Genomic DNA, 57,671 nt, shown 5'->3' with positions numbered 1-57,671 from the left:
GAGTATTAAAATTCACTTGCTGCCAACCAGAAGCAGTCTCATTGGTGAATGTTGCTGTTGCCAACAACTGACCACTACTACTCCACAGATTGCCAATATGTGTGCCTGTGTTTTGAATACTTTTGTAAAAGCGGATACCTGTAATTGAGCCATCCACATCAGCGCGGAATTTTACTCCCAATTCCACTGCACTAGTATCAGGATCTGAGAGGTTTGCCGGAGTTGCTGAATTATTCCAGATACTAGAAGAAGTTGGTGCTGTAGAGGCGGTAGTTGTGAATGACCAAGAAAAGTCTGCTGCTAAAGCATTACCAGCCGTATCTTTGATTCCGTTTGCACCACCCTTGACAGTAGCAGTGTAGAGCGTGGAGATGGACAATGCACTGCTCGGTGTCAGTGTGGCGGTACGGCTAACCGCGTTGTAGCTGACTGTGGCAGGGATGAGTGTATTGCTGGCATTACGTAACTCGAAGCTACTACTAGTTACTGTTGCCGAATTTATGGCTTCACTGAAGCTAGCAGTAATGTTAGGTAATGTACTCACACCTGTAGCACCATTGCTGGGGCTATTTGCTGTGACTGTCGGCGGTGTAGTATCGGGTGCAGTGCTGGTAGTAAACACCACGTCAACCCAGTAGTTACTTGATTGGTAGGTATCAGTGGGGAAATTGCTTGTAGCTCCATATTTGTAAACACCATTACCTCCATTTTCACCATTTCTCAGTGCATACAGTGGTGGGTTATTCACTCCAGAGTTAGTAAAGTATCCTTGGTTTAAAGCGTAGCGACCGACATTTGTATGGTAGGAGGCTACGTATACAGTATTAGCTGTAATCGCTACTGGCTGATCAAAGTTCACCTGCTGCCAACCAGAAGTGGTTTCATTGCTGAAGGTGGCTGTGGCTAGTTTTGTTCCTGTACTTGTCCACAAATTGCCGATGTGTGTTCCTGTGTTTTGACTACCTTTGTAGAATTTGATGCCAGTAATGTAGCCATCCACATCGCTACGGAATTTCACTCCCAATTCCACGGCATTGCTATCTCCTACTGATGCTGTGGTTGGTGTGGCTGAGTTATTCCAGATACTAGAAGAAGTTGGTGCTGTAGAGGCGGTAGTTGTGAATGACCAAGAGAAGTCTGCCGCTAAAGCATTACCAGCAGTATCTTTGACTCCGTTTGTACCACCCTTGACAGTAGCAGTGTACAGCGTGGAGGTGGACAATGCACTGCTCGGTGTTAACGTTGCTGTCTGGCTAGCCGCGTTGTAGCTGACTGTGGCAGGGACGAGTGTATTGCTGGCATCACGTAACTCAAAGGTACTACTAGTTACTGTTGCTGGATTGATGGCTTTACTGAAGCTAGCAGTAATGTTAGGTGATGTACTCACGCCTGTAGCACTATTGCTGGGGCTATTTGCTGTGACTGTCGGTGCTGAGGTATCTACTGTGTATGTAGCAACATAAGCACCGCTATCACCAGAGAAAAAGGCATACTCAATACCTTTAATTATTTGAGTGGTATAAGCAACACTATTACCATTGCGGGTAAGACTGCTGAGGGTAGTGTTACCAAACACTGTTGGTAACATTGCTTGCAAACCGTTAGTTGTTAGATTCGCTGTATTTGTAGCTTTGGTAATTGTGAAGTTAAGAGCGTTATTACTCCAGTTAAACGACCCGAAAGACGAACTATTACGACCATCAAGCCATTTTAAAACTTGTTTAGCAGAGACAACTGGTACACCGCGAGCTTTTGCAGATGCTACTACCTCATCAGACTCTGATGAGTTGGGGGAATCAGTATGGGCGTTAACGTTGAAAACACCGTAATACCCCTGTGTCCCAATTGCCCGATCAAGTAGAGTATCGATGGTGTAAGGATAAGACTGTCCAGATTCATCAGTTAATTGGGTAGCTGCGCCATAGACATCAATCATTTCCCCATTTTTATTGGCAAAGCGCATTGGCATACCAGAACCTGTGAAGAATCCAGGGCTGTTATTAATCCAAGCGGGCGGCCAGTAATAGTATGTTGTATCTAATCTGATGCCGTAATTAGACTCAACTTGTGGCGTGCTAAACCAGTCACTCCAGACTAAGCAGTGATGTCTTTGAGTAGTAGGGGCAGGAAGACTGGGATATTTGCTGGTAAAGTCTGCCACTTGCTGTTGATAAAGTGACTGTAATGATGGAGGGTTAGTTAATGTGGAAGTTTGATAATTTTCACAATTTGTATTTAGATGCAGCGATATTTCAAATCCCTGAGCATTGTAACTAGACATCTGTGCATTGGTAATAGGTTCAGACAGAGCATATATATATGATGTACCTCTGATGCACTGCCAATCATCGACTGAACACCCTGGTGGACTTTGGTTGATAAATTGGTCAAATCTTCCGGCTGTTCCCCCGTTAGCGTGATCGTCCCCAGTCATCATCACCACCGCTTTTTTACCATGGGGAAAATACCAAAAGCGGGGTAATGGTTTTTTCGACTGGTTCATGTTGATAATTAGATTTGCCAATAGCCTTTGTTGCTCATCGGCTTGCGGGATTGCCACTTTATTCAGGTCAACCCAATCTGGTTTGACATCACCACTAGCATTGCCATAGAACAAATCGTCGGAGCGGATGGGCGAAAAACCATCACGCTCTTGTTGATCCCAAGTGGGATTACCTTGACGAGTGTAGACAATAGAACGAGCTAAATCGTAGGTAAATGCAGCCGCCTGACCATTACCAACACTACGCAGAGTGACGGCAGGATTAGAGGTTGATGTTGTTGCATTTGTGTAAAGGGTGGCTATGCTATCAGCACCATTGAGGGTATAGCGGTCGGCTATTCCGTGGAACTGGATAGTTTGATTGACAATACCTTTACCAGCAGAGGTGGAGTTATTAACCAACAGATAAGCGTCGGATAATGTGGAGTTGGCATCAGTTAGCCCTAGTAAGCTTGCCAGTTGCTTGTCAGGACGCATGGCAATTAAATTGCCACCATTTTGAACCCAATTGTTAAATGTTGTCACCTGAGCCGAGCTTAGGTTCATTTCCGCCAGAAGGACAACATCGTAGTTAGCCAAAGTCGTTGATGTTACTGATGAGATGTCACTAACAGCAAAATAGTTGAGACCTTCATTCCGGAGAATTTCGGCGTAGTACTCACTAAAACGATTAGCTGTACTGGTCACAAGTAAGATTGGCCCACCTGTTGCTGGTGGTATGGCGGCTAATAATGTTTCTGTAAAACTACTAGTATCAGTTTTGATGGAGCTAGTAGATTTCTGTGCTTTTAAGTTTTTGTTGAGGTTGGATGATTTATTATTGGTGGCGGGTACTAGGTCTGTTACCTTCACATTCTGCTTACGTACCCCAGACTCTACATCCCACACAGCCGTATAACCATCTTTATTGGCTGTGGCTAAGTTTTTTCCATCTAAGCTCACATCGATCGCAGTTATCTCTGAGGTATCGAGTGAGTTGAGCTTTAAGCGCAAACTATTAGTTTTTGTGTTCCAAAAATAAATAATGTTCTTCCCAGTGGCGATTAATGTATCTCCATTCGGGCTGAAACGCACTGTCTGCAATGGTTCAGTTGCATCACGGAATACCTGAACTGGTTCACCTGTGTCTACATTCCACAATCTTGCTGTTTGATCTTGACTGACACTGGCTAGGGTTTTTCCATCTGTGCTAAAGGCAACATCTGTAACTGCTGCCATGTGTCCTTGAATGCTTCTCAAAGCTTTACCTGTGGTTGTATCCCAGAGGATGAGTAAACCGTTATCGTCACCACTAGCTAAAATCTTGCCATTGCGATTGAAGGCTATGCCGTTAACAAAGTTTTTGTGTCCTGAAAGAACATGAATCAATTTTTCGGTTGATACATCCCATAAGTGAACTTTGGGGTCTTCTCCAGCCGTAGCGATCATCTGACCATTCTGGCTTATAGCAATTGTTCTGGGTGGGTTTTCTGGCCCCTGTAATCTTAGAGTTTGTTTTCCTGTGGCGATGTCCCAACTGCGGAGTACCGTGTCTCGTCCGACGCTATTAAGAGTTTTACCATTGGGACTAAAAACTAGGCCCGTTACACGAGATGAGTGACCAGGCAAGGTTTTGCTGAGTTTGCCTTTGTTGATATCAACCAGAGCTATCTGACCATCTTCAATGCCATCAGCTACGGTAGTCCCATCAGGACTGAAGGCGATCGCACTGACTTGTCTAGTGGTTTCCGATAACTTTGTTTGAGCCACTGTATATTCAGTAATACTCCCTATACATAGGATTACTAATACAGTGCAAAGAAATAAACTCAAGTATTTTAAAAATTTTCGTCTCATATTTTATTGATTATTCAGTACTAGTCTTGTTTAGTTATTTTTATGATTTTTTTGTTTTTATCTATGAGATAAAAAGCTAATTTTTCATTGTTTATTCCTGCTATTTGAACTTGTTTGACCTTGAATAAATAATACATTAATACTTTCTTTATACTTGGTACTTCCCAATTTTTAGTGAAAGTATTAAAGTATAAATATGCTGTTATTAGACTAATAATTCATGGTTGGCAAATTATCCTTTTGAAAATATATCTTTTATTAAAGATTAGCTATGTCTTTCTCTAAAACATTTAAATACCTTTTTGCTAAAGAAAACAAAAATACTTTATAAAACTTTCAAAACAGACTAATTATAGAAATAATTAATCTATAGACAACTTTATTAAAATAATAAAAATTTGCCTATGAGTTGCTGATATAAACTAGCGAGCCGTTAAATATAAGGAAATAAATAGAGATTGTTAGGAAAATATACAATCTTTACTCTTCACACTTTGATTTTGATATGTATGTCTTAAGCTGTTATTATTAAGCTACTTTTAATACTTTATTACTAGAAAAATATTTGCTAGTAAAAAGCTTTTTTAAACCAGTAGCCTACTTAAATAAAAGTATAGATATTAAAATGTCAAATATACTTAAAGATTATATGAATTTTGTATGTATCTAAGTAAATGTATGTTGTGTTAATATCAAGTTATTTCTAATACAAAAAACCAATTTCGGTGTTATGTAATTGCTAGATGATTTAACAAATAAAAAATTTATTCCCCAGTTTCCCTAGCCTCTCCAGCTTGCCTCAATTAGTACCTATGTTCGGCAACACCCCAATTTTTGTAGAGCTAATCTCCCTCATAGGGCTTTCAGCGATTTGTTAGACTGATGAAACCAGGATTTTTCAGTCAAATCTCTGATAACGCCAGCAGACGAGGCTATTCATGCTTACAAGTACCCTACTTCTTTCAAATCAACTTCCTAACCTGCAATATTCGTCAACCCCAGAGCGCTTCGATGAAACTTGGGAAGCGCCCTTGGCTACCCTCTTGGGTTTAGGACGTGCAGCTGGTGCTGATTTTGTGGAATTTTTTCTAGAACGCCGTAATTACATTAGTAGTTTGGCAGAAGACGATACTATTACAAGTATTTCACCAAGCCTGACCACTGGGGCAGGAGTCAGAGTATTTCGTGGCAAAGCCGACTGCTACGTCAGTACAAACGACTTATCATTTTCTGGCTTAAAAGCAGCTTTAGAGAAAGGTTTATCTATCTTAGGCTTACAATTACCAGCCCCTAGTGCTTTTATTCCAGAAATTAACCTAGAATTACTCAGAGACTACTCCAGCAAACGCGGTAAAGATGGCTGGCTACCTCTATGTAGTTCTATCCGGGAAATGGGGGAAATCCTGCTTGATGGGACAGCATCCCTCAAGCAAAAAGCCAGCCATGTACAATCTCGTCGTGCGACTTATTTCCGGGATTGGCAAGAAGTATTAGTTGCAGCCAGTGATGGCACTTTTGCTCGTGATATTCGCCTGACTCAATCAGTAGGATTTAGCCTACTATGTGCTGATGGCGCTCATCGAGCTTCGATTGGTGAACGTGCAGGTAATACCAGCGATGCTAACTTCCTGAGAACTTGGGATTATCAACAAGCCGCCGAGCAAATTGCCGAATCTGCGGGTAAAATGCTCTATGCAGATTATGTAGAATCGGGTACTTATCCAATTATCATGGCGAATCACTTTGGTGGAGTGATTTTCCATGAAGCCTGTGGACACCTATTAGAAACAACCCAAATCGAACGCAACACCACACCCTTTGCTGATAAGAAAGGTGAAAAAATTGCCCACGAAAGCTTAACAGCTTGGGATGAAGGACGAGCCGATAACGCCTTCGGCACAATTGACATGGATGACGAAGGTATGCCAGCCCAAAGAACCCTCCTGATTGAAAAAGGTGTTTTGAAAAACTTCTTAGCAGACAGAACTGGTTCTTGGCGTACTGGACACCCCCGGACGGGTAGTGGTCGTCGCCAGAATTATACCTTTGCTGCGGCTAGCCGAATGCGTAATACTTACATCGCTACTGGTGACTATTCAATTGAAGATTTATTCGCCTCGGTAGATAAAGGTATTTACTGCAAAAAAATGGGTGGTGGTAGTGTTGGCGCTACTGGTCAATTTAACTTTAGCGTTGATGAAGCCTATTTAATTGAAAATGGTAAAGTTACCAAACCATTAAAAGGTGCGACTCTCATCGGTGAAGCTAAGGAAATTATGAACAAAATTTCCATGTGTTCCCAAGATTTAGAACTTGCGCCGGGTTTTTGCGGTTCTGTTAGTGGCAGTATCTACACTACTGTAGGACAACCCCACATTAAAGTTGATTCCATAACCGTCGGTGGACGTTAGGAATTTTAGATTGGTTCGTAGTGAGGACTTTAGTCCTCAAAATTATAGAAATCCGATTTGATGATTGGAAAATATAAGTATATAGGATTCATATTTGATTTCTGAAATATACGTAGGGTGGGCATTGCCCACAGTATCATGGTTTTGGTGGGCAATGCCCACCCTACAGATACTTAGATTTTTTCAACAATCAATTCGGATTCCTAGACGTAGGGTAAGTATTGCTCACCTGAAAATGATTTTGGTGAATATGACCTACTCTACATATAATTCAAGCATCAAGTGCAAGTTCTATATCTGACATCTTCCACCTCTTAGTAAGGAGGTGGGCAATGCCCACCCTACAAAATACAGCAATAAGCAAGTGGTTAAGATAAAAGATATGAGGACTGAAGTCCTTACTACAAACTAAATCTGTAGAAAAGAGCAGATATTAGTGAGATTTGCCGATAGAAGCTAAGAAGACATCAAATATTTTTGAACTTTGAATTGCCATGCCGAATATTCATGAAATTGCCAATTATGCCCAAGACAATGCTCAAAAGCTGGGCATCCAAAAATTTGACATTTATGGCTCAACTGTAGATGAAACGAGTGTACAGGTTGACCAAGGTGAGCCAAAACAAGTTAAAGCCTCAAATCGCTCTGGGGTGACTGTGCGTGTTTGGAATGATGACAATACCATAGGCATTACTAGCACCACAGATGTAGATCCTCAAGGGTTAGAATTGGCTTTAAAAACTGCTTATGAAGCCAGTTTTTTTGGTGTTAAGGAAAACGCACCTGATTTTAGTCCAGAGGCTACTGTTCCCATTGACAATATCTTGAACGAAAAAGCGCCTCAAGCTCCTGTTTCGGAACTGATAGAAAAACTGTTGGTGGCGGAAAAAGAATTATTGGCTGCTCATCCAGCAATCCAAAGTGTACCCTATAACGGTTTAGCACAAAGAGATATTGATAGATTCTATCTCAATAGTGCTGGCGCTTTAAGAACTGAATCTGTATCTTTGGCTTCAGTTTATCTTTATAGCAAAACTGATGAGGAAGGCAAAAAGCCACGTAGTGCTGGGGCTTTTAGAATCAATCGGAGTTTAGAAAGTTTGGATATTAATGGATGTATCCAAGAAACTGCTGAAAAAACAATTAGTCATCTAAATTACGAGAAAATCAAAACTGGTAAATATCAGGTTGTTTTTTCACCGGAAGCTTTCTTGAGTCTTTTAGGCGCGTTTTCTAATTTATTCAACGCTCAAAACATCCTTGATAAACAAAGCCTGTCTACTCCCGATGATATAGGTAAGCAAATTGCTTCGCCTTTGTTGTCATTGTATGATGATGCGTTGCATCCAGCTAATATAGGTGCGGAAACTTTTGATGGTGAAGGTACGCCAACTCGTCAGGTTGCATTGATAGAAAATGGGATTTTAACAGGCTTTCTTCACAGTGCGGGAACTGCGAAAAGGTTAAATGCTCAACCTACAGGTAATGCTAGTATTGGGGCTAAAGTTTCTGTTAGTCCTAACTTTTATCATGTGTTTGCATCTGGGGATTCTGAGCAACAATTTAGTTTGGAAACAGCAGAAAATGTGGTTTTGATTGATGATTTACACGCTTTACACGCTGGTGTGAAATCTTTGCAAGGCTCGTTTTCTTTACCTTTTGATGGTTGGTTGATTAACAAAGGTGTAAGAACAAGTATTGAATCAGCAACTGTGGCTGGTGATTTCTTGGAACTTTTGAAGTCAATTATCTATGTGGAAAAGGAAGTGGCTTTAACTCCAGGTGGTGTGGCTCCTCGAATTTGGGTTGAGGAATTGTCTATTACTGGGGAGTAGTGAATAGGGGATAGGGGACAGGGTACAGGTGACAGGTTTGAGGCTGTTCTGTTCCCTGTATTCGTATCGGCAAGGGATCAGTAGGGTGGGCAATGCCCACCACAATAATATACGGTGGACGACAGAGACTAGCTTTGTTCTTGGATTTGTCCGATTTGGGCTGTGAGCTTTTCTTTGTCTAATCGGCGTTTTCTGGCGTAAAGTTGGATTGTGACTGCCATAAATATCACTAGGGCAAAAATTAGCCAAGCAGTGAGATCAGTTGGCAGGTTGTTTTTGAAGACAGCCAGCATGACGATAACTACTAACATGACTGTGGGGGCTTCATTCAGCGCTCTTAACTGCTGACTAGTCCAGCGACATTCGTCGGCGGCTAACTTTTTCATTAACCGACTACAGTAATGATGATAACCAATCAGTAAAGCGACGCATAACAGTTTAAAGTGTAACCAGCCTTGTTTTAAAACTTCGGGTTCTGTACTGATTAAACCGATCGCCATTGCAATTGTTAACAACATTCCCGGTGTGGTGATAATGTTGTAAAGCCGTTTTTCCATGATTTGATACTGATTTTTCAGTATCGTCCGCGCTGGTTCTGGTTCTTGGTTGGCTTCCACATGATAGATGAATAACCTTACCAAGTAGAACAAACCAGCAAACCAAACGACGATACCAACAATATGAAATGCTTTAAACCAGGAATATGCCATGAACGCAACCTGCCTTTACCTATCTGTTTGTCATTAGTCATTAGTCCATAGTCAACAGTCAACAGTCAACAGTCATTAGTTTTTCTTTACTGCTGGTTACTCAGCTTGTTCGGTATCTGCTACCTTATCGGCTTTCGGTACTACTAGCACTTTATCAACGCGGTTGCCATCCATGTCCATTACCTCGATACGCATATTTTGCCATTCAAAATGATCGGTGGCGGCGGGGATGCGGCCGAGATGGGTGATGACGAAGCCACCAAGGGTTTGATAACTACCGCGTTCTTCAAAGTCCCATTCTTCTAAACCAAACAGTTCAAAGAAATCTTCTACTGGTAGCATTCCATCGAGTAGCCAGGAACCATCCTCTCTTTGCACGGCTTGGGGTTCTTCTTCGCCATCGGCGGAGGGGACATCGCCAACGATTTCACTCATGATGTCGTTCAGGGTGACTAATCCTTGGATTACGCCGTATTCATCGACGACTAGCGCCATGTGCGTAATAGTCTGTTTAAATAATTCTAAAACTTTTAAGCCACGGGTGCTTTCGGGAACAAACACAGGTTGGCGCAATCCTACTGTTAAATCTAGGGCATCTCCGCGAAAACTGCGGGCGAGTAAGTCGGTAACGGGAATAATTCCCAGTACATTGTCCAGTCCTCCCTGGCACACTGGATAACGGGAATAACCATTTTCGGTCATCTTTTGGCGATTTTCTTCGGTGGTGTCCTCTAAATCTAACCAAACGATATCAGGACGGGGTGTCATAAAGGAACTGACGGGGCGATCGCCTAATCGAAATACTCGCTCTACCATGTCCTGTTCTGCTTCCTCAAAGGTTCCAGCTTCTGTACCTTGCTCAATCAGGATTTTAATTTCTTCTTCTGTAACTTGTGGTTCATCAGAAGGCGTAATTCCTAAAATTCGCAGTACCAAGTCAGTAGAAGCACTTAGTAAATGTACAGCAGGGGAAGCTAAAGCTGCCAAAGCCCGCATCGGGATGGCGACGACAGATGCAATGCGTTCGGGGCTGTTTAAGGCTAGGCGCTTCGGCACTAGTTCACCAATAATTAGCGATAGATAGGTGATAATTACAACTACAATTCCGAAGGCGATCGCTTCACTGTAAGGTGCTAAAAATGGTATGAGTTTGACGTAAACTGCTAGTCTGCTAGCAATTGTCGCTCCCCCAAAAGCACCAGTCAGGATACCAATGAGGGAAATACCTATTTGTACAGTAGAGAGAAAGTTATTGGGAGACTCCGCCAGTTTCAGGGCTGCTTTTGCCTTAGCATCTCCTTGATTAGCGAGTTGCTGTAACCTTACTTTCCGCGCCGAGACAATTGCCATCTCGGACATAGAAAAAATACCGTTGGCAATAATTAGTACGAAAATGATTAAAATTTCAACAGTGATGGAGGACATGATTATGAATTGCCGCTATATGGAGCGAACTTCGCTCAATCCTTAGTATCCAGTATTAGAGGGTTGCTCATCAGAAAAATGAGTAAAAACCCCGTCATGCCAGCGTTCGCGTAGCGTGTCGCAGACAAGCGAAGGACGGCTTTACAAATTCTTCTAGGCTACAATTAACCCGTTGGAACGACAAATTAATTGTACTTTGCTAGAAGCAATCTGCCCTAACCTTTTCCAGTTAGCATTGCTGACAGATACTTGTTTTTCTGTGTCTCCTGACACATAGCCAATACCTTTAGGAGAACTGACCAAATCCCCCTTAGGTAGACCATGACGAGTTGTAGAACCTCCATATTTACGACGTACACCACCCTTTACTGGAACCATCAAGTGCAACTGACGACGAGAATAGGGAGGACGAAGAATGACTTTGAATAACGCAGGCGTAATGGCAACACTGCCAAACCAATCACCACCATCGACTTTTGCTGTGTGGTACTGGCGATATTCGACAAAAGCTGTTGCCGCAATAGCTACACCATCAACAGCATGAGTGTTAAACTCAGACTTTGATTTGTCTGTGTTGTTCTTGGCTAGTCCTAAATGTTTGCGAGTCGATGCTGTTTGATAGCCTTCGATCTTAACTACTGGGGCAAACCGTCCTAACTGACTCAGCATCCACTTCTGCCCAACCATCACCGCAGAGAAACCTTTACCAGATTTCGCTTTTTTACGTCTATTGGTTAAATCCACGTCAGCGCGAACATACTCGTATCTAATCTCTGAGACTGGGTAGATTTTACACAGTTCAGAAACTATTCTCAGTTCTAGTTGACGATTAGTGCGGATTGAAGGTGGAAGTTTGCCTTGGCGACGATTGTTAAATCTTCGCTGTCTGTGTGCGCGTGATGGAAATTCAGCTTTACGGTTAATTCTTCTTCCTCTACGACCACGACGCATTAATCGTCTTGCGTCCATGCGGTCACGCACTGCTGGAAACGGCAAGATTAAGTGGGCCGTGTACAGTGTAAATTTGACAGACTGAACACCAATACCAGAAAACTTTTTACCTGGGTCTATCCCGATAACAACATCCTGGGTGTTACTTCCAGACGGTTCTACTAGTAATTGAACGTAGAACTGCCCACAGTCTGACCAGCGTTTTATGGCTTTACCTTTTTCTATCCACTTCCTCGCTCTTGCCGCAGTTGTGGGCATTAGCGGTTGGTGATTGTTGTCTACTACTGGCACTCGCATTGTTGGTATAACCCAAAATTGTTTTAGTCGCTTCGCCCAACACAATCAAGATGTCTTAGTGAGTCCAGTGCTGTAGGAGGGTTTCCCTCCGTAGGCAACTGGCGAACCCGTAAGGGCTTTATCTAACGCCTGTACCAATCAGGCTTACAAATAGTCCGAACTACCGAAACATTCGGAAGTGTGTACTAGATTGTGTCTCAACTGGCTATTCACTTCTTGCGTTGGAATAATTGGTTATTCCAATCCTCACCCTAGAAGGGTGAGGTTAGTGAAACAATGCTTTAACTATACACAGGTTAGTAGCTTTAACGCTTCGAGGCTACAGGCTAGGGGTTGATGTTTTTTATGGATTCCTGAACTTGTTCACTATGATTGTTCTACAGAAATATTAAGAGGAGTGTTAAGACTTCTAAAATAGTTGACATAGGCTATCTCTCGATTTCTGTTCTGCAACGACTCCCAACTTATGGCATTTTCTTCTATTGTGCGTGCCTTGGCGCGATCGCCACTCACTACTGAGTTACTTTCTAAGCTTAATCGTCAACAGGATTTACGCTTAAATGGTATTCCCCGCTTACCCAAAGGCTTGGTAGCCTCGGCATTGGCTCAGAATTGTGGTAGTAATTTATTTGTTGTCTGTGCCACCTTAGAAGAAGCCGGACGCGCCTACGCCCAGTTGGAGGCGATGGGATGGTCTACAGTACATTTTTACCCCACATCGGAAGCCTCTCCCTACGAACCATTTGACCCGGAAACGGAAATGACTTGGGGTCAAATGCAGGTTTTGGCTGATTTGTTGAAGAGTCAACAGTCAATAGTCAATAGTCAACAGTCAATAGTCAATAGTCAACAGTCAACAGTCAATAGTCAACAGTCAACAGTCAATAGTCAACAAAATAAAATAGCTGTTGTGGCGACTGTTGGGGCTTTACAACCTCATTTACCACCGCCTGATGCTTTTACGCCTTTTTGTCTCACGCTCAAGCGGGGGCTGGAATTTGATTTAGATACTTTCAGCGAGAAAATTACTACTTTGGGATACGAACGGGTTCCCTTGGTGGAAACTGAGGGACAATGGAGTCGGCGCGGTGATATTGTTGATGTCTTCCCAGTTTCCTCAGAATTACCAGTGCGTTTGGAATGGTTTGGTGATGAAATTGAGCAAATACGGGAATTTGATCCCAATACTCAACGTTCAGCGCTTGACAAAATACCCCAAATTGTGCTTACACCTACAAGCTTTGCCCCTATTGTGACAACTGCGCTGAAAGATAGTGCTGAGTTCCAACTGCTGAGTGCTGAGTTAAGTTCTGATCCCTTTGGGACAGAAGAATCGCAAGTTATAGAAGGGACGCGGCGGTTTTTGGGTTTGGCTTTTGGGCAACCTGCATCAGTGTTAGATTATTTGCCTGAGAATACTATAATTGCGATTGATGAGCCAGAACAATGTCATGCACATAGCGATCGCTGGGTGGAAAATGCGGAGGAACAATGGTCGCTGGGGACTGGGGAAGAGGATCTAGGCACTGTACAATTACCGAAGATTCATCGGTCTTTTGAGGAATGTTTGGCTGATGTAACTCGATTTAAAACTTTATATTTATCAGAATTAGCTGAGGAAAATAGCGGGATCAATTTGGCGAGTCGGTCTGTGCCTGTAACACCCCATCAGTTTGCTAAATTAGCAGATACATTAAGACAAGAGCGCGATCGCAATTTCTCTATCTGGTTACTCTCGGCGCAGCCTTCCCGTTCTGTTTCCCTACTCCAAGAACACGATTGTCCAGCCCAGTTTATCCCCAATCCCCGCGATTATCAAGCAATTGACAAGTTGGTAATCAACCATACACCTGTAGCCATAAAATATTCTGGTTTGGCGGAGTTGGAAGGTTTTATTCTCCCTACCTATCGTCTAGTAGTCATCACTGACCGGGAATTTTACGGTCAGCACTCCCTAGCGACACCAAGTTATATCCGTAAACGGCGCAAGGCGGCTTCTAAGCAAGTTGACCCCAATAAGCTGCGTCCGGGAGATTATGTAGTTCACAAAAGTCATGGGATTGGCAAGTTTGTCAAGCTGGAAAGTCTGACAATTAACGATGAAACCCGTGATTATATCGTGGTGCAGTATGCTGATGGTCTGTTAAGGGTAGCGGCTGATCAAGTCGGGTCTTTATCTCGGTTCCGTAGTACGGGAGATAAAGCGCCGGAACTGCACAAGATGACGGGGAAAGCTTGGGATAATACTAAGAACCGCGTCCGTAAGGCGATTAAGAAATTAGCGGTGGACTTGCTGAAATTATACGCGGCGCGATCGCAACAGCAAGGTTTCGCCTATCCTCAAGATATGCCTTGGCAAGAGGAAATGGAAGATTCTTTCCCTTACCAACCCACAACCGACCAGCTAAAAGCTGTCCAAGATGTGAAACGGGATATGGAAAGCGATCGCCCAATGGATCGGTTAGTATGTGGTGATGTGGGTTTTGGGAAGACGGAAGTAGCGATACGCGCCATTTTCAAGGCGGTGACGGCTGGTAAACAAGTTGCACTCTTAGCACCTACCACAATTCTTACTCAACAACATTACCACACCCTGAAAGAACGCTTTGCACCCTATCCTGTAAATATCGGGTTACTTAACCGTTTCCGCACAGCAGAGGAACGGCGGGATATTCAAAAACGATTAGCAACGGGTGAGTTAGATGTAGTTGTGGGGACACACCAACTTTTAGGTAAGGGTGTCAACTTCAAAGATTTAGGGTTGTTGGTAATAGATGAGGAACAACGGTTTGGGGTGAACCAAAAGGAAAAAATCAAAACTTTAAAAACCCAACTTGATGTTTTGACTCTCTCCGCCACACCCATCCCTCGCACCCTGTATATGTCTTTATCGGGGATCAGGGAAATGAGTTTAATTACCACACCACCCCCCACCAGAAGACCAATTAAAACCCATCTTGCACCCAAACAACCGGAAACCATACGCAGTGCAATTCGTCAAGAATTGGATCGAGGCGGACAGGTGTTTTATGTGGTTCCCCGCGTGGAGGGAATTGAGGAGACAACAACCGCATTGCGGGAAATGGTTCCGGGTGCGAGATTTGCGATCGCTCACGGGCAAATGGACGAGAGCGAGTTAGAATCAACCATGCTCACTTTTAGCAATGGTGAAGCAGATATATTAGTGTGTACAACAATTATTGAATCTGGGTTAGATATTCCCCGTGTCAACACCATCTTAATTGAAGATGCTCACCGCTTCGGGTTATCGCAACTTTACCAGTTACGGGGAAGGGTAGGACGTGCGGGGATTCAAGCCCACGCATGGTTATTTTATCCTAAACAACGCGCCTTATCGGATGCGGCAAGGCAGAGATTACGAGCGATTCAAGAATTTACGCAACTGGGTTCCGGCTATCAACTAGCAATGCGTGACATGGAAATTCGGGGTGTGGGTAACTTGCTAGGTGCAGAACAGTCCGGTCAAATGGAAGCCATTGGTTTTGATTTGTACATGGAAATGTTGGAGGAGTCAATTAGGGAAATTCGCGGTCAAGAAATTCCTAAAGTTGACGATACCCAAATCGACCTCAACCTCACCGCCTTTATCCCGGCTGATTATATTCCTGATATTGACCAAAAGATGAGTGCATATCGTGCAGTTGCGGCGGCGAAGTCGAAAGAAGAGTTAACGCAGATTGCAGGCGAGTGGAGCGATCGCTATGGTACTTTACCAGTCAGCGCCAATCAACTCTTGCGGGTGATGGAACTGAAACAATTGGCGAAGAAATTAGGATTTAGCCGCATCAAACCAGAGAATAAACAGCACGTAGTTTTAGAAACGCCAATGGAAGAACCCGCTTGGAATTTACTGGCGGCGAATTTACCAGAACATCTCAAGACACGCTTTGTTTACTCTCCTGGTAAGGTGACAGTGCGCGGTTTAGCAGTGCTGAAAGCTGATCAACAATTGCAAAGTTTGATTGATGCAATGAGTAAAATGCAGGGAGCAATTGCAGAGGCGGCTGTTGTTTAGATAATTTTCGATAAATATACACTTTATTCGCCAAGGTAGGAGATAAATCAATGGCTTCTATTACTATTGATATTCCAGATAACCAATTACAAAAGTTACAAGAATTAGCAAAACTGCATGGAATTTCTCTGGAAGCTTTGCTGAGTGCCAGCATAGAAGAATGGTTAAGTGAGCAAAAAAGTGATTTTAATGAAGCAGCAAATTATGTACTGAAAAAAAATGCTGAACTTTACCGACGTTTAGCATGATACGTTATCTGTCATTAATTGAGGTGCTGAATTTGCATTACCAGATTATTGAACAGTCAGGAGGAGCGATAGGTATCCGGGATTTAGGTAGCTTGGAATCGGCGATCGCTCAACCTCGCATGACATTTGGCGGTGAAGATTTGTATCCAAACGTCATTGACAAAGCTGTTACTTTAGGCTTTTCAATTATCATGAATCATCCATTTCTTGATGGCAATAAGCGCACTGGTCATGCGGCAATGGAAACTTTTCTGATATTAAATGGCATGGAAATTATTGCTACCGTTGATGAACAAGAACAAATTATTTTGATGGTAGCATCAGGTAATCTCAAGCGCGATGCGTTCATTGAATGGTTACGGCAGCACACTTTTTAAGCCACTTGAGTATCGCTATGATGAAAAAGACGGATGCGATCGCATTGAGGTAGTCATTCCTCAAAGTCTGTTTCCCATCCTCAACCAATTTCCACGAGTTCTTAAACCACGGTAGACATCATGGATAGTAAAAATTGGGAACAAATCAAGTCTAAGTACCAGCTAGGTCAGTTTGTCCAGGGGAAAGTGGAATATCATACTCCTTTTGGTGTGTTTGTAGATATTGGTGAATCTTTAGTCAAGGGGTTAATTAAAATCCCAGATTTTTTAGATGAAGGAGAAATGAATGAGCAAATGTATCCTGAAATTGGTCAAACCATAGGCGCTGTAGTTGTTGGATACAACGAAAAAAATTCTAGTCAAGTGTATCTGTGTGCCAAACCTAGTGTGCTACATAAAGCACTTGTCCCGTTAAAAAGTCCTGCTTTGATTGTTTGACAATCTGGCATTCTCAAGGAATCCACCAATGGTACAGACACCATCCCAAGCTTTGACAATAGAGGAGTTTCTGAAACTACCAGAAACAAAACCTGCCAGTGAGTACATTGATGGTCAGATTATTCAGAAACCTATGCCGCAGGGTGAACTCATGTAAAATAAATAATAAATAGAAATCGGAAGTTTTATGAAAGCTGATGCAAATTCACAAATAGGAAGAATTGGTGTTACTAGTACACAACTACTCTTCACTAAATTAGGTTGGATATTTCGTGAGCAACCCATAGAAGACTATGGTATTGACGCTCATGTTGAGATAGTTGAAAATGAACAAGCCACAGGCAAACTAATTGCATTACAAATAAAATCAGGAGATAGCTGGTTTAAAGAAAAAACAGAAACCGGGATCATCTTTCGCGGTGAAACAAAACATCTAGAGTATTGGCAAGAACATTCCTTACCTGTACTAGTTATTCTATATAATATCAAAGAAGAAATTGCATATTGGCAAATAGTTAATCAAGAAACTGTCCAAAATACTGGAAAAGGCTGGAAATTAATTGTCCCATTTGAAAACAAAGTTGAGCAAAACTCTAAAGAAGCAATTCAAAATTTTAGTAGAAAATTAACTGCACATAATAAGTATATTATTATTTCTTTAAGCGATAAAAGTCATGCTGTAGCAAAAAGGTATTCTGCTAATATAGTTTTGAGCAGAGAGTTAAACAAATATGAGATTTATCAAATCATAAAAGAGGTGAATGCTGATTTAACAACTAGACAATACTATAGAAACACAACAGCCAAAGAACATTGGAAAGGCAAAAACACAGACGTTATTTGGCTTTTTATTTACTTATCTCTAGATGATTTAAGCAGAACAAATTGGATATGTAGAACTCAATGGATTAGTGAAAACTTAGCTCCTGAATTTTCACCTATGAGGTTAGAGGGCGAATCTATTGATGGTGGAATAATCGTCGATTGGAACGAAAAATATAGAGATTTATCAAATTTACTAACTGCATCTGAGGTTAGGAAAGAAGATTATTTGGATTCCATGCTTAAAATTAGGGATATAGTAAAAAATATAGTTGCTGGAATCAAAGAGGTGATAAATAAGTACGATTCAGGGAAATTAGATGAATTGGAATATGTTAGTCAGATGTCAAATTTTGAGATTGAATTAACTAAAGTTTATCATGAGTCAAGTAATTTGGGTGTTCCTCCTATAGAATGTAAAGACCTTGGTCAACAGTTCCAAAACTTTTTAGCTGTTGCACATAATATGGTTATACCTTTCTCCGAAAGAGGGTTAAAAATTTGGGAAAAAACTAATAGAGAATTTTTACTTCGTCAAGCGGTGCAAGATTATCAGAAGGAGTTGTTAAAACTTGAATTTGAACTCGAAAAAATTCATTAATCTGATCGCCTTCATCCCAGTCTGTTTTTACACCAGCAAACTCAATAATCAAATGTACTAAAATTAAGATGCAAACCTCTGTTTGAGGGTTTTCCTATGTCTTTGCAAGAACTGAAGGAACAAGCCTGTAGACTTCCAGTAAGCGATCGCCTTGCTTTGATTAACGCTGTAATTCAATCCCTGCAAGACCAGCCTCAGATGGACAACTGGCAGTATCTAGTTGCGCGTCCTCACTCTTGGCGTAAACAACTTTATATTAAAGGACGTAAACTACTTGCTTCAACTGTTTGGCAAGACATGATTGCAAATGAGATGTCACCAGAACAAGCTGCAGAAAACTGGGATTTACCCATATCCGCTATCTGTGAAGCGATTAGTTATTGTGAAAGTCATCAAGAACTACTGAAATTAGAAGCTGATGAAGAACGTCATCGTTTAGAAGCTAAAGGAGTTACGCTTGAGTCTACGAATGTTGCTTGATGAAGATTCTCAAGCAAAATATTTAGTGAATCTTCTTCAAGCAGCAGGTCACGATGTAGTCACAGTCAATGCAGTGGGTTTGATGAATCGTCCTGATTCAGTTGTGTTAGATTATGCAAGACAAAATCAGCGAGTGCTGCTGACGCGCAATTGTGATGACTTCCATGAGTTGCATCAAGCCAACCCAATACATTCAGGAATTTTGGCTGTTTATCAAAATTCTGATGCTGCCAAAAACATGAGTTATCAGATAATAGTCAAAGCGATCGCCAACTTGGAAACAGCAGAATACATACTGAATAATCGATTTGTGATTCTCAATCAGTGGAATTATTAACTTAGGCTTAACCAGTCATTGAAGCCGACGATAGATATTTGTGATTCTGAAACAGAAGCGAAAAAGTTAAGCGATCGCTACTATATAAATTGAGCTAGAGAAAAAGAATTAGTCAAGATAACTCAGCATACGACGAAGCTATGCAGTTAGGGCAAGAATATCGTGAATCTCTGCACGTTGACTGTTGACTGTTGACTATTGACTCTCCCTTCTTTGCCGACGTTCTTGTAGTTGTAACAAAATTTGGGCGTGCATTTCGCGGGTGATGGGGTAGAAGTAGGTTAAAATTAAGCCGAAAATTAAACAGATGACTGCTAAAGGCCCGACGACGATACGGATAGCTAAAAGTGCAGATTCTGGTTGTATTGGTGGTGTGCTTTGTCCAGGTTTGACTTCTTGAAAACCTGCTGTATGTAAGGCTTGACTTACTAAAAATAAACCGAAGGCTAAACCTAGTTTCTGCAAGAAAACCATGAAGCTGTAAAAAATTCCCTCTCGGCGTTGTCCTGTTTGGAGTTCGTCTAATTCGATGACATCGGGAATCATTGACCAGGGAACTAGGTAAGCTGTAGATACACCAAACCCCGCCATGATAGCCAACAAATACATTAAACCTATTTGCCCAGGCTGTAAGAAATATAGTGCAGAAGCGGCGATAATCCACAAAATCATTCCCAGAAAATAAACTATTTTTTTGCCCAGTTTTTTACTTAAAGCAGTCCATACAAATAACATGAGTAAGGCAGTTGCTTGAACTGCAAGCAGGACTGTGGCAACGTCTGAATTTGTCAGAGACATACAGTAAAGGACAAAGAAGGGAATAATACTAGCGGTTATTTGCACTCCTAACCAAGAACACAGATATATGCCAATTACAAATAGAAAAGGACGATTGCTAAAAGCGATTTTTAGTTGTTCAACAAAAGGAATAGAGGCGGGTTCTTCAACTTGGATGCGTTTTGCTTCAAATGCCAAAACGCGATCGCGCAATCCAAATACACACCAATATAATGATGCAACCGATATTACAGTGCAAATTGCTGCTAAAACTACATAAACTATATATTGTTGTTCCTGATTAGGTACTCGTGAGAAAAGTTCTCGCGCTAGTAACAAGGATAAAATACTGCCACCAATGGAAAAGGCAAAGCGAAAACTATTCAAGCTAGTGCGTTCGTCATAATCTTGGGTAAGTTCTGGAGTGAGTGCGGTATATGGCAAATTTACTACCGTATAAAACGTTTGGGATATTACCCCAATCACTACGTAATACCCCAACAAACCCCAAACATTACTATCTTGATTGCTACTAAATCGCGGTACAATCCACTGTAAGAAAAAGAAAATTCCGAAAGGAATGGCTCCGTATAACATCCAAGGTAAACGACGACCCCAGCGTCGAGACTTGGTTTTATCTGTCAACACTCCCACAAAAGGGTCGTTGATTGCATCCCAAATTTTCCCAACTATTAACACACCGCCAGCTAAACCGATGTCTATACCAGCGACGTTTGTAAAGAAAATTAATAGATAGAATATGGAAATATTAGCGGTAATTGCCGGGCCTAAATCTCCAGCACCATAAGCCAACTTGGTTTTGAGGTCTAGCTTTTGACTATCTTGAGCCTTTTGAGTATTTTCATCGCTAGTAGAGTCACTCATAATACCTTATGCTCATATTAAAATATTGCGATCGCCTTTAAGTATCACCTAAAACCTACTTACCTTATGCCAGACCTTTACGTTTCTTGGTCAGAATATCACTATAAGATTGAGCAACTGGCTGCTCAAATTTATCAGTCTGCTTGGGAGTTTAATCAAATCGTCTGTCTCGCCAGGGGTGGGCTACGAGTGGGAGATATCATTTCCCGGATCTATCACAAGCCCTTGGCGATTTTAGCAACGTCTTCTTACAGTGGTGCAGGTGAGCAACCAAGAGGTAATTTAATTGTCGCCAGTCACTTGACAATGACCACGGAAACTTTAGGTTCACGTATTCTCCTAGTCGATGACTTGGTAGACTCTGGAATCACCCTTGAAGAAACTATCCCTTGGTTGAAACAATATAGTGATTCCCCCATAGAGGAAATCCGCACAGCCGTAGTTTGGTATAAAGCTTGTTCCGTATTTAAACCAGATTACTACATCGATTATCTACCTGATAACCCCTGGATTCATCAGCCCTTTGAACATTACGAACATACCAACCCCGCCGATTTGGTGGCTAAGGTTGGTGAGTCTTGTTCATGGGGAAGGTGAGGGAAACAATTCAAAATTCAAAATTCAAAATTAAGGAATTTGTCGGAGACGGGGGAGATGAGAGACTGAGGGAATTGGGCAGAATAATTATGGACTTTTGACTATGGACTATGGACTATTAACTAATTCAAAACAACCATAGCCATAGGGGGAGTGTTAGGAGTAATAAAATAACTCCTAGCGCTAGTGTGGTGACAGCTAGGTTGCGGTCTAGGTTGAAGGTTTCGGCGATGACTAGGGAAGCGAAGGCGGGAGGCATGGCCATTTGTAGGAGAATAACTTTAGCGGCTGGCCCGGTTAGTCCTAAAAGTGGTAAGATACTGCCTAAAATTAAGGGGACTATCAGCATTTTTATACCTAAGCTGATGCCTACTTGTGGTAGGTTGCCCCAAGTATTAAGTTTGCTTAATCGCATCCCAATTAATATTAGAGATAAGGCTACTGTACTCCAAGCAAATTTATCTAAGCCAATTTCCCAGATTTGGGGAATGGCGATTTGACGAAATAGTAAGCCGAAGCCGAAACTCCACAAGGCGGGATTGATGATAATGGCTCTGGCTACTTGGGTAAATTGATGATGATTTTGATTAGTGCCAAAATGAGCGCCTAATGCTACACCTAATGCGTAAGCACCAGGAAAAGACCCTAATAAGTCATAAAATAGCGCCCAAGCAAAGTATTCTTTGCCTACCATTGCTAAGGTGACGGGGAAGCCTAAATAGCCTGTGTTGCCTATCATTGCTGCTAACAGCAAACTTCCCTGAGTAGATTTTTGCGGTATGGTATTACTGAAGTATATCTGTCCTTTGATTCCTAGCCAAGCTAAAAATGCGCCGAGTAAAATGGCGAGGTGTGCGATCGCCGGAGCAATCCAAATTTTTCCTGATAAGTCGGTTTGCCGTAAAAAAGATACTATACTTATCGGTACTCCCACCCAGAAAAGCCACTGACCTAAGCTTGTCGGAACTGTACTAGGTAGTTTGCGTCCCAGAATAAAACCTACTAGGACTAACCCTACAAGTTTGACGTATAGTTCTAGGAGATTTACCAATGTTGCGCCTAAAAATTATAGAGGTAGAATGCTACCCAATAAGTTTATTTTTATAAGTCTAAAATTTCAATGAAAATTTGTACAAAAGCAGGAGCTGACCTTTGAATAAAGCTGGGTTTTCTGAAGATTCGCACGAATCATTTGATAATCTGAGTGATGATATCCCAGTAGCTGTACGGGATACTCCCAGTATCACACCTAAACAAAAGTTACAACGCCTAATTTTGCTAGTTGGGGGAATTAGCGCTTTTGTGGTACTGGCGCTCGTGAGCGGTTTTGTATTTTTTATTACCACAAATAAAAATACAGTCGAGTCTCAAACTGCACCAGCTAGTTCTGTGGGTACACCTGGGCCGACAGTCGGTAATTCTGCTGCACCGGAAACTGTATTGAATCATTTTGCTTACCAAGAAGCTCCTGAGTCAGAATTAGCGCCTATTAGCAACGATGGACGCATCCGTATGCGGAAAACTGCTGCTCAAAAGTATCTGGAGATGGTACAGGCGGCGCGGAGTGCGGGTGTAATTTTAGTACCTATTTCCGGTTTTCGTTCGGTAAAGGAGCAGGAGCAGTTGTTTTTTGCTGTAGGCGCTCAACGTAATCAAACTCCGGCTCAAAGGGCGGCTCTGAGCGCTCCGCCTGGACATAGTGAACATCACACGGGTTATGCTGTGGATATTGGCGACGGTGCAGCACCATCAACCAATCTTCAGGCTATTTTTGAGCAAACTAAGGCTTTTGCATGGCTACAGGGTAATGCGGCTCGGTTTGGTTTTGAGTTGTCTTTTCCCAAGGATAATGTTCAAGGGGTGAGTTATGAGCCTTGGCACTGGCGTTTTGTTGGCGATCGCGATAGTCTGGAAACGTTCTATAAGGCGAGAAATTTAAAACCTGTGAAGACAGGGCAATAAGTTTTTCAACGAGTGACCGCGATGAGCATCTACAAACCTAGCTAATAATTGGGAGTACAGCATAAGCAAGGTATGAGTACCGCAGCGTGCAGAACAGGGAGTTTTTAGGAAGCTTGTAAATTTATTGGTGTCACTTCTTTCCAGGATTCCGACTCATTAGCCGCACACCAAAGATCATATTTTTGTTGTAAGTTGAGCCATAGCTCAGGAGTGGTTTGCAGAGCAGTAGATAAACGAAGAGCCATGTCAGGTGTAACGCTTGCTCGTTCGTTAACTATCTCAGACATTGTTTTACGCGATACACCAATGATGTCAGCAAAATCAGTAACTGTGATATTAAGTGGCTCAAGATACTGACGCTTGATCAAGCCACCGGGGTGTCTGGGTTTTCTTTTGGTGATCATCGGCAAAAGTCTCCTAGTGATAGTCTTCGTAATTTACCTCGTAAGCATCTCCGTCTTCAAAGGTGAAAGTTATACGCCAGTTTTTGGTGACAGTAACAGACCACTCCCCTTTTCTGTCACCTTTTAGTTGGTGTAATCCAGAGCCGGGGTATTGCATATCTTTAATTTCGCTAGCAGCATCAAGCCTGTCAAGTATATCTAAAAGCTTCTCTGCTGTATCTGGTTGAACTCCACTCCTATCATCGTCTTCAAAAAGTTTTTTAACACCCTTATGCTTAAAACTTTTAATTCCCATAAAATCGTAACCCTTGGGGTTACACGTGTCAACTGTAAGTATTATGTCAGTAAGGTGGGAGGAAAAGCACTTCCACAAACTAGGAAGATTGTTTGGGGTTGTAGTACGTAAGCAAAAACTAAGGAACGCTCAAAGCTGGCTGAAGTGGAAGTGTTAGCAATGGGCGATCCCTGGTGCTACATCGGTTGAGCCTAATTGCTCGGTCGAGCCTGACCAGTGCATATGATTTTTGCCAATAAGCTAAAAACCTCTTCCCTCCTGCCTTCAGCCCCCTACTATATTTGATAACACTTGAGCAATCTGTTGATTGATATTCGCTACATCAAAACGCTGAGTAGCAATAGTTTTGGCATTACTAGCGATGTTTGCCGTATTTGCTGTATTTTCCCAACAGTCATTAATAATGTTTGCTAGTTCTTGGGGTTCTCCTGGTGTAGTTAAAAATCCATTAATTCCATGCTCAACTAATTCGACTGCACCGCCTGCTTTGGCGGCTACTACAGGTTTACCACATAGCATAGCTTCAACAATTACTCTCCCAAAAGGTTCTGGTGCGGTGGATGTATGAGCAACTAAATTACAAGCTGCCATTAATTGGGGAATATCAGTGCGAAAACCTAAAAATTTGATGCGGTTTTCTAGCCCTAGTTGTGTAATTTGTTGATGTAATTGTTTGACATATTCTTGTTCTCCAAATAGGGCATCACCTACTAAAATTGCTGTTACTTGTAGGGGACATTGGGAAATTGCATCAATTAAAATATGCTGTCCTTTCCAAGGTGAAAGTCGGCTAAAATGTCCAACAACAAATTTATCTTCTATGCCTAATTGTTTTCGTAATTGATTAGTTTCTGACTCACAAGTTTGATAGAGTTTTGGATTAAATCCATTATAAATAACTGTTGTCAGTTCTGCGCGTCCTCCAGCCTGCACAAAAGCCGTTTGACTCGCTTGGGAATTAGCTATTACTAATGAAGCGCAACGATTAGCTAAGTTAACTGCTACTCGCAGGTTGGTTTTACTAAAGTGTTCTGGGGAAAGGATATCATGTAGATGATACACTAACGGACGACGAGCGAACAAGCTGGCGATCGCACCCACAACTAACGCCTTTTGTGTATTGGCGTAAATTAAATCATACTCAATAGCTCGTTGCACAACTTTAGCCACTAGAGGCGCAAGTTGTCCCAAACTACCGAAAGCTGGCAATAAATTACTTTGTTTACGAACTTGAATTGCTTGATTTGTCAATACTTCAACAGGTATATGATGTTGTTGTAGTAAAGTTTTAAATGACCCATCTGCAAACAAACCAACCAAAGCGCGATCGCAGTAAGGTTTAGCAATATCAATTAAACACAATTCTGCACCACCAGGTTTACCACTCTGGTCTAAAAATAATATTTTCATCTGTCAGTTATCAGTTATCAGTTATCAGTTATCAGGTAATTTTCACTGTCTACTGTCCTCTATCATCAAGCCAAAATTACCTGTCTTACTTGTTGAGCTATTTTTTGCCAATCAAAGTTAGTCACAGCATATTGGCGACAGTCTTCTCTGGAAGGGGTTGGGATTTCAGCTAATAATATTTGTTGTAACTTTTCAGCAATAGCAGTAGCTTCTGTAGATGTAGTAATTAATTCTGGAGAAAAGAGTGTTAAAATTTCGGGCATTCCCCCAACAGGAGTACATAAAACTGGTGTACCACAAGCTAAAGATTCCGTAATTGCTAATCCAAAGCCTTCAAAAGATTGACTAGGCATAACAGTTAAATTAGCAGCTTGGTAAGCAAGGGGTAATTGCTCATCTGGTAGAAAACCTAAAAATTTGACATTGTTTTCTAAACCTAATTCTTGCGCTTGTTGTTCTAATGTGGCTTGGAGATGTCCCCGTCCGGCGATCGCTAGCCAAATATCAGGGACTTTTGGTTTAATAATTGATATAGCCTCTAATAATTTATCTAACCCCACACGATGAACTAAGCGCCTAGATGTAAATAGGATAGGGCGATTTTCCGGCCAGTTTAATTGCTGACGGGCTGCTGGTCGTGATAAATTTGGTTGAAATTTCTCAATGTTCACACCACCCGGAATAATGTGTATTTTGTCCCAAGCTATATGATATTCTTGATGTAATATATTACCAAATGCTTTACTAAGAACGATAAAGCGATCGCAACGATTATATGTAGTTTGTTCTATCAGCCGACGCTTCAAGAAAATACTCAGTTTATTTCTCATTACTTCCTGTTTACTTTCAGATGCCCAAGGCCCGTGAAAATTAAAAGTAATGGGTATTCCTTTAGGTAAGATATCTAAAATAGGAAAGCTATATAAAGCAAAGTGTAAATTGATAGCATCTGGATTACTTATTCTTGTTTTCTGAAAATTCTGACGAATAGACCAGAACCTTTGCCAAATTTTACTATCTGGAGATGCTAGGTTCGTTAGCTTAATTGGTGAATTATCTTCATCTTTCGGCAACCCAACTCCACATAATTCTATTATATCTCGACTGGCTGATAATTGATAAATTAATTCATATACATATCTTTCTAAACCCCCAGGATTAGTAGGAAACCAGCCAGAACCTAGAGTCAAGATATGAGCAGGTGTTAAACTTAAATTTGCTTCTTGATTTTTCACTCTTGTCTCCTATTAATAAGTGGAGCTTGAGAATACTTCCGACGGTTTCAGCACCACTGCATTTATACACTAAACATGAAAATAAATACTGATTTACCTGACTACACTCTCCAAGATGTGAATTGTAAATAGAATTTATTCATTTGTTTTAGTATGGGCTGTTTATAAGTAGCTACTTATTAGTTATATTCTTCAATTCTCTACGCTATCAGCTACTATTACATCTGACTCAATATAGATTTTGTTTAAATTCATATATAAAATATAATTTTTATTTATAAAATCTTTAAATAAGAAATAATAGGCTTTTTGCTAGCAATGTATTCTTTATGACTTAGAGGTTATTTCTCAAGTAAGCATTATATTACCGTAGGGTCTTTTAGGCGCATATTTCAAGATAATTGATGACAAAAAGCATCATCTAAGAGCTTAACGCATTCTACTGGCTTGTCTAGACTAAACTTGTGCATAAATATAACTCTTGTGGTGTGGGCATCCTGCCCGCACCGGACGGGCAAGATGCCCATCCCACAAGAAAAAAATAATGCAACATTTTAGGCTAGACACGCTACTACTTAATATCTGCTTGGATAAATTTTGTATAAATAGCAATCTATTGTTGATGTTCTTATAGCAAAACTGTATACTAATACACGCCATATTTTTGTTTTATATAAACTTTTGTCAGGTTGACTACAAATGTTATATAACTAGATTCCCATAAGTATAAAACTCTATTAAATTAAGACTATTTTGTCAAACAGCTATACATATTAATTTTTTCATCGACATCAAAATTGAAAATTGTAAAACAAATAACCAAAAGTAATATTGGTAATTTTTAATTTTATTTAAAAAAATAAAAATATAAGATAATTTTCACATAAAATCTTTATCCTAATTTTGCTAGGCTTGTCTTATGATGAGTTTGATGCTTAAAGACAAAAAAGTTTTAGATATTAACTAAGAAATTTACATAGTTAATTATTGAACACTTACAATTACTAGTAGCCTTTTTTAGCCAAGACTATGAAGCCGAAATTCTCTATTAAAGCTTATTTACAACATTTACAGAAACTAATTCCCATTAGCTGGCTTGAGAAGGTGCAATATGTTCATTCTTGGTTACTATATAAATGGCTATTGTTGGGTGGTAGCAAAACATTACTATGTAGCGAAAAACCTATTATGGTGTTCTCTCCGCACCAAGATGATGAAACTTTTGGCTGTGGAGGTATGATTGCTTATAAAAGAGAGAATAATATACCCGTTACAGTGGTGTTTATCACTGATGGGAAAGGCTCAAAAGCTATAAATGTAGATTGGCAAAATCAGATAATTCAAACACGGCAGCAAGAGGCGATCGCTGCTTTAGGAATTTTAGGTGTAGAAGCATCAAATATACATTTTTTATCTAAGCCAGATGGAAATTTAGGGGAACTGGATGATGCAGAATATCAACAAACCATTTACGAAATAACAGAATTAATTAATCATTATCAACCTGAAGAAATATATGTACCTCATAAGAAAGATTGTCATAGGGATCATGAAGCAACTTATAAATTAGTAAAGACAGCAATTCAACAAATTAAATTTAATGTGGAAGTATTTCAATATTCCGTCTGGTTATTCTGGAGAGCGCCAATATTCATCTTGCTGAAATTACAAGATATTGCAGAGGCTCATAACTTCTCAATTGTTGCAGTGCAAGATAAGAAAAAAAGAGCGATCGCTGCATACGCCTCTCAGATCAATAACTTACCCAAAGGCTTTATAAAACAATTTCTTGCTACCCACGAAATCTTCTTTAAAAGCGAGTTTTAAATCAAATTTGCGGTAACAGCAATACACAGTCCTTTGTATCAGGATAAGTTACACCTCTATAAACCTCTACTGTATCTAAGCAATCAACGCTGCATTTACTATCAGATAGCTAACTACATAAATTTCAGGAATTACGCAACTGGCACTTGGGGTAGGGTGCGTCAGATGTGGAAAATCCTTGAATTTGTACCAAATTATTGGGGCTGACACTTGCGTAAGTCTTAAACTTGATTTCCTTCATCTAAAAAAGATGAATAATTAGTATGGAGAAAGTATAAATGTTAATATTACATATCACCAATCATGTACAAGAAATTGGTAATGGAATCGTCAATGTAGCAGTAGACTTAGCCTGCTTACAAGCTAAAAACGGTCATCAAGTAGCTATAGCTTCGGCTGGTGGAGGATATGAACCACTGTTAGCTCGCTATGGTGTCAGACACTTTCATTTAGATCAGTCTAGACAACCCCTAAATCTGATGAGAGCGATTTGGAATTTTCGGCAGATCATTCAGAAGTTCCAGCCAGATATAGTTCATGCACACATGATGACAGGAGTTGTCCTGGCGGGAATTTTAAAAGGAAGTTATGGCTATAACTTAGTTTCCACAGTCCACAATGAGTTTCAACGTAGTGCTGTGTTGATGGGATTAGCAGATCGGGTAATTGCTGTTAGTCATGCAGTAGCTGATTCAATGGTACGTCGTGGTATTCCCAGCTATAAACTACGAGTGGTTTCTAATGGTACATTAGGGAGTCCCCGCCATCGTCCATTTACAGATTACCAACCAATACCTTTAAAAAGTCCCGCAATTACTGTTGTAGCTGGGATGTATTATCGCAAAGGAATCGCTGAGTTAATTACAGCTTTCAGCAAGATTGCCAAAGACTTTCCCGAAGCACATCTATATCTGGTAGGAAATGGCCCAAATCGGTCAAATTTTGAAGCTATGGCGCAAAATCTACCCTTTAGCAATCGCATTCATTTTGAAGGTTTTCAGCCAGAACCGCAGCGCTATATGCTAGCAACCGATATTTTTGTCCTTCCTTCCCACTGCGAATCCTTCGGTTTGGTATTAACCGAAGCAAGAGAAGCCGGTTGTGCTATCATTGCCAGTGACGTAGACGGCATTCCTGAAACCTTGGATCAAGGACAAGCTGGGCTATTAGTGCCACCTAAAAATAGTGACGCATTGGCAGAAGCTTTAGCTCAATTACTCTCAGATCCCATCCAACTGTATAAATGGAAACGCCGCGCTCAACAAAACTTAGAAAGATTTAGTGCAACCAAAGTCAGCGAAGAAACTCTCGCTGTTTATCGTGAATTAGTCAGTAGTCAGTGGTCAGTGGTCAGTGGTCAGTTGCCATTAGTCCAAAGTCCAAAGTCCAAAGTCCATAGTCCATAGTCAATAGTCAATGGTCAACAGTCATCCGGTTTTCTCTCCAGTCCCCAGTTTATAATTAACGCTGATGGTTTGATGAAGGGATGGCATCATGGAGAAAAACTTGCAAGCGCTGGCGCAACTTTACAAAAACGCTCTCCTTAATGATGTACTGCCATTTTGGGAAAACCACTCAGTCGATTGGCAAGAAGGCGGTTACTTTACTTGTCTCGATCGCCAGGGTAAAGTCTACGATACAGATAAGTTTATCTGGTTGCAAAACCGTCAAGTATGGACTTTTTCCATGCTGTGCAACCAGTTAGAGAAGCGGGAAGACTGGTTAAAAATTGCTAAAAATGGTGCTAAATTTCTCGCCCAACATGGTAGAGATGCACAAGGTAATTGGTATTTTGCCCTGACTCGTGGAGGTCAACCATTAGTACAGCCTTATAATATCTTTTCTGATTGCTTTGCAGCGATGGCATTCAGTAAATACGCCTTAGTTTCTGGTGAAGAATGGGCTAAGGATGTGGCAATGCAAGCATATAACAACGTTCTCCGCCGTAAAGATAACCCAAAAGGTAAATATACCAAAGCTTACCCCGGCACACGTCCCATGAAAGCCCTATCTGTGCCGATGATTTTAGCCAACCTCACTTTAGAAATGGAATGGCTACTACCAAGTGAAACCTTAGAGGAAGTGTTGGCTGCAACTGTTGAGGAAGTCATGAATGATTTTCTCGACCAAGAACGGGGATTGATGTATGAAAATGTCGCCCCTGATGGTTCCCACATTGATAGTTTTGATGGTCGGTTGATTAACCCTGGTCATGGTATTGAGGCGATGTGGTTTATTATGGATATCGCCCAACGGAAAAACGACAGCAAAACAATTAATCAAGCTGTTGATGTGGTGTTAAATATTCTCAATTTTGCTTGGGATGATGAATATGGCGGCTTGTATTACTTTATGGATGCAGAAGGTCATCCCCCGCAACAATTAGAATGGGATCAAAAATTGTGGTGGGTACATTTGGAGTCTTTGGTAGCTTTAGCAATGGGTTATCGCTTAACGGGTCGTGATGCTTGTTGGCAATGGTATCAAAAAATGCACGATTACGCTTGGCAGCACTTTGCTGATGCAGAATACGGCGAGTGGTTTGGCTATTTAAATCGTCGTGGGGAAGTGCTGTTAAATCTCAAAGGTGGGAAATGGAAGGGATGTTTTCATGTACCTCGTGCTTTGTATCTCTGTTGGCGACAGTTTGAAGCGTTATCATAATTCGTAATTAGTAATTTTCTACAGGCGCATAAGCCTATCTAGAGAAAGTTAAAGACTAATGACTAATGACTCATAACTAATGACCAATGACTAAATTAAATGTTGTCACACCGAAGCGATTCACTATTGATGAATATCATCAATTAATTGAAATCGGATTTTTAAAGGAGGGCGATCGCATAGAATTAGTTCGAGGGGAATTAATCGAAATGGTAGCAAAGGGAACACCTCATACAGTCTGTGGTTCTATACTGTGTCGCCAACTAGACCGACTTTTAGGCGATCGCGCGGTTATTCGTGGACAAGATCCCATTACCCTACCAAATCAGAGTGAACCTGAACCGGATGCAGTAATTGCTAGAGGAAGGGATGAAGATTATCTAGCTCATCATCCTTATCCTGAAGATATTTTTTTAGTTGTAGAAATTTCTGATTCCACTTTAACTTATGACCAAACAACAAAGTTAGAAGTTTATGCAGAAGCAGGTATTTCTCATTATTGGATTGTTAACTTAAATGCTAGTCAATTAGAGTGTTACACTCAGCCTTATCAAAATGCTCAAGGTAAATTTGACTATCTTAGCAAGCAAATTTATTTACCAAATGAGTCAGTAGCAATTCCTGGGTTTCAAGATTCATTGTTGGATTTAAGGAGAATTTTTCCTAGTAATCATTTTCAATGATAGGACAAATTGTCGCCTGGGAAGTATCAGGTTTTGCTTCCCAACCCGATAGTAATCCTGTTAATTCTTGCCTCAGAATTAGTAATTGTTGAATTTGCTCATCAATGGCTTTAACCTTATCTTCTAACCTATTTTTGATATGGTCACAGGGCAATTCACCTGCATCGTAAACCTGTAAAAAATCCTTAATCTCCGCTAAATTCAAGCCTAAACTTTGAGCGCGTTTAATAAAATGCAATCGTTCTAAAACATCACTGTGAAATAATCTAAATCCTCCCTCTGTTCTCCCTGAAGATTTGAGAAGACCAAGTTCTTCATAGTAGCGAATTGTTTTAATTGGTACGCCGCTTTCTTTAGCAACTGAACCAATTAGTTTTGGTTCTTCTTGAGCTAACATACTGTTCTGGTTTTTAAATGAAACTACCTATACTCTATCTTAAACTCTCCAGTTAGATGGAGAGTCAAGTCTAGTACAATAGTAGTGGCGTGGCAAAGCTAAAATGTTGCATTATTCCTTTCCTGTAGTGCGGGCATCTTGCCCGCATCAGACGGGCAAGATGCCCGCACTACAAGATTTATTTTTATTGCACTACTTTAGCCTTGCCACGCCAGTAGTGGACTGGCAAGGCTAAAATGTGGCATTAGATTGGGAAAAAAATCGAACGCAGATGAACGCAGATAAACGCAGATGAGTAAGAGATAGATTGTTGGCTAATGCACTACTTTAGCCTTGCCACGCCAGTAGGGTGCGTCAGATGTGGAAAATCCTTTAATGTGTACGAAATAATTGGGGCTGACGCACTCTACAGTTCGTTTGATTATGACACTTGCGTAAGTTCTAACAGAGTTTGTAGTTGAGTTACCTATTCATCAAGTACAGTCAGGGATGATCAGGTAGGCAATGCCCACCCTACTGTACTAATCATCCCGTGAGGGACTGGTAAACTCAGGACTAGGCATAGCTGGAGTAACTACGGGCTTTGGTGTTGTGGCTTGGAGTTGGCGCTGGGCTTCGTCACGGGCGTTAATGGCTTGGTGGTAGTCTGGTTTGTATTTAATTGCTTGTTCGTAGGAGGCGATCGCCTGTTTATATTGTTTTAAATTATACAAGGTATTTCCCCGACTATACCAACTTTCAATATGCTTTGGTCGGTAACGCACCGCTCGATTATAGGAGGCGATCGCATCTTGGTATTTCTGTAAAATATACTGAGAATTTCCCAAACTATACCAAACTTGATAATTATTTGGCTTAATTGCCGCCGCTTTATTATAAGATTCTATTGCCTCGGTATAGCGTTGGTTTTGATGTTGTGACCAACCTTTGCCATACCATGCTTGATAGCTATTCGGATTCAGCTTAATGACTTGATTAAAAGATTCAACTGCTTCTGGATAACGTTTTAAAACAATTAATACATTACCCCTAGATAACCAAGCAATAGAATAATCTGCCTTATATTGCACTGCTTTATCATAAGCCTTAAAAGCATCTTCATAACGATTAAGATTGACTAAGACATTACCTAAATTATACCAAGCTCTGTCATAATCAGATTTTATTTCCAGAGCTTTATTATAAGCTTCTATTGCTTGATCATATTCTTTGAGATTTTGTAATGCCATCCCCTTATTATACCAAGGTTCATAAGCATCGGGTTTAAATTCAATAGCCTTATCATAAGATTTTATTGCTTCGTCATATTGTTTTAAATTGCTGAAAGCCTCACCTCTAGCATTCCATACATCTGGGTAATCTTCATTTAATTGTATGGCTTTATCAAAAGAGGCGATCGCCTCTTGATATCGCTGTAAATTCTGTAAAGCAAAACCCCTACCACTCCAAGCTTCTAGATACTCTGGTTCGAGTTGAATTGCTTTATCATAAGCTGACAATGCTTCTTGATACTGCTTGAGGCGAAATAAGGTTTTCCCTTGTCCACTCCATGCTGTCGCATAATCTGGTCTAATATTCACTGCTTTTTCATAAGCAGCTAAAGCATCTTTATATCGTTGTAATTCAAATAATGTATTACCCTGTTTAGCTAAGTCTGTGGCATTATTACTATTAATACTATTAACTACAAATACTGAGGCTGTGCCAGTAGCACTAATTAATAAAGCTGCTAATAATAGTTTGATAAATATGCTTTTCTTAGGTTGAGGAAATTTAAGTTTAGTAGGTGCTAAATTTGGAGTTATAGCGATAGTTCCAGTTGCTGGTTGCGTTATATCTGTGAGTGCTTGTAATGCAACAGTAGCCGAAGCGTAACGTTGGCGGAAATCATAACACACCATTTTGTCGATAAATTTGGCAAACTCTGGCGATACTTGGGCATGATTTTGCCAGATAATTTCATTAGTATCAGCATCATGTTCTAGTTGATCAGGTAATAATCCTGTAATGGCTTGAATTGCTACTATCCCTAAAGCGTAGATATCACTACTAAATTTAGGATTACCTTGGGCTTGTTCTCCCGGTATGTAACCAGGAGTACCAATAATCACAGTAGATTTACTTTTACCTGTAGAAGTTACTATTTGGGTAGTGATTTGTTTGACTGCGCCAAAGTCAATTAAAATTAACTTGCCATCTTGCCGTCTGAGTATGTTTCTGGGATTAATATCACGGTGGATGACATTTTGCTGATGGACAAATTCTAAAATGGTCAAAATCTCTTTTAAAAGTGCTATTACCTCATCCTCAGTCCAAGTTTTTCCCGGTGTTAATTCTTGACTCAAATCATGTCCGGGTATAAACTCCTGTACTAGATAGAACTGGGCATTTTCTTCAAAATAGGCGAGAAGCTGGGGAATGCGATCGCCAATTCCTAATTTGTATAAAACCTGCGCTTCTGTATCAAATAATCGCCGCGCTATCTCCAAAGTTGCCGGATCATTGGCTTGGGGTTGGAGTTTCTTCACCACACACTTAGGTAATCCTGGCAGGTGAGTATCACAAGCCACATAAGTTTCACCAAATCCCCCGCCTCCCAAGTGGCTAATAATTTGGTATCTTCCAACAAGTGTATTTCCCAGCATCCAGTTTACCCAGTTGAGTGCATTGTGATCTGATTCCAATCTTGCCACAGGTTTTTCGAGAACTGCTGACTGTTGACAACCGACTAATTAAAATGATTCCTATTAGTGATAACTTACGTTTTCGTAGACGGCCAATTGTTAATTATTGGTTGATTGGTATTAATCTTGTGATATTTCTATGGGAAATTAAACTAGAAGTGAGTGGTGAACTAAGCTATCTCATCAATAGTTGGGGTTTAGTTCCATTCCAAGTTAGCGCCGCAATTAAGAATGCACTTATTAACCCTGCGGCGGGGATAGTCGTATTTTGGCGTTTGTTTTCCCCCTTATCTGCTATGTTTCTACACGGCAGTTTTAGCCAAATATTGGGGAATATGTTATTTTTGTGGGTGTTTGGTAAGGGTGTAGAGAATATTTTAGGACAATGGCGCTATTTAGGATTTTATCTAGGTGCGGGTGTGATCACAGGATTGGTGCAAATTCTTGTTGAACCAAGTTTGACTGTACCACTAATTGGTGCGAATGGTGCGATCGCCGCAGTTTTAGGGGCTTATGTAATGCACTTTCCTAAAGTCGAAATAGACAGTGTTTTACCTTTAATTCTTGTTTACATCCCTCTTGCATTACCAGTTTCTTTCTATTTATTTTGGTGGTATATTCAACAGTCCTTCTATGGCATTGGTAGTTTAAGCATCCCACCTGTGGGAGTAAATCAACCCAGCCTAGCCTACTGGATGCAGTTTGTAGCCATGATTCTTGGTGCAGCATATATAAGAATATGGCGTTGACTCTCACAGGGCTAAAGCCACAGTGGCACAAAGCAATATACAAAGAGAGTTTCAGCCCTGTTTCCTGTTCCCTGTTCCCTGTCACCTACCATAACTACTTGCCCTTTGGCTACCTTGATATTATACGATGGACAAAGTGTCACAAAAGGCATGGAGCTATTATGGGTCGTTATACCTGTTCATTTTTGATTGCTATTAACCTTGAGTATCTCCAGCCATTACTTCTAGACTTGTTGCAGGATTGTGATTTAGAAATTCAATACTACACAAGTGATTATATTTTGGCGCTTGAGACTCCTGGTAAGGTTTCTTTTTCTAAGTTGGTGAAAGTGGAAGTGTTTATTGATAAATCAATGGCTACTGAAACAGAAACCCGCATGAGTATCGTCATTAAAAATGAAGAATTACCTCTCCAATTAGATAATCATTGCCGACAAATTTTTGAATATGTCAAGCAGTCAATTGAGCGTAGCCGTCATTGGCATCTCATTGAAATTATCGCTGGCTAATGGTGTTATAGCAGGGGACAGGTGATAGCGTCAACATCTGCTTGCTATGAGGATTTTATGATTCATCTATGTCCTAATCTATGTGGCTACTGCTATATCGGAAACTTTTTAGTAATCCCACGATTTAATTTACTCCCATTAAAGGATTTTCCCCGTCGGACGCACCCTACTCCAAGTGCCAGTTGCGTAAGTCCTGACCTTTTTTGAATTCAAAATGCAAAATTCAAAATTCAAAATGAACAGAAGAATGGAAATAATTTTGAATTAATTAATTCTGGGTACAAGCCCCCGCCAAAATCTTTGATTTGGCGGTCTTCCCTACGGGACGCTACGCGAACAATTAGTGGTGAGTTCAAGCTCCCACTAATTGTCTTTAATGCGCGAATTTTGCGGAAAGTTTCCTACGGCGGGTTTCCCGCCGTAGGAAACTTTCCAAGACGAATTTTGAATTGGAGCGTTCGCGTAGCGTCTCGTAGAGAAGCGACTTGACTAATTCAAAACTAAAAAATTATATATAACAAGAATTTGCTAGTTTATCCCTGTCAGATTATTTGATAAAATTGTCATTTTTTGAGAAAATTTTCGTAGGCAGAGTTAATAGTTTGAATAAACTCTGCCATATCAAATGGTCTTTGCAGATAATAAGCAATTCCTAAATCAGAGGCTATCTTTTCTAACTTGCTATCTCCAGAAATCATGACCACTGCTAGTTTAATTTTTTGTAATTGAAGATATTGATAAACTTCTGCTCCTGTTAATTTGGGCATTTGGTTATCCAAAATCAATAAATCTGGTTGCCAAGCTAAAACTTTTTCGATCGCTTCTTGCCCATCTTTTGCTTGTTTCACTTCCCAACCTTCTTTTTCTAGTGCAACAGTCAGGCAGATTTGGTTGCTGTCTTCGTCATCTGCAATTAGGGCTTTAAGTTTTTTTAAGTTTTTATAATTCATAACCGACCCTTCACTTTAGAGTTGGATAATTATCTCAAGGTTGTTATTTTTGGTATTGAGAAAGTTTAAATATTTTCCAAGTAATAAAACTGCTATTGTAAGGCTGATACAAGTTTGATGGCAAAACCTAAGAAGCTTCTATTTTCTTCTGGATTTAGGTTAGGCATTTCTTGCCAGCAAGTGCGACAAAACCAATTGGTTTTCTGGGCGCGGGCTGGAAACAACATTTGGTTTGAACAGCAAGGACAGTTAGCCATAATTTTATGGGTTTCTTAAATAATGCGGAAAAGTTTTTTATAGGTGGAAACTTCAACGCATTCAATTTATAAAAAGAAAATAAAGAACTAATAAAGAAGTGAAAAGTTGTAATAAATTGAAAAGATATGAAAAATAATTAAGAATAGTAAAGTTATAGTACGGAATATAATTGTTTACAAGACTTACGCAACTGGCACTTGGGGTAGGGTGCGTCAGAAGGGGAAAATCCTTGAATCTGTACGAAATTATTGGGGCTGACGCACCCTACTGGCGTGACCGGGCTAAAATGTTGCAAAAAATTTTCTTGTGGTGTAGGCATCTTGCCTACACTGGACGGGCAAGATGCCCATCCCACAAGAGTTTTCTAATGCACAAATTTAGTCTAGACATTCCACTACAGTTAGTTTGATTATGACACTTGCGTAAGTCCTATGTTTAATCTGCTATAGGACTCATACTTGATTTTTGAAATATACGTAGTAGACATTGCCACCCTACAGATACTACAGATACTGAGATTTTTTCAGAAATCAAATCGGATTCCTATATTGGGATAAAAATTTCGTAAACAAACGAGCGATCGCGTCCCTGTGCTTTAGCTTGGTAAAGGGCTTTATCGGCAGCCTCAATTAAATCCAATGGCAATATACTAGGTGTAGGCATGAGGGTAGCAATACCTATGCTCAAGGTGACATAAGGTTTGACATCAGATGCAGTATGGGGAATACTCAACTGTTGAACGGCTTGATGAATTTCCCTGGCAACCTGCATAGCACCTTCAATGTCAGTATTTGGTAAAATAACTACAAATTCTTCCCCACCATAACGAGCAACTAAATCGGTAGAACGTTTGACAGTTTGTTGAAAAGCTTGAGCAACTAAGCGCAAACAATGATCTCCAGCAGCATGACCATAAGTATCGTTATAGCGTTTGAAATAATCAATGTCGCATAAAAGTAATGAGATAAAACCTTGTTCTCTTAAGAGATTTTGCCAGAGGTAATTCAGCTTGGTATCAAAACGTCGGCGATTAGCAATCCCAGTTAATTGATCAAGCATTGCTAGATTTTGCAATTCCTGGTTAGCAGTTTGCAATTGCTGATGCAGTTCTGATTGCTGAATAGCGATCGCCACTTGTGTGGCTAATTGTTGCAACAAGTTACTTTCCCAAGGTTGCCACTCGCGGGGGGCGCGGCAATGATGTACAATCAACAGACCCCAAAGATTACTACCTTGTAAAATGGGAACAATTAGCTTGGCTTTGACTTGCAATTGTTCTAGTAACTGCACATGGCAAGGAGCAAAGCCTGCTGTGTAGATGTTGGGAATAACTGTAACTGTATTTTGTTGATAGAATTTTCCTTGAGTTTCTACAAAGTAACCCTCTATAATTTCCATATTCAAAATTGACCGCCAAGGTTCTGCTACAGACTCAGTAATGACTACACCACTCCAATCTGGATTGAAGCGGTAAATCATCACGCGATCGCTGTTGAGCAAATGCCTCACCTCAGTCACAGTAGTATTTAAAATGTTGTCCAAATCCAAAGTTTGACGAATGTGTTGAGCGATCGCATAAACCAGCCTTTCCTGTTCTATCTGTTGTTTGAGCGCTTGTTGAGTCTGTTTGCTCTCCGTGATATCTGTAAAAGATGTTAATACTGCATAGGGCTTTGATTCATCTGGTTTAAATAGCGGTTGGGCATTAATCGAAATCCAACTGAGACTACCATCAGGTTTGTGAACTCCCATGATCACATTGTATTGGGGTTGTCCAGTTTGTAAAGTGACAATGGCAGGATGGGTTTCCCCAACAAAAGCAGAACCATCTTCATGAATAGCTTGCCATTGCTTATCAATGGCAGTTCGCCCCATAATTTGATCAATCGTTAATCCTAAAATTCTTTCGGCACTTTCGTTACAAGCAGTAATGCGACCATCAGCTTGCTGTAAAACAATACCTTCCGTCATGGCTGTAATTACAGAACGATAGCGTTCCTTACTAGAGCGCAATGCTTCTTCCATCTCCTTGCGTTCGGTAATATCAGTATGGGTTCCCAGTAATCGTAAGGGAGAACCATCAGGCGATCGACTGACGATTTTTCCTCGGTCTAAAATCCACTTGTAAGTGCCGTCTTTACACCTGATTCGATGTTCACTAACATACTGTTGCGTTTCACCACGAAAATGCTTTTCAATCTCTTGGTAGACATATGCTTGATCATCTAAATGAATCCGTTGCTCCCATTCGCTTAAACAGTTACTAATCTCATCCTCTGCAAACCCTAACATTTCTTTCCAACGGCGTGAGAAAAAAACCTCGTTGGTTTGAGCATTCCAATCCCACACCCCATCACCATTTCCTTCTAGAGCATATTGCCATCTTTCTTCGCTAACCTTGAGTGCTTCTTCGATTTGTTTGCGTGGAGTAATATCTTCAAAAATGTATAATCTGCCAAAATATTTATCTCGAATATCCCGAATTTGAGCAGAAAAGCGACGAATCGTCCGCCCATCGGCAAATAAAATTTCATCCTCAATCGTGCAACGATGATCTTGAGATTGTAATGGTTTACAAGATTCAGCAAATGTCGGAACATCAGCGATTGATTTGATACAATCAGGAATAATGTCATTATTTTTTAATGCCCCTAAACGCATCTTTGCTTCTAAATGTTCAATACCCCAAATTTCACAGAAGCGGTGATTGAAGTAGAGAATTTCATCCGTGCGATTATCTACAACAAAAAACGCCAGTAAAGAAGTATCCGTCATGGAACGTAACAAAGCTTCCTGCCAGCGCAACTCTTCCTCGGTACGCTGATGTTCTAACCGAGCAGTTTGTTGTTTGGTAATATCTTTTTCATTAACTAGGATCATGGAATTACCCGTCACCGGATCGCGAGTACAGCGTATATCCATGCCATGCCAACGTATTCCCTCAGTTGTGAAGACTTGAGTTTCCACACTAAAAACTTTACCAGAATTAATTACACTCAAAGCTTGTAGTCCGATATTTGCATCCACAAAATGACGCAAAAAAGCATTGTCGCTAGCAGCATTGGGCTGAAGAGTATCCCTGTAACAATTAAGGGCTGCGGGGTTTTGCATCAAGGGTACACCATCCATTGTGTACAGGGAGATCATCAAGGTAGTGTGACGCAACGCTTCGATCGCCCGGAGAATTTCTTGATTAATTTCCTCTGTGACTTGGTTTGTCCCCTCCACCAACATCGCCATGCGTCCATCTTCTATTTCCACCCCAGAACACAGACAACGAACAGATACAGGTTTACCTTCTGGGTAAAATGTCCAGTTTTCGGCGATAACTTTTCCTTGCTGAAATTGATGTATATAGCTTTGCAAGCGAATACGGGTAGATTCGGAAACATCGCTAAAGTTGCGCCTGAGTAACTCTTCTCGACTTTGGGCATTCCAAATATGCAGTGCGGCTTTGTTCACCCACCACATCCGCAAGTTTTGGATGTCATAAATCCAAATTGGTGTTTGTAATCTGTCAAATGCCCTCAAATCTGCAACCGATATTTTATCAGTCAATGAAGACATGGGGGATGAGGTGAAGCAGTCCGGCTCTTCTCTACCACATATGCAGTTCGCGTTACTGTCTGCGGAGGAGATGGGGGACTGATGTTGTCGTAGAGCAGAAGCAATACTATTCTGTTCAATTGCAGATGCAGTTTCTTGAGGAATTTTTTCTCGATTATTTTTGTGAAAATTTGTTTTTGCTAACCTGAATTTCTGTCTTATCCTATCAGAAATTTGGCAGAATTTAGGGTATCTTTGTGCTTGCTGAATAAAAATTCCTAATTCTGTGGCTAGTATTTGTAAAAACTCAATTTCTAAACTACTCCATTGGCGTGGTCTACCGCATTGATGAGCTATCAATAAACCCCACAGATTAAGAGATGAAGCTGCTTGAGGGTTAACTATAATTGGTACTATTAAGCTAGCTCGAATTTGTAATGCAGTTAATAAATTTTTATAACAGGGAACGAGCGGTGTATTATCAATATCTTCAATTACAGAAATTCTTCCGGCTTGATATTGTTCTAGCCATTTAGCTCGAAAACAAGGGTCATAAATTAATTGTCCTTGGATAGGTATCCATTGGGGGCTGACAGATTCAGCCGCTACTACCCCATCTCCATTGGGGAGAAACTGATAAATTACCGTGCGATCGCTTTTTAAAATGCTTCTAGCTTGACTGACGATGATTTCCAGACTTTCACTCAACTCCGATGACTGATGAATTTGCACAATAAGCATTCTGAGTTGAGACAGAATATGCTCCCATTGAATTTCAGTACCGAAAGAGTGATCAAGCACCATACACCAGAAAAGTTATATTCTAATTTTGCTAAAAAAAATTAGATACCGTATTTTTTCGCAAAGTATACTTAAAAACTGTTGCCGCACTAGTGATATCACTAACGCAATATTACCTACAATAAGAGCATAAATTGGACGACAGTAATCTTGTGAGCCTTTTACTTTCAAAGTTGGATAATTAATTTATACCCTAATATACTGAGTAATGCTATAGAGAAATGCTAACTTTAATTGAACTTTATTGAATAATTAATTAGCTTTCTATCCAACCCAGAATAGCAGCAATTTGAAAATGCAGTGTCACCGGATCAAATGGTTTGAGAATTATACCAGCAATTTGATACTGTCGCAGAACTTGCGGGTCTATCCACCGCGCTTTAGCGCTTAACAGAACAATCGGAATGGCTTGAGTTTGGGGATTATTTCTTAGTTGTTCTATCAACCTAAAACTATTCATAGTCCTGATTGATAAATCAAGTATAATTGCATCAGGATGAAAAAGCTCTGCCCTTTGCAATCCGTCTAAAGGAGAATCAGCAATTACTACGTTCCACCCGCCTAAATCTTTGAGGCAAAGTCCGACAATTTCTTTAACACTGATTTCATCATCTATCAGCAATATCATTCTATTGCTAATATCTATCTCCTTTATAGTAGTCATTAACTAGACTCCCAATCAATTAAAAATTTGTTTATTGCTGCTGAATGAGTTTAGAACTTATGCAAGTGTCATAATCAAACTAACTGTAGGGTGCAGCACCAATAATTTCGTACACATTCAAGGATTTTCTACATCTGAAGCACCCTACTATTGTTCCAGTTGCGTAAGTCCTGGTGTTAATAAAAATTATGAAAAATAGGATAATCTTTTTTTATTCAAAAAAATATAGTTTATCTAGGTACAATAGTAATAATATTTGTCAAGAGTTAATTGCCTAATTCATGATGCTTTTGGCGGGCAATGCCCACCATACATCTATTTCAAAACTCCAATAGGACTTTTATAGTTATAGCAGTAGCCACATAGGTTAGGACAAGGATGAATCATATAATTTTTATAGCAAGCGGCTTTTCAGCCTATCACCTGTCCCCTCTCACCTGTCACCTACTATGATTGGGGTTTTGGCTATCACCTATTATCAACTACCAAATCCAAGAGATGCCAAGAAATGGATATGATTAATAGCTGAATAAGACAAAACCAAAAATTAATAAACTAAGCCAGAACGGAGAGCTAAGACAACAGCCTGGGTGCGATCGCTAACATTCAGCTTAGTCAAAATATTCCGAACGTGGGTCTTGACTGTTCCCAAGGTTATATCCAACTCTTGTGCAATATCCAGATTAGTATTGCCATTAACCATTAATTTTAGAACATCGAGTTCTCGTTGTGTGAGGGGATGGTCTAAAATTCTCTGCATTTGTTGCACAGTAACTGCACGAATGATTACGGTTTGTGAATGCAAAACCGCAACGCCAAATCTACGATCTGGAATTTGACTCAAAGCATTACTATAGAATGGCAGCAAAGTAAATTTTATGGCTTCTTCCACTGGCTCAACTTGACAAAAGTTCATATATATTGCTATGTCTAGTAGTTGCTTGTTTATCCATAAACAAAAACAATATATGAAAAAAATAAAGAACTTATAAAGAATTAGAGATTTTTACAAAGTTTAAAGATTAGTCTTCCCAACCGAGAATATCAGCCACTTCTTGAGAAATAGTGACTGGTTCAAAAGGTTTAGCGATCATACCGGCAATTCCCATCTGAGCAAAATGGGCGCGATCGCTTGGCAAAACTTTCGCAGTCAGTAAAATTACAGGTATAGATTTGGTGGTGGAATTTGCTTGCAGTTGCTCATACACAGCAAAACCGTCCATATTAGGCATAGACACATCCAGCAGAATCGCATCAACAGGTTGTGTTTGAGCGATTGTTAAACATTCCGTCCCTGATGCAGCCGCCACAGTATCCCATCCGCCCAAATCCTCTAAACAAGCCTGCACCAGCTCACGGATTCTTGCTTCATCATCAACGATTAGTAGTTTTTTAGTCATTAGTCAATAGTCAATAGTCATTAGTCATTAGTCAACTGTCAACTGTCAACTGTTAACTGTCAACTGTCAACTGTCGCCACCGTTTGGCAAAGTAAAGAAAAATGTACTACCGACATCAACGGTACTTTCTGCCCAGATTTGCCCACCGTGTTGATCAATAATACTGCGACAAATGGCTAATCCTAAACCTGTACCGCCTTTCACACGAGAATCAGAACCATCGACTTGCTGAAATCTGCCGAAGATAGCTTCTAACTTATCAGTGGGAATACCTCGACCTTGATCGGTGATTTGGAATAGTACATAATCTGTTTGCTGTTGCACAATCAGGGTGATGGTAGAATTAGGGGGAGAAAATTTGATTGCATTACCTAACAAGTTGGTCAGTGTTTGAATAATGGCATCAGCCGCAGCCCAGACTTGAGCATCAGTAGGGTGAATATTAAAGGTAATGTTTTGCTGCTTGGCGATCGCAATTACTCCGTCTACAGCTTGTGCAATTAAATCGGCTGCTTTGCAGGTGCTTTTTTCTAAAACAGCACGACCTGACTCTAAGCGTTCCAAATCAAGAATATCGTTAACTAAACGCACTAAGCGATCGCTATCAATGGCGGCGATCTCAATCATGCGTTTAAACTTTTCTGGTTTTTTATCGTAGATACCACTATTTAATAAGCCTAGTGCAGCCCGAATGGAAGTTAAAGGGGTACGTAGTTCGTGACTAACTATACTAATAAACTCATTTTTGATTTGCTCAATTTTTTGCTGTTCAGTAATATCTTCCGCGATACCCGCTATCCGCACCATTTCCCCTAATTCATTTTTGATGGGAAAAGCGCGATCGCGAATCCACCGCATGGAACCATCAGGGCGGATGATGCGATACTTGACATCAAATTGCCCTGATCTATTCTGTTCGATGGATGCAGATTCGATGTAAGAGCGATCGTCTGGGTGAATGACATCTAACCAAGTTAAAGCATTTTGGTAGAGACTTGCACAACTTCTTTGCCAAATACTTTCATAAGCTGGACTCACATAGAGAATTTGCTGCTGCTGAATATCTTTCATCCAAAATACAGCATCGATGTTTTCTGCAAGTTGGCGAAACTTTTCCTCACTTTGGCGTAAAGCATCTTCGATGCGTTTGCGATCGGTGATATCTTGGTGAACTGCTACTAAAACATCACCGTAGTCGGGATGCTGGAATACAGAAGTCGTCGCACTACACCAAAATGGTGTGCCATCTTTTTTGACATTGTAGACTTGATAGGTCGCTTCACCATATTGTAAGACGGCAGAGCGAATAGATTGATTGACATCTTCCGCAGTTAACGAATCTGTGGCATAATTGACAATTGAGACATTTTGACCATTCAGTTCGCCCGATTCATAACCAAACATCTGCTCAAATTTGGGATTGGCGTAGACAATCATCGCATCAGTAGCCCGTACCAAACATACGCCTTCTGCCATGTTGCGGGTGATGACAGCCTGAAACTCAAGCATTTGTTCTGCTTGTTTAAGTTGAGTTAAATCGTGCTGGCTAACGATTATACCCCAAATGCTACCGTCTGGTTCACGGTAAGGCGTGTAAGTAACGCTCATAAATTGCGGTACTAAATTGGGGTAATGAAACCATCTTTCATAGTGAATTGTCTCTCCCGCTAGACATCTATCTAAGCGGGGTTGGATGAAGTCAGCAAATAAATCTTCACCCAAAACATCCCTGATGGATTTTCCTAAAACTTGGGTATGGGATTTGTTGCACCAGTCGAGGTAAGCTTGATTAACTATTTGATAAATGTAATCGCGATTGAGTAGGGCAATGCCATCTTGGGTACTGGAAACAATCCGCTCATATTGACGCAGTATGGCTTCGTTACGTTTGCGATCGCGTAGCGCCGCTTGTTGTTCGCTGATATCAAACACCGTGGAACGGCTCATCAAAAAGTTACCGTCTGCATCTTTAATGGCTGTAGCATTCACACTTACCCATCGGGTGGTTTTATCTTTGCTGACAATTTCAAACTCCAGATTATTCACCCAACCCTGTTGCTTAAATTTAGGAAAGCTATCAAGAAAAACCTGTCTACTCTCAAACGTGAGAATATCTAAAAACTGCTTGTGTAGGATTTCATCACGGGTATATCCTAACCATTGAAGTTCTGTATCGTTAATGCGAATAAAATTCCCCTCGGCATCTAGGGAGTGATAACCACAAGGTGCATTGTTATACAAATCCTCAATTTCACGTACATATTGTTGTAAAGCGGCTTGGGCTTGTTTACGCTCAGTAATGTCATTATTGATTTCTAGGATCTTAATTGGTTTACCAGCCGGGTCTGTTTGTAAAACCCAACGACTAGCAACAGTCACAGATTGCCCATCTCGCCGGATATGGGTAAGCTCTCCTTCCCAATAACCGCTTTGCAAAAGTTGGGCTGCAATCTCTTCTTTGGGCTGGGAAAATTGAGTTTTCAGGAGATTATGGCTGACTTGTCCCAAAGCTTCGGCTTTTTTCCAGCCATACATATACTCAGCGCCCTCGTTCCAGAAGGTGATGACCGCGTTGAAATCGCAAGTCATGATAGTATCGTGCGCCAAGTCTAGGAGTTGCGCCTGCTCTAAAAGCGCCATTTGGGTTTGTTGTTGCTGTATCACCGTTTGTAAAAGGCGATCGCTGATTTCCGTCAGTGCTTCGGTGCGCTCGGTAACTCGTTGCTCAAGCTCGACATTGATTTGTTCCAGGGTAACTTGCGCTTGTTTACGTATTGTAATGTCGTCACCAAAAATAATGATACCGCCAATTTCACCCATAGCATTATGCCAAGGGTGAATTGCCCAACGTATCCATTGCTGGGTTCCATCTAAGCGCACAAATAAATCTTCTTCACACTTTTCGCTGGCTCCAGCCAAACAGCGTTGATGAATTTGTTGCCATTGCGCTGATATTTCTGGGAAAATTTCGTAGTGCGATCGCCCAATAATTGATTCAACCGCATCAAGCTGATAGTCATCCACCCATCTTTGGCTAGCCATGATATAGCGCATATCCCGATCAAACATGGCAATAGCCGCAGGTGCATACTGGGCAAATAGGCGTAAGGTTGCTTCTCTTTCGCGCAAGGCTTGTTCGGCGCGTTTGCGTAAGCGAAGCTCGTCGAAGACATCGGTAATTTCCTCGCACACCGTACTGATACCAATGATACAATCGCCATCTTTTAACGGCAGAAAGCTTTCTAACCAAGTCCTCTGTACACCGGGTTGTGCTGGGGTTTCCCCAGTTATTTCTACATTGAAAACGGGTTCGCCAGTTGCTAAAATCCGACGCAGCAGTTGTTCGGCTGCATCAGCCAAATCTGGCAGTAACTCCCTTATTGTCCGACCGATATGTGCCTCGACAGAAAAACCGTTGATTTCCGCTAGACGCTCGTTAATGCGGACAAAGCGCAAATCTGCATCTAAAACATTCAACCCAATGGGGGCTGACTGGTAGATGGTTTCAATTTCCGCTAATTGGCGCTGAAGTTGGATTTGGCTTTCCTTTAAGGCTGCTTGGGCTTGTTGACGTTCCCTGAGTTGGGTTTGTACTTGTGCAAACAAATCCGCTTGCTGAATAGCAATGCTTACCTGTTCCCCTAACTGCCGCAACAGAGCAATTTGGGAAGCTTCCCATTCACGGGGAGCCGCGCAGTGATGAGCCGTCAGTAACCCCCACAATTCGTCTCCCAGAAGAATGGGAACTACTAAATTTGCCCTTACTTGTAGACTCGCCAGAAATTCGACATGGCAAGGGCTAATATCAGCATGATAAATATCAGTTCTGGCAGTAACTAAGCCTCTTTTGAAGGGGGCGATGTTTTCTTCCCCAATGCAAGGGTCGTAAATCTCCAGTGCTAAAATAGACATCCATGCAGGCGCAACCGATTCAACTACAGTCGTACCACCCCAGCCTGGAAAAAATTTAAAGATAATCACGCGATCGCACCCCAAAAACTGCCGCACTTCATCGACGGTAGTTTGCAAAATCTCTTGTAAATCAAGCGATCGCCGGATACGCTGGGACATTTCCATGACTAAGCGTTGTTGCTCAAATTGCGCTTGCAGTAAGCCTTGTGCTTGCTTGCGTTCATTTTCCTCAGCTAATTGTTGACCCAGTTGTTGAATCTTCTGTTTACTTTCGAGAAAATTGCTAGTCAGCAGGCTCATGCACAAGGCAACCAAAAAGAATAAACCCAGGCGCAATATATCTTCTGGTTGCGAGGGCAAAAATTGATATCGCGGGGGAATTAAAAAGTAGTCAAGTAATAGTGTTGAGAGAATAACTGTAGCTATCCCTGGATAAAAACCACCATACCAACTACTGACAATAATCGCTATATAAAAAAAAGCACCAATAGTCCGAGATATCAGATATTCTAACCAAAGCGACAATTGCAGAGCGATCGCCGTTGAGCCAATCACCACACCATAAGCTAATAATCGCTGATCAACTCTCATGACTTCCCCTGACCTTTCTATTACCTGTTGACTAATGACTAATGACTAATGACTATTAACTATTAACCTTTCCACCGCCTTCTTTCAATGCGGCTTAGTACCCTTGTCACCAGTTCCGGGCCTAGCACTGGCTTGTTGATAAAATCATCGGCTCCGACGGCAAAAGCTTGTTGTAGGGATTGAGCATCAGTATGGGCTGTTACTACCAAAATCGGTAAATCTCCCCAATGGGCATCTTGGCGCACAACTTGACACAACTCTAAACCATTAACTAATGGCATTTCTAAATCTAGCAAAACTAAATTTGGTGATGTCGCTTTGAATACTTCCCAAAATTGTTGCGGTTGGGATAAAGTAACGACTTCTAGACCCCAAGGAGTAAGTAACTGTGATAATTTAGTTAGCATTACAGAGTCATCATCAACAATTAATACCTTAGCTTCTGATGGTTTGGCTGGAGGTAGGACACGAGCGATCGCCTCAAAAATTTGCTCAATTGTCGAAGGTTTATGTAAAAATTGTTTTGCACCTAAGCGTGACACCGCCAGCCTATCAGCTAGGCTATCTCTGGCAGTGAAAATAATAATTGGCAGATTTGGGTGATTTTCTCCCAGTTCCCGCAACAGCGTTAATCCATCTTCTTCAGTACCAGGGAAACTCAAATCGAGTAAAATTGCATCAGGAGTTGCTAAGGCTAAACGCGATCGCGCTGTCGCCAAATCTGAAGCAATTTTCATTCGCATTCCCCAAGCATCCGCCCTAGCCAATAACTGCTCGGTAAGATTAGTATCATCATCAATTACTAGTATGCGATGAGTCTGCTGTAAAGGGGCAGGTTGAGCAGTCAGGGTTGCAGGTGGCTTTGTCAACTCCTGTTGCAATGCTGTCACCAGTCGGGAAAATTGCGTAATTTCCCCCTCAGTGAAGTTACTTTTAGCTAATAGTAAATGTTCTAACTCTCGCGCCAGTTTAGAACCTCCAGCATATCCAAATGTCCCCATTGCACCCGCTAACTTGTGAGCTTCATGCAATGCTTGCGCTTGTAACTCGGCTGATAAGTTTCCACCCAACAGAGCAGTTTTTGCTTGTTCTAGCACCGTCACCTGTTGGCTAAAGGAATTGCGAAATTTGTCTAATATTCGATTAACAGCAGTTAAATCTTTCGTGCGGGGTTTTTTGTCCAGGTACTGTTGTGGTAGCGTTGGGGTATGATGAGTATCGACTGGAACCGGATTTAAGCGATAGCCCATTCCATAAACAGTTTCGAGGATTTCTTGAGTCAGACCTCCAGCTTTGAGTTTTTTGCGTAAATCTTTAATGTGAGTAGTCACTGCATTTTCAATCGGTGCATCATCAAACCCCCAAAGCTTATCGAGAATTAACTTGCGGCTAAAGATGCGATTGGGATTTTGTAAGAACAATTCCAGCAATTTGTATTCTGTCGCTGTCAGTGAAATTATTTGCTCGTTACAAGTTACTTTGCTAGAGATTTGGTCTAAAGTGAGATTTCCCCAACTTAATATAGATGATGCGATCGCCCCACTGCGGCGTAACAAAGAACGAATTTTTGCCAGCAATGCCTCCCAGTCGTAGGGTTTGATGATATAATCATCTGCTCCCGCGTCTAAACCTTCGATGAGATTTGCCTTACAATCCTTAGCAGTCAGTAGCAGAATTGGTTTAAGATAACCTTGCGATCGCAATTGCCGACATAAACTAATCCCATCCAGCTTAGGCAGCAACCAATCCAGCAAAATTAAATCATATTCTGCCGACATTGCCAGCCCTAATCCCATTTCGCCATCATTGGCTAAGTCAATATTGTAATGATTTGCTCTTAACAAATCAGCCAGGGCCGTACTGATTAATAAATCATCTTCTACCAACAAAATTTTCATAAGCGGCATCTGGTGAAAACATTCATCACCCCTGGACAATATTTCGCATTATCTTGACCTTCCCTGGCGCTTGTACCAAATCTACATAGATTGTTACATTCTCTAGGGTGCTTGAATATCAAGGATTTTCACTTTCCACAGTATTATTTCTTAAATAAGGAATATTATCTTCATAAGTTCTTTATATTTGTTCAGTATTTTTTATTTCACAAGCAGATTCAACTCAGCCCAATTCAATGACAATTTGAATCACTATCAAGAAAATTAATATGCAATATCTCTACCATTTAGCCAATGCCAGCCTGACTCTGCGCCTAGTTGAATATTTAACCACCTGTGCCTATATTCCGAGTAACATTGTTACAGTTATTAGTCAAATTGATGGGTGGGTGGTTAACATCAAGATGAAATCTACCCTTGATGCTCAACAGGATAAAAACGTTAAAGCTGTTTTGAATGAGTTAGGAGTAGTTTACTCTCCATCCAAGTTAATCAATTCAGTACTGATGGAATTAGAAAAAGGAACAACAATTACTAATGTCATGCGCCGCTATCAAGTTGCTATAGTTTGTCATGGCATTCCTCAAAGTGATGAAATTAAAATTTTCCGCAAACATTTCATAGATGGATTAGGTTATTGTCCGCAATACTTAGCTTAATTTGTGGTGATTAGTAATGTTATTCAAAATTTCTGATTATTAGACCTCTCTAAATTGAGGATATAAAGTAATGGCTTCTGACAAGATTTAAATAATTTGGCGATCGCCTAATCTGCATCTTTACTTCTATTGCTGCTGGGTGTAAAAATGGGGCGATCGCTTCTCTACACTCGCTCATCACTGCTTCACCATTGCGGTAGAAGTTGAGTTGCATCATGGTCTTGTAGTCCGGTAACAACCAGCAACAGCCACATCCGGCACTTAAATAACCGCAGTGATAAAAGTTCTTTAGGAAATTTGTGATTTCTGTTACCTTGCCAATGTCCCAGGTGGGAAAGTTGTTGTTTGGCACAAATTGGGCAGAGGTCGCCGGGTTTGCCTTTGTCAATGCTGTATGTAGAGTCTTCTAGGTTAAGGGGTTTGATGTCTGGAAAGCGCCCTGCTTGGGAATGAGGGCATGGTCTACCGTTCAGTTCTGCGGGGATGATGCCCGTGCAGATTAGGTTATCGGGGTAGATATTGCCATCCGGGGAAAGGAAGAATTTTATCTAAACCTTTTTTCACCTAAATAAAAGCTATCTTTGTTTCTAATTAATTACTCAAAAATTCATTACCATGTAACTTTCGTTCATGAAAATCTCCTACATGGTTTCGTAGTATAAGAAATCTGTGTAATTGACCACAAAAACTTTGCAGGCTATTTAAGTTTTCTTTAGTCAAATACTTTCCGTGCATTACCCGATTGCGTAATTCACGAGCCTCACCAATTTTACCTATAATATCTACCTGATCATAATTATCAAAAATATTTTGAAATGGTTTATTGGTTGTGTGCTTTCTATCTTCATCCTCGATAATCTGCTGCAAATCTGTAAAATCTAAATAAAAAATAGGGTGTAAGTCAAAATAATTATGTAATAGATTGTTGGTTTCATTTCTTTTATATCTATCTGCTTTTCTCAATAAGTCATTATTAATACCTGCGTTATCCCACCACTCAGTACCATAATGATAAATCATCACTTTAATGATTAATTCTCTAATAACATTTTCTAAATCTATAAATAAAGGAAAACTTGCTAAATTCCGAGAACGACCACACGAACTATAAACAAGGGTTAATTTACCAAAATAATTTTTTGCTACTTCTGCAATTAAATCATTCAGTTTATCTATATCAATATCTTGATTAGATTCAATATCGAAATTTAATAGCTTTGGCTGGGGTGAAGGCTCCCATTTAATATTGATAGTCAATTCATAATCAATTGCTAAATAAGCTTCAGCTATACGGTAATTATTAGATGGATTAACCCTAAATTTTTGATCATATGTAGCATTTAGAGCATCAAAATATTTTTTTATATTTTTAATTAAAGTCTTTTCAGTCTTAGAATAACCCGTAATATATCTAGCCTGCATAAATAATCTTATTTACTTTTAAAAAAATTTTCTATTATTTCACCAGCTTCTTCCATGAGCTTTGTTGCTTTTCGTTGGAGTTCTAAAGCTTCAATTTGTTTATGACGTATAGCTTCTACTAAACTCTTTTGTTCATCCAAAGGAGGTAACGGAATAGGTAAATCTCGTAAATGAGAAATAGTTATAGACGGTTGAATACTACCTATAGCTTTTTGCTGTATCAAGTCTTTACCGAATGAAGAATTAAGAAACATAGATAAATACTGTGGATAGACTACTTCTTTTAATTCCAGTTTTACTAAAAATGAAGTAATGTTAGCAGGTTCATCAAACTCATAAACGGCGGAAATATTCATATTAGGACGTAGAAATAAGCCTACTAAAACATCATTTCGCTTAACAGCACTCCTGTATAGCTTATGATGTTCTTCCAAAGACATAAATTTATTAGCATTAGATATAGCAACCCCTTCAGCAGTTATACAATTTAATGATAAAACTGGTATTCCGTCTGATCTATATTCAAGGGTTCCAGAAAAACCACGCTCAGTTCTTTTAACGATCTCCTGTAAAGGAAATATTGGATATTTTATTTTTTTTAAGACTTTCTCTATTTTTGTAGAGGCTGAAGAAAAAATATAGAAATCCCATCTTTTTTGTTTACGTAAATCACTCAAATTTATAACTGCTTTTTCCATGTTTAGTTCTAATACTTAGCTAAATCATTAATTACTTCTTGAATTTCAACAGATATTAATTTTTGATTTTGATAGCTAGTAATTCGACCAGCTTTGTCATATCCAATATCATCAATTCGTGCCATGTAAATTTCATAATCATCATCACATTCAGCGTTTATTTGATCAAAATCTCGTTTTTCTAAAAGAATTAGACTAGTTTTCACAGCAGCACCATAGGGTGCAAATGTTTCTTGTGGCAAACTGATTACTGCTTTCAACTTTGTCCAGCGTAAAATCCAATCGCGTACATCTTGCATTGAACTATTAGCCAATATTCCATCAGGTAATATGATCGCTAACTTACCTTTTGGTGCAAGAAATTCAAGACAACGATTAAGAAAAGCGACTTCTTGGGAAATATTTTTCACAACCTTGCCATTTTTCTTACTAACTCCATCTCGTTCTGCAAAATCCTTCAAAACATCTTCATTAGTCACCTTAGAACCAAACGGGGGATTAGTTAAAATCATAGTTAACCCCCCTAGATAAAACCCAGGATATTCTGGTAGTCCCTCTGTAATTCCTCCCGTAATACTGCCTAATCGTTCTAATGAATCCATGACTTTTAAATCCGCATATTGTGCGCCATTCATTAAAGTATTAACTCGCGCTATGTGCATTACATTGCGGGAATATTCAGCACCAAATAAATGATTATCTCTAAATTTAATAAATTCTTCTGTTGGTTCTTCAGGATTAATTCCTTCAGCACTACCACCATTATTGGCTATTGCTTTTGCATACTCTTGTTTACGCACATAATCCAAAACATGGGTCAGCATCCGCGCTGAACCGCAAGCAGGATCACCAACATAATCATTTACTGTTGGTTGTAAAATACCCACCATTAAATTAATTACTGGCGTAGGTGTGAAATACTGCCCTAAATCATCACGGAAAGTTTTGCTTAAAAAATCCTCAAATACCCCACCTTTGACATCTGCTGAAGATTTTCGCAAACTATAAGGCGCTAACCGTTCTACTATTTGCATTGTGGTGTATGGCTTGAATTGCAGCATATCAGCCTCACTAAAAGCTAAACGTACACCCAAATCATCACCAAATTTTTTAGCTAATGTTTCTCTTTCCCACTGCTTGGCTTTTTCAAAAGTTTCTCTTACTTGAACAAATAAGCGTTCTGGGTCAGTTTCCTTAGTGGTACTAAATACATAGGCTCGTTGTTCGCCTGTTTTCTTTACTATGTCAATAGTTGCTTGTTCGTCGTACCACTTAGCAAACAAGAATTTAACCATTGCATCTACTGCTTCTTGTGGTTGCAAACCCTCATTATCTCTCAAAATCGAGTGGCATCCAGAGCGTGTGTCACCCAAAACTTCACGAAATTTTTCACGGGTTAATGGTGTTAGTCCTGTTTGAATCCCATCAGGCTGACTAGGATTAAGGATAACTGTATAATTACTATGCTGTGCTGCTTTACGCACACTTTCATACTTAGGTAAATCGCCAATTGGTTCTAGTTTTCTTGGGTAGTCGAGGTCACGGCGATAGATTTCTGTGTGCTTACCACTGGTTAAAATTGCATAACGTACAGACGGCGAAGCAGAGGTATAAGAATTTATTCGATGAAGATGCTCTACCCAACCTTCGGCTTCAGTCCCACCAACTTTTTTACTTGGTTCCATAGCCTCCAGCGCAATGAAGGCTACATCCAGATTACCTATTGAATCGGCATAACGATCATCGAAAATTACAACGTCTACCCGTCCTAAATATCGTCGCCCACCCTGATAAGTTCCCTCAGTAAAATCTGCATTTACTTCTAGCGCCATCGCCTCTAGTGGAACACCATACTCTGTATGTAGAATATCGATCGCCCACATTGTCACAGGGTCTTCTGCCGGACGCACGTAAGAACCATCAGACTTAAATAATTTCTGTAGATTCATGGACTGGCGATATTTTTCTGGTACGTCAGCAGGATTTTTGTAAGGGTTGGTGAAGTTAGAGAATGGCATGAGCGATCGCTATAAATAAAAATGATGCACTAGCGAATTAATATACTACTGCAAGATACTCAAAAATTAGATATCGCCAGCCTAGCAACATCCCAGCATACATGACAAATTTACCTTCCCGTAAAAAGCGATCGCCCCAACCAAAGTTGAACGGTTCAAGCGATCGCACAAATCATCCACCTCTACTTGTCATTCTTCAATCAACCGTCAACATACAGGCTGTTAAAGCCACAGCCAAAGCATCAGAAGCATCATCAGGCTGAGGAATTTCCTCTAAATCCAACTCTCGCGCTACCGCCTCTTGCACTTCAGACTTATCGGCGTTACCATAGCCCGTTAGAGTTTGTTTAATTTGCGCTGGGGTAAACTCTACATAAGGTAAATGGTGCTGTGCCAAGGCTAACATAATTACACCTCTAGCTTGTGCCACGAGGATAGTACTTGACATACGATAGAAGAAAAGTTTTTCCACGGCAACCAAATCAGGTTGTACATGGTCAATCAGGGTGTGCAAATCGTCGAACAAAATACACAAGCGTTGTCCTACATCTACATCTGCCGAAGTTCTAATCACTCCAAAATCCAAGATATCCACCAACGTATCTTGAACTTGGGTTGGGCTTTGCTTGCAAGTAATTGCACCAAATCCTAAAATAGCCAGTCCAGGGTCTAATCCTAAAATGCGTTTTTCCATTAACTGTTGACTGTTGACTGTTGACTGTTGTACGGGCGGGTTTAACTGATATATTTGTTTTCGCCATGAATTTCTCTATAAACCCGCCCCTACTGACTATGGACTAATGACCAAGTAAAACTAAAAGTTTCCATAATTTCTGACTTGGTGTTAAAACCAGTTAGTGTACATTTTCTGTTAATTGTTGTTTGTACCACGGCTCCGAATCAGGTATGTCAATCGGTTTTCTCAGACAAGCCCTCAACGCACTGCAAAAGCGATCGCCCTTGGCGGGGCGTAGCCCATCGCACAGTCGCACGTCCCATCGGGTGAACCAGTGGTTCAAATGGTTATCCCCTGGACTTTCGATCAAACGTTGGTTGCTAATTAGTGTTGGGGGTGTATTACTGTCGATTCTGGGGTTAGCAATTTGGGTGAAGCTGACCCCCATTTTTTGGATGTTGGAGTTGATTAGAGGTTTTTTAGGAGCCATAGCCAACATTTTACCCAACTATATCAGCGGCCCTTTGGTAATTTTGGGCGGCTTGTTATTGCTGCTTTGGGGTCAAACTCGCACTGTCGGGTCAATTACTCAGGTTTTAAGACCGGGTGCGGAAGAAGAACTGATTGATGTACTGTTAGCCCATCGTCGCCTGTATCGGGGGCCGAAAATAGTTGTAGTTGGTGGTGGTACTGGACTATCTACTTTGTTGAGAGGATTAAAAACCTACAGCGCTAATATTACGGCGATCGTCACTGTAGCAGATGATGGTGGTTCTTCTGGGAGGTTGCGTCAGGAATTTGGTGTGCTTCCACCAGGGGATATTCGCAACTGTTTAGCAGCCTTGGCGGATGAGGAAAAGCTATTAACTGAGTTATTTCAATATCGCTTCCGGGCTGGGGATGGTTTGACTGGTCACAGCTTTGGTAATTTGTTCTTAACAGCAATGAGCGATATCACTGGTGATTTAGAACGGGCTGTTGCGGCTAGTTCCAGAGTTCTAGCTGTGCGCGGGCAAGTTTTACCTGCTACTCTTAGCGATGTTCGTCTCTGGGCAGAATTAGCCGATGGTCGCATCATTGAGGGTGAGTCTAGCATACCCAAGGCTGGCGGTAAAATTGTCAAGATTGGTTGCCTTCCTGCCAACCCTCCGGCTTTACCTGCTGCTATTAAAGCTATCAAAGAAGCTGACTATATTATTATTGGCCCTGGTAGCCTTTATACCAGTTTGATTCCTAACTTATTAGTATCAGAAATTGCTGATGCGATCGCCGCTTCCGTTGCCCCCCGCATTTATGTCTGCAATGTCATGACCCAACCAGGCGAAACTCAAGACTACACTGTTGCTGACCACATTCGCGCCATTGACAATGCTTGCGGCGGTAGAAGGTTATTTGATGCTGTACTAGTACACAAAAAATCCCCCTCAGCCCAATCACTTATCCGCTACGCTCAACAAAATTCCCATCCTGTATTTTTAGATAGAGAAGCTGTAGCCCAACTAGGGAGAAGAATAGTTTTAGCTAATGTCTTGTACGAAGATGAAACCGGCTTCGTGCGACACAATCCCCAAAAATTAGCCAAAGTCCTACTGAAATGGTACAGTGGCGCACATCATGGGAAATAGGGAAGGGGGAAAGGGGAAGGGGGAAAGGGGAAGGGGGAAAGGGGAAAGAAACTAATGATAACTGATAACTGATAACTGATAACTGATAACTGATAACTGATAACTGATAACTGATAACTGATAACTGATAACTGATAACTGATAACTGATAACTGATAACTGATAACT

At 40.6% G+C, this 57,671-nt stretch carries 46 protein-coding genes and 1 pseudogene (1 of these 47 running past the window's edge); 21 read left to right on the top strand and 26 right to left on the bottom strand.

Features of this window, described 5'->3' with window-relative positions:
- Positions 1-4,252: the 5' portion of a DUF4082 domain-containing protein gene (locus tag H6G83_RS12955; protein WP_313935965.1), read on the bottom strand. 236 nt of this gene lie to the left of the window's left edge; the window shows 4,252 of its 4,488 coding nt (coding positions 1-4,252); it begins with the start codon at positions 4,250-4,252; its stop codon lies beyond the left edge, outside the window.
- 1,025 nt (positions 4,253-5,277) lie between these two features.
- Here H6G83_RS12955 and H6G83_RS12950 point away from each other — a divergent pair.
- Both H6G83_RS12950 and H6G83_RS12945 read left to right on the top strand, forming a co-directional pair.
- On the top strand, positions 5,278-6,750 hold the full coding sequence (locus H6G83_RS12950; RefSeq protein ID WP_190472422.1) for a TldD/PmbA family protein: 1,473 nt from the start codon (positions 5,278-5,280) through the stop codon (positions 6,748-6,750).
- A gap of 494 nt (positions 6,751-7,244) precedes the next feature.
- Entirely contained in the window at positions 7,245-8,585 is a 1,341-nt protein-coding gene (locus H6G83_RS12945; protein WP_190472420.1) for a TldD/PmbA family protein, read from the top strand.
- Between the two features lie 128 nt (positions 8,586-8,713).
- On the opposite strand, the gene hemJ is transcribed toward H6G83_RS12945, so the two are convergent.
- From hemJ to H6G83_RS12930, 3 genes are all read right to left on the bottom strand, one after another.
- Positions 8,714-9,295 carry a protoporphyrinogen oxidase HemJ gene (gene hemJ / locus H6G83_RS12940; protein ID WP_190472417.1) on the bottom strand — a complete coding sequence of 194 codons (582 nt, stop codon included), beginning with the start codon at positions 9,293-9,295 and terminating at the stop codon, positions 8,714-8,716.
- A gap of 96 nt (positions 9,296-9,391) precedes the next feature.
- The gene (locus H6G83_RS12935; RefSeq protein WP_190472414.1) at positions 9,392-10,720 is read right to left on the bottom strand and encodes a hemolysin family protein; all 1,329 of its coding nucleotides are present in this window, start codon (positions 10,718-10,720) and stop codon (positions 9,392-9,394) included.
- 153 nt (positions 10,721-10,873) lie between these two features.
- A complete protein-coding gene (locus tag H6G83_RS12930) occupies positions 10,874-11,968 on the bottom strand; it encodes an RRXRR domain-containing protein (RefSeq protein ID WP_190472410.1) in 1,095 nt (364 codons plus the stop codon).
- A gap of 466 nt (positions 11,969-12,434) precedes the next feature.
- On the opposite strand from H6G83_RS12930, the gene mfd reads away from it, so the two are divergent.
- The 9 genes and pseudogenes from mfd to H6G83_RS12885 all read left to right on the top strand — a co-directional run bounded on the left by mfd (position 12,435) and on the right by H6G83_RS12885 (position 19,307).
- Positions 12,435-16,004, top strand: coding sequence for a transcription-repair coupling factor (gene mfd, locus H6G83_RS12925; RefSeq protein WP_190472407.1), 3,570 nt, complete (start codon positions 12,435-12,437; stop codon positions 16,002-16,004).
- A gap of 50 nt (positions 16,005-16,054) precedes the next feature.
- Positions 16,055-16,252, top strand: a complete 198-nt coding sequence (locus H6G83_RS12920) for a DNA-binding protein (RefSeq protein ID WP_190472404.1) — start codon at positions 16,055-16,057, stop codon at positions 16,250-16,252.
- Entirely contained in the window at positions 16,249-16,629 is a 381-nt protein-coding gene (locus tag H6G83_RS12915) for a type II toxin-antitoxin system death-on-curing family toxin (RefSeq protein WP_190472402.1), read from the top strand. The genes H6G83_RS12920 and H6G83_RS12915 overlap by 4 nt, the downstream gene beginning before the upstream one ends.
- Positions 16,592-16,744, top strand: a complete 153-nt coding sequence (locus tag H6G83_RS12910) for a hypothetical protein (RefSeq protein WP_190472399.1) — start codon at positions 16,592-16,594, stop codon at positions 16,742-16,744. Before H6G83_RS12915 ends, H6G83_RS12910 begins: the two co-directional genes overlap by 38 nt.
- Before the next feature lie 5 nt (positions 16,745-16,749).
- Positions 16,750-17,067, top strand: coding sequence for a S1 RNA-binding domain-containing protein (locus H6G83_RS12905; protein ID WP_190472397.1), 318 nt, complete (start codon positions 16,750-16,752; stop codon positions 17,065-17,067).
- Positions 17,068-17,095: 28 nt separating this feature from the next.
- Positions 17,096-17,215 (top strand): annotated as a pseudogene (locus H6G83_RS12900) (Uma2 family endonuclease); the annotation flags it as partial.
- Positions 17,216-17,254: 39 nt separating this feature from the next.
- Positions 17,255-18,490 carry a DUF4365 domain-containing protein gene (locus H6G83_RS12895; protein WP_190472393.1) on the top strand — a complete coding sequence of 412 codons (1,236 nt, stop codon included), beginning with the start codon at positions 17,255-17,257 and terminating at the stop codon, positions 18,488-18,490.
- Between the two features lie 96 nt (positions 18,491-18,586).
- Complete coding sequence (locus H6G83_RS12890; protein ID WP_190472390.1) at positions 18,587-18,970, top strand: hypothetical protein; 384 nt, start codon at positions 18,587-18,589, stop codon at positions 18,968-18,970.
- Positions 18,948-19,307, top strand: coding sequence for a DUF5615 family PIN-like protein (locus H6G83_RS12885; protein WP_242044578.1), 360 nt, complete (start codon positions 18,948-18,950; stop codon positions 19,305-19,307). Before H6G83_RS12890 ends, H6G83_RS12885 begins: the two co-directional genes overlap by 23 nt.
- A 195-nt stretch (positions 19,308-19,502) precedes the next feature.
- Here the strand turns inward: H6G83_RS12885 and H6G83_RS12880 are convergent, their stop codons facing one another.
- The gene (locus tag H6G83_RS12880) at positions 19,503-20,969 is read right to left on the bottom strand and encodes an MFS transporter (protein WP_190472389.1); all 1,467 of its coding nucleotides are present in this window, start codon (positions 20,967-20,969) and stop codon (positions 19,503-19,505) included.
- Between the two features lie 66 nt (positions 20,970-21,035).
- Between H6G83_RS12880 and H6G83_RS12875 the strand changes: the two genes are divergently transcribed.
- The gene (locus tag H6G83_RS12875) at positions 21,036-21,566 is read left to right on the top strand and encodes a phosphoribosyltransferase (protein WP_190472386.1); all 531 of its coding nucleotides are present in this window, start codon (positions 21,036-21,038) and stop codon (positions 21,564-21,566) included.
- 127 nt (positions 21,567-21,693) lie between these two features.
- Here H6G83_RS12875 and H6G83_RS12870 read toward each other — a convergent pair whose 3' ends face one another.
- Complete coding sequence (locus H6G83_RS12870; RefSeq protein WP_190472383.1) at positions 21,694-22,617, bottom strand: AEC family transporter; 924 nt, start codon at positions 22,615-22,617, stop codon at positions 21,694-21,696.
- Between the two features lie 101 nt (positions 22,618-22,718).
- On the opposite strand from H6G83_RS12870, the gene H6G83_RS12865 reads away from it, so the two are divergent.
- Positions 22,719-23,528: a M15 family metallopeptidase gene (locus H6G83_RS12865; protein ID WP_190472380.1), complete on the top strand. Its 810-nt coding sequence runs from the start codon at positions 22,719-22,721 to the stop codon at positions 23,526-23,528.
- A gap of 104 nt (positions 23,529-23,632) precedes the next feature.
- Here H6G83_RS12865 and H6G83_RS12860 read toward each other — a convergent pair whose 3' ends face one another.
- The 4 genes from H6G83_RS12860 to H6G83_RS12845 all read right to left on the bottom strand — a co-directional run bounded on the left by H6G83_RS12860 (position 23,633) and on the right by H6G83_RS12845 (position 26,872).
- Positions 23,633-23,932: a HigA family addiction module antitoxin gene (locus tag H6G83_RS12860; protein ID WP_190472377.1), complete on the bottom strand. Its 300-nt coding sequence runs from the start codon at positions 23,930-23,932 to the stop codon at positions 23,633-23,635.
- Positions 23,933-23,945: 13 nt separating this feature from the next.
- A complete protein-coding gene (locus tag H6G83_RS12855) occupies positions 23,946-24,227 on the bottom strand; it encodes a type II toxin-antitoxin system RelE/ParE family toxin (protein WP_190472374.1) in 282 nt (93 codons plus the stop codon).
- Positions 24,228-24,491: 264 nt separating this feature from the next.
- Positions 24,492-25,637 (bottom strand): glycosyltransferase family 4 protein, encoded by a 1,146-nt coding sequence (locus H6G83_RS12850; RefSeq protein WP_190472371.1) that lies wholly within the window; start codon positions 25,635-25,637, stop codon positions 24,492-24,494.
- A gap of 65 nt (positions 25,638-25,702) precedes the next feature.
- Positions 25,703-26,872 (bottom strand): glycosyltransferase family 4 protein, encoded by a 1,170-nt coding sequence (locus H6G83_RS12845; RefSeq protein ID WP_190472367.1) that lies wholly within the window; start codon positions 26,870-26,872, stop codon positions 25,703-25,705.
- Between the two features lie 1,029 nt (positions 26,873-27,901).
- On the opposite strand from H6G83_RS12845, the gene H6G83_RS12840 reads away from it, so the two are divergent.
- From H6G83_RS12840 to H6G83_RS12825, 4 genes are all read left to right on the top strand, one after another.
- Positions 27,902-28,699 carry a PIG-L deacetylase family protein gene (locus H6G83_RS12840; protein WP_190472364.1) on the top strand — a complete coding sequence of 266 codons (798 nt, stop codon included), beginning with the start codon at positions 27,902-27,904 and terminating at the stop codon, positions 28,697-28,699.
- Positions 28,700-28,977: 278 nt separating this feature from the next.
- Entirely contained in the window at positions 28,978-30,105 is a 1,128-nt protein-coding gene (locus tag H6G83_RS12835) for a glycosyltransferase family 4 protein (protein ID WP_190472361.1), read from the top strand.
- An 88-nt stretch (positions 30,106-30,193) separates the two neighbouring features.
- Positions 30,194-31,363: an AGE family epimerase/isomerase gene (locus H6G83_RS12830; RefSeq protein WP_190472358.1), complete on the top strand. Its 1,170-nt coding sequence runs from the start codon at positions 30,194-30,196 to the stop codon at positions 31,361-31,363.
- Between the two features lie 86 nt (positions 31,364-31,449).
- Complete coding sequence (locus H6G83_RS12825; protein WP_190472355.1) at positions 31,450-32,046, top strand: Uma2 family endonuclease; 597 nt, start codon at positions 31,450-31,452, stop codon at positions 32,044-32,046.
- Here H6G83_RS12825 and H6G83_RS12820 read toward each other — a convergent pair.
- Together H6G83_RS12820 and H6G83_RS12815 are read right to left on the bottom strand one after the other, a co-directional pair.
- Positions 32,027-32,443: a heavy metal-responsive transcriptional regulator gene (locus H6G83_RS12820; protein WP_190472353.1), complete on the bottom strand. Its 417-nt coding sequence runs from the start codon at positions 32,441-32,443 to the stop codon at positions 32,027-32,029. The genes H6G83_RS12825 and H6G83_RS12820 overlap by 20 nt on opposite strands.
- Positions 32,444-32,964: 521 nt before the next feature.
- Positions 32,965-35,088, bottom strand: coding sequence for a serine/threonine-protein kinase (locus tag H6G83_RS12815; RefSeq protein ID WP_190472641.1), 2,124 nt, complete (start codon positions 35,086-35,088; stop codon positions 32,965-32,967).
- Between the two features lie 92 nt (positions 35,089-35,180).
- Here H6G83_RS12815 and H6G83_RS12810 point away from each other — a divergent pair, with 92 nt between their 5' ends.
- Together H6G83_RS12810 and H6G83_RS12805 are read left to right on the top strand one after the other, a co-directional pair.
- On the top strand, positions 35,181-35,876 hold the full coding sequence (locus H6G83_RS12810) for a rhomboid family intramembrane serine protease (protein WP_190472350.1): 696 nt from the start codon (positions 35,181-35,183) through the stop codon (positions 35,874-35,876).
- Positions 35,877-36,037: 161 nt separating this feature from the next.
- The gene (locus tag H6G83_RS12805) at positions 36,038-36,385 is read left to right on the top strand and encodes a hypothetical protein (protein WP_190472346.1); all 348 of its coding nucleotides are present in this window, start codon (positions 36,038-36,040) and stop codon (positions 36,383-36,385) included.
- A 563-nt stretch (positions 36,386-36,948) separates the two neighbouring features.
- Here H6G83_RS12805 and H6G83_RS12800 read toward each other — a convergent pair.
- From H6G83_RS12800 to H6G83_RS12765, 8 genes are all read right to left on the bottom strand, one after another.
- Positions 36,949-37,335, bottom strand: a complete 387-nt coding sequence (locus H6G83_RS12800; protein ID WP_190472343.1) for a response regulator — start codon at positions 37,333-37,335, stop codon at positions 36,949-36,951.
- A 92-nt stretch (positions 37,336-37,427) separates the two neighbouring features.
- Entirely contained in the window at positions 37,428-37,592 is a 165-nt protein-coding gene (locus H6G83_RS12795; protein ID WP_190472340.1) for a hypothetical protein, read from the bottom strand.
- 544 nt (positions 37,593-38,136) lie between these two features.
- Entirely contained in the window at positions 38,137-41,943 is a 3,807-nt protein-coding gene (locus tag H6G83_RS12790; protein WP_190472338.1) for a diguanylate cyclase domain-containing protein, read from the bottom strand.
- Positions 41,944-42,196: 253 nt separating this feature from the next.
- On the bottom strand, positions 42,197-42,604 hold the full coding sequence (locus tag H6G83_RS12785; RefSeq protein WP_190472324.1) for a response regulator: 408 nt from the start codon (positions 42,602-42,604) through the stop codon (positions 42,197-42,199).
- A 547-nt stretch (positions 42,605-43,151) separates the two neighbouring features.
- A complete protein-coding gene (locus H6G83_RS35910; protein WP_190472321.1) occupies positions 43,152-43,520 on the bottom strand; it encodes a LuxR C-terminal-related transcriptional regulator in 369 nt (122 codons plus the stop codon).
- 106 nt (positions 43,521-43,626) lie between these two features.
- Positions 43,627-44,004: a response regulator gene (locus tag H6G83_RS12775; RefSeq protein WP_190472319.1), complete on the bottom strand. Its 378-nt coding sequence runs from the start codon at positions 44,002-44,004 to the stop codon at positions 43,627-43,629.
- Positions 44,005-44,070: 66 nt separating this feature from the next.
- The gene (locus H6G83_RS12770) at positions 44,071-48,507 is read right to left on the bottom strand and encodes a PAS domain S-box protein (RefSeq protein WP_190472316.1); all 4,437 of its coding nucleotides are present in this window, start codon (positions 48,505-48,507) and stop codon (positions 44,071-44,073) included.
- Between the two features lie 62 nt (positions 48,508-48,569).
- Positions 48,570-50,405: a response regulator gene (locus H6G83_RS12765; protein WP_190472313.1), complete on the bottom strand. Its 1,836-nt coding sequence runs from the start codon at positions 50,403-50,405 to the stop codon at positions 48,570-48,572.
- Positions 50,406-50,674: 269 nt separating this feature from the next.
- Here H6G83_RS12765 and H6G83_RS12760 point away from each other — a divergent pair, with 269 nt between their 5' ends.
- On the top strand, positions 50,675-51,064 hold the full coding sequence (locus tag H6G83_RS12760; RefSeq protein ID WP_190472310.1) for a hypothetical protein: 390 nt from the start codon (positions 50,675-50,677) through the stop codon (positions 51,062-51,064).
- Between the two features lie 49 nt (positions 51,065-51,113).
- Here the strand turns inward: H6G83_RS12760 and H6G83_RS12755 are convergent, their stop codons facing one another.
- The 6 genes from H6G83_RS12755 to ruvC form a co-directional block, all read right to left on the bottom strand.
- Positions 51,114-51,452, bottom strand: a complete 339-nt coding sequence (locus H6G83_RS12755; protein ID WP_190472306.1) for a hypothetical protein — start codon at positions 51,450-51,452, stop codon at positions 51,114-51,116.
- Positions 51,453-51,655: 203 nt separating this feature from the next.
- On the bottom strand, positions 51,656-52,486 hold the full coding sequence (locus H6G83_RS12750; RefSeq protein ID WP_190472302.1) for a hypothetical protein: 831 nt from the start codon (positions 52,484-52,486) through the stop codon (positions 51,656-51,658).
- A gap of 8 nt (positions 52,487-52,494) precedes the next feature.
- Positions 52,495-53,184, bottom strand: coding sequence for a restriction endonuclease subunit S (locus tag H6G83_RS12745; protein ID WP_190472299.1), 690 nt, complete (start codon positions 53,182-53,184; stop codon positions 52,495-52,497).
- An 8-nt stretch (positions 53,185-53,192) separates the two neighbouring features.
- Positions 53,193-55,202, bottom strand: a complete 2,010-nt coding sequence (locus H6G83_RS12740) for an HsdM family class I SAM-dependent methyltransferase (RefSeq protein WP_190472295.1) — start codon at positions 55,200-55,202, stop codon at positions 53,193-53,195.
- Between the two features lie 37 nt (positions 55,203-55,239).
- Positions 55,240-55,371 carry a hypothetical protein gene (locus tag H6G83_RS35905; RefSeq protein ID WP_277876331.1) on the bottom strand — a complete coding sequence of 44 codons (132 nt, stop codon included), beginning with the start codon at positions 55,369-55,371 and terminating at the stop codon, positions 55,240-55,242.
- Positions 55,372-55,398: 27 nt separating this feature from the next.
- Positions 55,399-55,896: a crossover junction endodeoxyribonuclease RuvC gene (gene ruvC, locus H6G83_RS12735; protein ID WP_190472292.1), complete on the bottom strand. Its 498-nt coding sequence runs from the start codon at positions 55,894-55,896 to the stop codon at positions 55,399-55,401.
- Between the two features lie 212 nt (positions 55,897-56,108).
- Here ruvC and H6G83_RS12730 point away from each other — a divergent pair, with 212 nt between their 5' ends.
- A complete protein-coding gene (locus tag H6G83_RS12730) occupies positions 56,109-57,503 on the top strand; it encodes a gluconeogenesis factor YvcK family protein (RefSeq protein WP_190472288.1) in 1,395 nt (464 codons plus the stop codon).
- Positions 57,504-57,671: the final 168 nt, after the last annotated feature.

Origin of the sequence: Anabaena azotica FACHB-119 (assembly GCF_014697625.1) — a bacterium.
In the GTDB taxonomy this organism is placed as follows: domain Bacteria; phylum Cyanobacteriota; class Cyanobacteriia; order Cyanobacteriales; family Nostocaceae; genus Trichormus; species Trichormus azoticus_A.
Note: the sequence above shows the minus strand (reverse complement) of the source record. Positions and strands in the feature narration are given on the sequence as shown.

Bases quoted from the DNA above. Each gene is read 5' to 3' on its own strand.
- H6G83_RS12950 (WP_190472422.1), top strand. From the start codon at position 5,278: ATGCTTACAAGTACCCTACTTCTTTCAAATCAACTTCCTAACCTGCAA.
- H6G83_RS12945 (WP_190472420.1), top strand. From the start codon at position 7,245: ATGCCGAATATTCATGAAATTGCCAATTATGCCCAAGACAATGCTCAA.
- hemJ (WP_190472417.1), bottom strand. From the start codon at position 9,295: ATGGCATATTCCTGGTTTAAAGCATTTCATATTGTTGGTATCGTCGTT.
- H6G83_RS12935 (WP_190472414.1), bottom strand. From the start codon at position 10,720: ATGTCCTCCATCACTGTTGAAATTTTAATCATTTTCGTACTAATTATT.
- H6G83_RS12930 (WP_190472410.1), bottom strand. From the start codon at position 11,968: ATGCGAGTGCCAGTAGTAGACAACAATCACCAACCGCTAATGCCCACA.
- mfd (WP_190472407.1), top strand. From the start codon at position 12,435: ATGGCATTTTCTTCTATTGTGCGTGCCTTGGCGCGATCGCCACTCACT.
- H6G83_RS12920 (WP_190472404.1), top strand. From the start codon at position 16,055: ATGGCTTCTATTACTATTGATATTCCAGATAACCAATTACAAAAGTTA.
- H6G83_RS12915 (WP_190472402.1), top strand. From the start codon at position 16,249: ATGATACGTTATCTGTCATTAATTGAGGTGCTGAATTTGCATTACCAG.
- H6G83_RS12910 (WP_190472399.1), top strand. From the start codon at position 16,592: ATGCGTTCATTGAATGGTTACGGCAGCACACTTTTTAAGCCACTTGAG.
- H6G83_RS12905 (WP_190472397.1), top strand. From the start codon at position 16,750: ATGGATAGTAAAAATTGGGAACAAATCAAGTCTAAGTACCAGCTAGGT.
- H6G83_RS12895 (WP_190472393.1), top strand. From the start codon at position 17,255: ATGAAAGCTGATGCAAATTCACAAATAGGAAGAATTGGTGTTACTAGT.
- H6G83_RS12890 (WP_190472390.1), top strand. From the start codon at position 18,587: ATGTCTTTGCAAGAACTGAAGGAACAAGCCTGTAGACTTCCAGTAAGC.
- H6G83_RS12880 (WP_190472389.1), bottom strand. From the start codon at position 20,969: ATGAGTGACTCTACTAGCGATGAAAATACTCAAAAGGCTCAAGATAGT.
- H6G83_RS12875 (WP_190472386.1), top strand. From the start codon at position 21,036: ATGCCAGACCTTTACGTTTCTTGGTCAGAATATCACTATAAGATTGAG.
- H6G83_RS12860 (WP_190472377.1), bottom strand. From the start codon at position 23,932: ATGATCACCAAAAGAAAACCCAGACACCCCGGTGGCTTGATCAAGCGT.
- H6G83_RS12855 (WP_190472374.1), bottom strand. From the start codon at position 24,227: ATGGGAATTAAAAGTTTTAAGCATAAGGGTGTTAAAAAACTTTTTGAA.
- H6G83_RS12850 (WP_190472371.1), bottom strand. From the start codon at position 25,637: ATGAAAATATTATTTTTAGACCAGAGTGGTAAACCTGGTGGTGCAGAA.
- H6G83_RS12840 (WP_190472364.1), top strand. From the start codon at position 27,902: ATGAAGCCGAAATTCTCTATTAAAGCTTATTTACAACATTTACAGAAA.
- H6G83_RS12835 (WP_190472361.1), top strand. From the start codon at position 28,978: ATGTTAATATTACATATCACCAATCATGTACAAGAAATTGGTAATGGA.
- H6G83_RS12830 (WP_190472358.1), top strand. From the start codon at position 30,194: ATGGAGAAAAACTTGCAAGCGCTGGCGCAACTTTACAAAAACGCTCTC.
- H6G83_RS12825 (WP_190472355.1), top strand. From the start codon at position 31,450: ATGACTAAATTAAATGTTGTCACACCGAAGCGATTCACTATTGATGAA.
- H6G83_RS12820 (WP_190472353.1), bottom strand. From the start codon at position 32,443: ATGTTAGCTCAAGAAGAACCAAAACTAATTGGTTCAGTTGCTAAAGAA.
- H6G83_RS12815 (WP_190472641.1), bottom strand. From the start codon at position 35,088: ATGCTGGGAAATACACTTGTTGGAAGATACCAAATTATTAGCCACTTG.
- H6G83_RS12810 (WP_190472350.1), top strand. From the start codon at position 35,181: ATGATTCCTATTAGTGATAACTTACGTTTTCGTAGACGGCCAATTGTT.
- H6G83_RS12805 (WP_190472346.1), top strand. From the start codon at position 36,038: ATGGGTCGTTATACCTGTTCATTTTTGATTGCTATTAACCTTGAGTAT.
- H6G83_RS12800 (WP_190472343.1), bottom strand. From the start codon at position 37,335: ATGAATTATAAAAACTTAAAAAAACTTAAAGCCCTAATTGCAGATGAC.
- H6G83_RS12795 (WP_190472340.1), bottom strand. From the start codon at position 37,592: ATGGCTAACTGTCCTTGCTGTTCAAACCAAATGTTGTTTCCAGCCCGC.
- H6G83_RS12790 (WP_190472338.1), bottom strand. From the start codon at position 41,943: ATGGTGCTTGATCACTCTTTCGGTACTGAAATTCAATGGGAGCATATT.
- H6G83_RS12785 (WP_190472324.1), bottom strand. From the start codon at position 42,604: ATGACTACTATAAAGGAGATAGATATTAGCAATAGAATGATATTGCTG.
- H6G83_RS35910 (WP_190472321.1), bottom strand. From the start codon at position 43,520: ATGAACTTTTGTCAAGTTGAGCCAGTGGAAGAAGCCATAAAATTTACT.
- H6G83_RS12775 (WP_190472319.1), bottom strand. From the start codon at position 44,004: ATGACTAAAAAACTACTAATCGTTGATGATGAAGCAAGAATCCGTGAG.
- H6G83_RS12770 (WP_190472316.1), bottom strand. From the start codon at position 48,507: ATGAGAGTTGATCAGCGATTATTAGCTTATGGTGTGGTGATTGGCTCA.
- H6G83_RS12765 (WP_190472313.1), bottom strand. From the start codon at position 50,405: ATGAAAATTTTGTTGGTAGAAGATGATTTATTAATCAGTACGGCCCTG.
- H6G83_RS12760 (WP_190472310.1), top strand. From the start codon at position 50,675: ATGCAATATCTCTACCATTTAGCCAATGCCAGCCTGACTCTGCGCCTA.
- H6G83_RS12750 (WP_190472302.1), bottom strand. From the start codon at position 52,486: ATGCAGGCTAGATATATTACGGGTTATTCTAAGACTGAAAAGACTTTA.
- H6G83_RS12745 (WP_190472299.1), bottom strand. From the start codon at position 53,184: ATGGAAAAAGCAGTTATAAATTTGAGTGATTTACGTAAACAAAAAAGA.
- H6G83_RS12740 (WP_190472295.1), bottom strand. From the start codon at position 55,202: ATGCCATTCTCTAACTTCACCAACCCTTACAAAAATCCTGCTGACGTA.
- ruvC (WP_190472292.1), bottom strand. From the start codon at position 55,896: ATGGAAAAACGCATTTTAGGATTAGACCCTGGACTGGCTATTTTAGGA.
- H6G83_RS12730 (WP_190472288.1), top strand. From the start codon at position 56,109: ATGTCAATCGGTTTTCTCAGACAAGCCCTCAACGCACTGCAAAAGCGA.